The organism is Oceanobacillus sp. FSL W7-1293, assembly GCF_037969815.1.
Taxonomy (GTDB): Bacteria; Bacillota; Bacilli; order Bacillales; family Amphibacillaceae; genus Oceanobacillus; species Oceanobacillus oncorhynchi.
In genome coordinates this window covers 796,374-854,044 of sequence record NZ_CP150212.1, presented here as the reverse complement: position 1 = coordinate 854,044, position 57,671 = coordinate 796,374, and the positions used below count along the sequence as shown (strand labels likewise).

56 protein-coding genes (2 of these 56 cut by a window edge) are annotated in these 57,671 nt (G+C 38.2%); 15 read left to right on the top strand and 41 right to left on the bottom strand.

The annotated features are described in order from the left end of the window. The 4 genes in view from MKY65_RS04210 to MKY65_RS04195 are tightly spaced (at most 39 nt apart) and all read right to left on the bottom strand, a layout consistent with a single transcriptional unit that may run on beyond the window. Positions 1 to 423: the 5' portion of a PTS glucose transporter subunit IIA gene (locus MKY65_RS04210; protein ID WP_339182652.1), read on the bottom strand. 66 nt of this gene lie to the left of the window's left edge; 423 of the gene's 489 nt are visible here — the first part of the coding sequence; it begins with the start codon at positions 421 to 423; its stop codon lies beyond the left edge, outside the window. Positions 424 to 459: 36 nt separating this feature from the next. Then, entirely contained in the window at positions 460 to 1,203 is a 744-nt protein-coding gene (locus MKY65_RS04205) for a Cof-type HAD-IIB family hydrolase (protein WP_339182650.1), read from the bottom strand. A 39-nt stretch (positions 1,204 to 1,242) separates the two neighbouring features. After that, a complete protein-coding gene (locus MKY65_RS04200) occupies positions 1,243 to 2,625 on the bottom strand; it encodes an adenylosuccinate lyase family protein (RefSeq protein ID WP_339182648.1) in 1,383 nt (460 codons plus the stop codon). 20 nt (positions 2,626 to 2,645) lie between these two features. Continuing rightward, entirely contained in the window at positions 2,646 to 4,211 is a 1,566-nt protein-coding gene (locus MKY65_RS04195) for a PTS transporter subunit EIIC (protein ID WP_339182646.1), read from the bottom strand. 194 nt (positions 4,212 to 4,405) lie between these two features. Here MKY65_RS04195 and MKY65_RS04190 point away from each other — a divergent pair, with 194 nt between their 5' ends. From MKY65_RS04190 to MKY65_RS04175, 4 genes are all read left to right on the top strand, one after another. Next, positions 4,406 to 5,953: a helix-turn-helix domain-containing protein gene (locus MKY65_RS04190; protein ID WP_339182644.1), complete on the top strand. Its 1,548-nt coding sequence runs from the start codon at positions 4,406 to 4,408 to the stop codon at positions 5,951 to 5,953. Positions 5,954 to 6,362: 409 nt separating this feature from the next. Continuing rightward, entirely contained in the window at positions 6,363 to 6,704 is a 342-nt protein-coding gene (locus MKY65_RS04185; protein ID WP_339182642.1) for a PadR family transcriptional regulator, read from the top strand. Position 6,705: 1 nt separating this feature from the next. Next, positions 6,706 to 7,602, top strand: coding sequence for a permease prefix domain 1-containing protein (locus MKY65_RS04180; protein ID WP_339182640.1), 897 nt, complete (start codon positions 6,706 to 6,708; stop codon positions 7,600 to 7,602). A gap of 210 nt (positions 7,603 to 7,812) precedes the next feature. Then, positions 7,813 to 8,478 (top strand): PepSY domain-containing protein, encoded by a 666-nt coding sequence (locus tag MKY65_RS04175; protein ID WP_339182638.1) that lies wholly within the window; start codon positions 7,813 to 7,815, stop codon positions 8,476 to 8,478. A 90-nt stretch (positions 8,479 to 8,568) separates the two neighbouring features. Here MKY65_RS04175 and MKY65_RS04170 read toward each other — a convergent pair whose 3' ends face one another. The 14 genes from MKY65_RS04170 to MKY65_RS04105 form a co-directional block, all read right to left on the bottom strand. Next, positions 8,569 to 9,180, bottom strand: a complete 612-nt coding sequence (locus MKY65_RS04170) for an ABC-2 transporter permease (protein WP_339182636.1) — start codon at positions 9,178 to 9,180, stop codon at positions 8,569 to 8,571. A gap of 45 nt (positions 9,181 to 9,225) precedes the next feature. Continuing rightward, on the bottom strand, positions 9,226 to 9,837 hold the full coding sequence (locus MKY65_RS04165) for an ABC-2 transporter permease (protein WP_339182634.1): 612 nt from the start codon (positions 9,835 to 9,837) through the stop codon (positions 9,226 to 9,228). Then, a complete protein-coding gene (locus MKY65_RS04160; RefSeq protein ID WP_339182632.1) occupies positions 9,830 to 10,699 on the bottom strand; it encodes an ABC transporter ATP-binding protein in 870 nt (289 codons plus the stop codon). Before MKY65_RS04160 ends, MKY65_RS04165 begins: the two co-directional genes overlap by 8 nt. A gap of 73 nt (positions 10,700 to 10,772) precedes the next feature. Next, the gene (locus MKY65_RS04155; RefSeq protein WP_339182630.1) at positions 10,773 to 11,066 is read right to left on the bottom strand and encodes a YfzA family protein; all 294 of its coding nucleotides are present in this window, start codon (positions 11,064 to 11,066) and stop codon (positions 10,773 to 10,775) included. A 194-nt stretch (positions 11,067 to 11,260) separates the two neighbouring features. Then, positions 11,261 to 11,872, bottom strand: a complete 612-nt coding sequence (locus tag MKY65_RS04150) for an ABC-2 transporter permease (RefSeq protein WP_339182629.1) — start codon at positions 11,870 to 11,872, stop codon at positions 11,261 to 11,263. After that, positions 11,865 to 12,734 carry an ABC transporter ATP-binding protein gene (locus tag MKY65_RS04145; RefSeq protein WP_339182627.1) on the bottom strand — a complete coding sequence of 290 codons (870 nt, stop codon included), beginning with the start codon at positions 12,732 to 12,734 and terminating at the stop codon, positions 11,865 to 11,867. Before MKY65_RS04145 ends, MKY65_RS04150 begins: the two co-directional genes overlap by 8 nt. 5 nt (positions 12,735 to 12,739) lie before the next feature. Next, positions 12,740 to 13,111 (bottom strand): GntR family transcriptional regulator, encoded by a 372-nt coding sequence (locus tag MKY65_RS04140; protein ID WP_042531893.1) that lies wholly within the window; start codon positions 13,109 to 13,111, stop codon positions 12,740 to 12,742. 168 nt (positions 13,112 to 13,279) lie between these two features. Next, entirely contained in the window at positions 13,280 to 13,564 is a 285-nt protein-coding gene (locus MKY65_RS04135) for a YfzA family protein (RefSeq protein ID WP_339182626.1), read from the bottom strand. Positions 13,565 to 14,046: 482 nt separating this feature from the next. Next, a complete protein-coding gene (gene glpK, locus MKY65_RS04130) occupies positions 14,047 to 15,549 on the bottom strand; it encodes a glycerol kinase GlpK (RefSeq protein WP_339182624.1) in 1,503 nt (500 codons plus the stop codon). A gap of 103 nt (positions 15,550 to 15,652) precedes the next feature. Beyond that, complete coding sequence (locus tag MKY65_RS04125; protein ID WP_339182622.1) at positions 15,653 to 16,462, bottom strand: MIP/aquaporin family protein; 810 nt, start codon at positions 16,460 to 16,462, stop codon at positions 15,653 to 15,655. 542 nt (positions 16,463 to 17,004) lie between these two features. Further along, positions 17,005 to 18,195, bottom strand: a complete 1,191-nt coding sequence (locus MKY65_RS04120) for an AI-2E family transporter (protein ID WP_339182620.1) — start codon at positions 18,193 to 18,195, stop codon at positions 17,005 to 17,007. A 212-nt stretch (positions 18,196 to 18,407) separates the two neighbouring features. Continuing rightward, on the bottom strand, positions 18,408 to 20,312 hold the full coding sequence (gene abc-f, locus MKY65_RS04115; protein WP_339185111.1) for an ABC-F type ribosomal protection protein: 1,905 nt from the start codon (positions 20,310 to 20,312) through the stop codon (positions 18,408 to 18,410). A gap of 107 nt (positions 20,313 to 20,419) precedes the next feature. Continuing rightward, on the bottom strand, positions 20,420 to 20,542 hold the full coding sequence (locus MKY65_RS04110) for an RAxF-45 family protein (RefSeq protein ID WP_339185110.1): 123 nt from the start codon (positions 20,540 to 20,542) through the stop codon (positions 20,420 to 20,422). A gap of 258 nt (positions 20,543 to 20,800) precedes the next feature. Then, positions 20,801 to 22,174, bottom strand: coding sequence for a transposase (locus MKY65_RS04105; RefSeq protein WP_339181899.1), 1,374 nt, complete (start codon positions 22,172 to 22,174; stop codon positions 20,801 to 20,803). A 188-nt stretch (positions 22,175 to 22,362) separates the two neighbouring features. Here MKY65_RS04105 and MKY65_RS04100 point away from each other — a divergent pair, with 188 nt between their 5' ends. From MKY65_RS04100 to MKY65_RS04075, 6 genes are all read left to right on the top strand, one after another. Beyond that, on the top strand, positions 22,363 to 23,148 hold the full coding sequence (locus tag MKY65_RS04100; RefSeq protein WP_339182618.1) for an AraC family transcriptional regulator: 786 nt from the start codon (positions 22,363 to 22,365) through the stop codon (positions 23,146 to 23,148). A gap of 84 nt (positions 23,149 to 23,232) precedes the next feature. Next, positions 23,233 to 23,580, top strand: coding sequence for a nuclear transport factor 2 family protein (locus MKY65_RS04095; RefSeq protein ID WP_339182616.1), 348 nt, complete (start codon positions 23,233 to 23,235; stop codon positions 23,578 to 23,580). 12 nt (positions 23,581 to 23,592) lie between these two features. Continuing rightward, complete coding sequence (locus MKY65_RS04090; RefSeq protein ID WP_339182614.1) at positions 23,593 to 24,024, top strand: VOC family protein; 432 nt, start codon at positions 23,593 to 23,595, stop codon at positions 24,022 to 24,024. 596 nt (positions 24,025 to 24,620) lie between these two features. Beyond that, positions 24,621 to 25,013, top strand: coding sequence for a DUF3592 domain-containing protein (locus tag MKY65_RS04085; RefSeq protein ID WP_339182612.1), 393 nt, complete (start codon positions 24,621 to 24,623; stop codon positions 25,011 to 25,013). Positions 25,014 to 25,129: 116 nt separating this feature from the next. Beyond that, positions 25,130 to 25,972 carry an aldo/keto reductase gene (locus tag MKY65_RS04080; protein WP_339182610.1) on the top strand — a complete coding sequence of 281 codons (843 nt, stop codon included), beginning with the start codon at positions 25,130 to 25,132 and terminating at the stop codon, positions 25,970 to 25,972. 149 nt (positions 25,973 to 26,121) lie between these two features. After that, entirely contained in the window at positions 26,122 to 26,643 is a 522-nt protein-coding gene (locus MKY65_RS04075) for a VOC family protein (RefSeq protein WP_339182608.1), read from the top strand. A 205-nt stretch (positions 26,644 to 26,848) separates the two neighbouring features. On the opposite strand, the gene MKY65_RS04070 is transcribed toward MKY65_RS04075, so the two are convergent. The 8 genes from MKY65_RS04070 to MKY65_RS04035 form a co-directional block, all read right to left on the bottom strand. Further along, entirely contained in the window at positions 26,849 to 27,790 is a 942-nt protein-coding gene (locus MKY65_RS04070; RefSeq protein WP_339182606.1) for an AEC family transporter, read from the bottom strand. 69 nt (positions 27,791 to 27,859) lie between these two features. After that, on the bottom strand, positions 27,860 to 29,371 hold the full coding sequence (gene xylB, locus MKY65_RS04065; RefSeq protein WP_339182604.1) for a xylulokinase: 1,512 nt from the start codon (positions 29,369 to 29,371) through the stop codon (positions 27,860 to 27,862). Between the two features lie 92 nt (positions 29,372 to 29,463). Continuing rightward, positions 29,464 to 30,291 (bottom strand): ammonia-dependent NAD(+) synthetase, encoded by an 828-nt coding sequence (nadE, locus tag MKY65_RS04060; RefSeq protein ID WP_339182602.1) that lies wholly within the window; start codon positions 30,289 to 30,291, stop codon positions 29,464 to 29,466. Positions 30,292 to 30,426: 135 nt separating this feature from the next. After that, positions 30,427 to 31,878, bottom strand: a complete 1,452-nt coding sequence (locus MKY65_RS04055; protein ID WP_339182600.1) for a nicotinate phosphoribosyltransferase — start codon at positions 31,876 to 31,878, stop codon at positions 30,427 to 30,429. 193 nt (positions 31,879 to 32,071) lie between these two features. Further along, positions 32,072 to 32,851: an NUDIX domain-containing protein gene (locus MKY65_RS04050; RefSeq protein ID WP_339182599.1), complete on the bottom strand. Its 780-nt coding sequence runs from the start codon at positions 32,849 to 32,851 to the stop codon at positions 32,072 to 32,074. 179 nt (positions 32,852 to 33,030) lie between these two features. After that, positions 33,031 to 33,678 carry a hypothetical protein gene (locus MKY65_RS04045; RefSeq protein ID WP_339182598.1) on the bottom strand — a complete coding sequence of 216 codons (648 nt, stop codon included), beginning with the start codon at positions 33,676 to 33,678 and terminating at the stop codon, positions 33,031 to 33,033. 259 nt (positions 33,679 to 33,937) lie between these two features. Then, a complete protein-coding gene (locus MKY65_RS04040) occupies positions 33,938 to 34,699 on the bottom strand; it encodes a MerR family transcriptional regulator (protein ID WP_339182596.1) in 762 nt (253 codons plus the stop codon). 120 nt (positions 34,700 to 34,819) lie between these two features. After that, positions 34,820 to 35,158, bottom strand: a complete 339-nt coding sequence (locus MKY65_RS04035; RefSeq protein ID WP_339182595.1) for a hypothetical protein — start codon at positions 35,156 to 35,158, stop codon at positions 34,820 to 34,822. 254 nt (positions 35,159 to 35,412) lie between these two features. Here MKY65_RS04035 and MKY65_RS04030 point away from each other — a divergent pair, with 254 nt between their 5' ends. Continuing rightward, positions 35,413 to 36,729, top strand: a complete 1,317-nt coding sequence (locus tag MKY65_RS04030; protein WP_339182594.1) for a SidA/IucD/PvdA family monooxygenase — start codon at positions 35,413 to 35,415, stop codon at positions 36,727 to 36,729. 45 nt (positions 36,730 to 36,774) lie between these two features. Here the strand turns inward: MKY65_RS04030 and MKY65_RS04025 are convergent, their stop codons facing one another. Next, a complete protein-coding gene (locus tag MKY65_RS04025) occupies positions 36,775 to 37,233 on the bottom strand; it encodes a GNAT family N-acetyltransferase (RefSeq protein WP_339182593.1) in 459 nt (152 codons plus the stop codon). A 113-nt stretch (positions 37,234 to 37,346) separates the two neighbouring features. Between MKY65_RS04025 and MKY65_RS04020 the strand changes: the two genes are divergently transcribed. Next, entirely contained in the window at positions 37,347 to 38,285 is a 939-nt protein-coding gene (locus MKY65_RS04020) for an AEC family transporter (RefSeq protein WP_339182592.1), read from the top strand. Between the two features lie 79 nt (positions 38,286 to 38,364). On the opposite strand, the gene MKY65_RS04015 is transcribed toward MKY65_RS04020, so the two are convergent. From MKY65_RS04015 to MKY65_RS03950, 14 genes are all read right to left on the bottom strand, one after another. Next, positions 38,365 to 38,733, bottom strand: a complete 369-nt coding sequence (locus MKY65_RS04015; RefSeq protein WP_339182591.1) for a hypothetical protein — start codon at positions 38,731 to 38,733, stop codon at positions 38,365 to 38,367. Between the two features lie 202 nt (positions 38,734 to 38,935). Next, entirely contained in the window at positions 38,936 to 39,826 is an 891-nt protein-coding gene (locus tag MKY65_RS04010) for a cupin domain-containing protein (protein WP_339182589.1), read from the bottom strand. Between the two features lie 138 nt (positions 39,827 to 39,964). Next, positions 39,965 to 40,717 (bottom strand): class I SAM-dependent methyltransferase, encoded by a 753-nt coding sequence (locus MKY65_RS04005; RefSeq protein ID WP_339182588.1) that lies wholly within the window; start codon positions 40,715 to 40,717, stop codon positions 39,965 to 39,967. Positions 40,718 to 40,939: 222 nt separating this feature from the next. Next, positions 40,940 to 41,458, bottom strand: a complete 519-nt coding sequence (locus MKY65_RS04000) for a GNAT family N-acetyltransferase (RefSeq protein ID WP_256705681.1) — start codon at positions 41,456 to 41,458, stop codon at positions 40,940 to 40,942. A 123-nt stretch (positions 41,459 to 41,581) separates the two neighbouring features. Further along, entirely contained in the window at positions 41,582 to 42,259 is a 678-nt protein-coding gene (locus MKY65_RS03995; protein WP_339182587.1) for a PilZ domain-containing protein, read from the bottom strand. 503 nt (positions 42,260 to 42,762) lie between these two features. Beyond that, positions 42,763 to 43,464 carry a lactate utilization protein C gene (locus MKY65_RS03990; protein WP_339182586.1) on the bottom strand — a complete coding sequence of 234 codons (702 nt, stop codon included), beginning with the start codon at positions 43,462 to 43,464 and terminating at the stop codon, positions 42,763 to 42,765. Then, a complete protein-coding gene (locus MKY65_RS03985; protein ID WP_339182584.1) occupies positions 43,464 to 44,888 on the bottom strand; it encodes a LutB/LldF family L-lactate oxidation iron-sulfur protein in 1,425 nt (474 codons plus the stop codon). Before MKY65_RS03985 ends, MKY65_RS03990 begins: the two co-directional genes overlap by 1 nt. Then, on the bottom strand, positions 44,885 to 45,628 hold the full coding sequence (locus MKY65_RS03980) for a (Fe-S)-binding protein (protein WP_339182582.1): 744 nt from the start codon (positions 45,626 to 45,628) through the stop codon (positions 44,885 to 44,887). The genes MKY65_RS03985 and MKY65_RS03980 overlap by 4 nt, the downstream gene beginning before the upstream one ends. A 42-nt stretch (positions 45,629 to 45,670) precedes the next feature. Next, positions 45,671 to 46,384 (bottom strand): FadR/GntR family transcriptional regulator, encoded by a 714-nt coding sequence (locus tag MKY65_RS03975; protein WP_042531843.1) that lies wholly within the window; start codon positions 46,382 to 46,384, stop codon positions 45,671 to 45,673. 70 nt (positions 46,385 to 46,454) lie between these two features. Next, positions 46,455 to 48,044, bottom strand: coding sequence for an L-lactate permease (locus MKY65_RS03970; protein WP_339182580.1), 1,590 nt, complete (start codon positions 48,042 to 48,044; stop codon positions 46,455 to 46,457). Positions 48,045 to 48,552: 508 nt separating this feature from the next. Next, on the bottom strand, positions 48,553 to 49,641 hold the full coding sequence (locus tag MKY65_RS03965; protein WP_339182579.1) for a glycosyl hydrolase family 18 protein: 1,089 nt from the start codon (positions 49,639 to 49,641) through the stop codon (positions 48,553 to 48,555). 70 nt (positions 49,642 to 49,711) lie between these two features. After that, the gene (locus tag MKY65_RS03960) at positions 49,712 to 51,457 is read right to left on the bottom strand and encodes a polysaccharide deacetylase (protein ID WP_339182577.1); all 1,746 of its coding nucleotides are present in this window, start codon (positions 51,455 to 51,457) and stop codon (positions 49,712 to 49,714) included. Positions 51,458 to 51,532: 75 nt separating this feature from the next. After that, positions 51,533 to 53,344 carry a glycosyltransferase gene (locus tag MKY65_RS03955; RefSeq protein WP_339182576.1) on the bottom strand — a complete coding sequence of 604 codons (1,812 nt, stop codon included), beginning with the start codon at positions 53,342 to 53,344 and terminating at the stop codon, positions 51,533 to 51,535. 47 nt (positions 53,345 to 53,391) lie between these two features. After that, a complete protein-coding gene (locus MKY65_RS03950) occupies positions 53,392 to 54,789 on the bottom strand; it encodes a polysaccharide deacetylase family protein (RefSeq protein ID WP_339182575.1) in 1,398 nt (465 codons plus the stop codon). 457 nt (positions 54,790 to 55,246) lie between these two features. Between MKY65_RS03950 and MKY65_RS03945 the strand changes: the two genes are divergently transcribed. From MKY65_RS03945 to MKY65_RS03935, 3 genes are all read left to right on the top strand, one after another. Then, entirely contained in the window at positions 55,247 to 56,236 is a 990-nt protein-coding gene (locus tag MKY65_RS03945; protein ID WP_339182573.1) for a LacI family DNA-binding transcriptional regulator, read from the top strand. Between the two features lie 11 nt (positions 56,237 to 56,247). Then, entirely contained in the window at positions 56,248 to 57,255 is a 1,008-nt protein-coding gene (locus MKY65_RS03940; protein ID WP_339182571.1) for a Gfo/Idh/MocA family oxidoreductase, read from the top strand. A 202-nt stretch (positions 57,256 to 57,457) separates the two neighbouring features. Further along, positions 57,458 to 57,671: the start of an ABC transporter substrate-binding protein gene (locus MKY65_RS03935; protein ID WP_339182569.1), read on the top strand. Its footprint extends 785 nt past the window's final position; the window shows 214 of its 999 coding nt (coding positions 1–214); it begins with the start codon at positions 57,458 to 57,460; its stop codon lies beyond the right edge, outside the window.

Below are 57,671 nucleotides of genomic sequence, written 5' to 3'. Positions count from 1 at the left end.
TTCGATATCACTCATGTTTGTAATAAGCATTGGTGTAATAGTACTTGAAGCCTTCTCACTTACCACTGACAAATCTACATCAACAAGGACATCTCCTTTTTTCACTTTATCTCCTTCTTTAACATAAATGGTAAAACCTTCTCCATCCAATGCCACTGTTTCTAAACCAATATGGATTAAAATTTCTGCTCCATTGCCAGCTTTAACTCCTACTGCATGCTTCGTTGGGAATACTTGTACAATATCTCCATCAACTGGTGATACCACTTTGCCATTAGATGGTTTAATAGCAATTCCATCGCCCATCATTTTTTCAGAAAATACCGGATCAGGTACTTCTTCTAAAGGAATTATTTCTCCATCAACAGGAGCAAATAATTCTACTTCGTTATTTACTTTCTTTTTAAAAAGCTTTCCAAACATAATCTCCCCACCTAAGTTTATATTGATTTTATTTCTTTAAAACAATTTATTATCATGTAAAATATATTTATTCAACGCAAATGCTACACCGTCGTTGTTATGATCTTTTGTTACAAAGTCTGCTATTTCTTTAACACATTGTTGAGCATTTCCCATCGCAATACCCAGCTTAGCTTTTTTAATAAGTTTGACATCATTGAGTGCATCTCCTATTGCCATTACTTCATTCATCTCAATTCCAATTTGTTTACAAACAAATTCAATACCAGCTGCTTTATTTATACCTAAAGGATTTAACTCAAGATTAGTTGGCAGTGTATTTGAGACCTCGTATAGATTCGTTTCTATTAAATATTTGCGGAGACTATCGGCTTCTTTCTCTGTGTCCAGCCGAATTCCAAACTTTAACCAGTTTTTATCCATATAATTGACTGGAAACTGATTTTTAAAGAGTTCTTTCGTAGTTAACGCCCAATATCTTAATTTTTTTGTTTCACAAAATTGAGTAAGCCTTAATAAATGATTGGCAGAAAGAAAGTACTGGGAAATCACTTCCTTTTCCGCGTTTAATATTTGTCCCCCATTTGCTGTAACAAAAAAATTATTCAGTTTTAATTCATCCGCGTATGGTTCTACATGGCTAAAAGGCCTGCCTGTACTTAAAACAATTCTAATTCCCTGGTCTATACAAGCTTTAATAGCGTCTTTATTTGCACTGGATATTTGTTTATTTGTATCTAAAAGTGTTCCATCCATATCAACAGCAACAAGTTTAATCATACTAAATACACTCCTAAAAAAGGACCATCCGATTCTTCATCAAGCATCCTGTTCTGGTAAATCTTTTTTTATTTTTTCAGAGATACGGAATGCTCTTTTAGCTTGTTCTTCAGCAATAATATGTCCTGCACCTACATACCTTTCCGGAAGCAGCATACCGTTGATTTCATCCTTAGAAAACATTTGATTTACATCCTTATCTTCTAATAAAGTATCTACAAATGAACTTCCCTCGGTCTGCACTTGTATCGCTTTGTTGTAAACAATCGCATGTGCTTTATCTTTTCCCAGCTTCTTTGCCAGTTCCATCATAATAAATTCACTATTATCTAATCCTTTATTCAGAGAAGCATTTTCCTTCATTTTATTTACATGAACAGAAATTCCTTTCGTCAATTCCTCTGTCCGCAAAACCACTTCTGTAATTAATTCTATTGCTTCTTCCAGCGCAGCATCAAATACCATATACTGACTGCTATCTGCTTCATATGGTCTTGCAGCGGCATTTAAACAAAGCTGCGGAAGCGTATAGAGTTTTTGAGCGTTAGCGATAATCCCTTTTGACAGCTTGGGATTAATTTTATGCGGCATCGTACTGGAACCAATTGTTCCACTTTGAAAACTTTCGGAAACTTCACCAATTTCTTCAATGGATGTAGAATATACTTCTTCAGCAATTTTATGAAAACCATTTGCTAATAAAGCAAGTGCATGAATATATTCCGTTTTATGACTCGTTATATTTCTTGACGGTACCGGCATGGCATTCATATTTAACAGTTTAGCCACTTCTGATTGCAGTGTTATCCCTTTTTCTCCAAAGGTATTAAATGAACCGACAGCTCCACCCATCATTACTTGAAACGTCCGTTTGGCCGCTTCGGATAATCTCTCTATCGAATCAATCGTCTCACTAATCCACACAGAAACTTTGTATCCGTACGTAATAGGAATGGCATGTCTTCCATGTGTACGTCCAGACATTACTGTATTTTGATGTTTTTCTGCCAATTCTCCTAAGTGGGATAAAATATCAGCAAGTACAGTCATTACACGATCATGTATTTTTGATGTAACTAAAAGCTGTGCTGTTTGTTGAATATTTTGCGTTGTAACCCCATAATGCACGTACTTCCCGCTTTCTTCGTGACATGCTTTAATGAAAACTTTTAAAAAGGGTACAAAGCCATGTCCAACACTTTCTTTTAACCTTTCCATCTCTTCTAAATCTATATTTTCTATTCTAGCTGCTTCATTTATATTTTTTGCTGCTTTTTTAGGTATGATGCCTAATTCTCCCTGAGCAGTTGCTAAAGCAGCTTCAACATCCAGCCATGATTGATACTTTTGATTAGAATCTAATAATTCTCTAATTCCATAATCATACATTGTTTTTGTTTTAGAATCATATAATGCTCTCATACTTCCTGCTCCCTTATGCTTTATTTTGAATATAACTTTTCATCAACTGCATTTCTGACAAATTCCACATGTGGTCCAAATACGACATGAATATGATTTTTTTGAGCCATAAAGGAGCCGGAGGAACCAGAATCTTTTAATCTTTCCATGTCAACTTTTTCATCGTCATATAAGTCTACTCTTAATCGAGTAACACAGTTGTCTACATTTTTAATATTTTCTTTTCCGCCAAGTCCTTCAATAACAATTCCCGCAATTTCAGGGTATCGTTTTTCTTTTAATAGACTCACATTTTTAATTTCTGCTTCACGTCCAGGTGTTTTTAAATTCCATTTTGTAATCGCAAACCGGAAAACAAAATAGAATACGATAAAGTTCACGATACCTAGAAGAACAAGCTGATACCAATTCGTATCTTCGTATAATAATCCAAAGATACCAAAGTCAAATATAGTTCCCCGAATATAGCCAATCGATATATCCAAAAAATTTAATGGTAACGCCATAATACCACTTAATATGATATAAACGACAAACAACAAAGGAGCAATGAATAAGAACGAGAACTCAAGCGGTTCCGTTACATTCCCTAAGAATGCTGTTAATACAACTGTCAGAATAGTTCCTTTAGCTATTGTTTTATTAGATGCAAAAGAAGTGTGATACATTGCTAAACCAATGGCCGGAATTCTAAACAATGTAATCAGCATCTGACCAGAAGCCAGATACTTTACTAAATCAGGCATTAAGCGATCCCATGCTTCATGCGATGGACCTAAATCAAATAAAATCTTATTTGTAGCATTTAAAATACCAATATAATTTTGACCGTCAATCAGGTAAACGCCTCCTGCTTCTGAAAAACGAACAACAGAAGCAAGTACATGATGGAGACCAAAAGGAATCAAAGCACGATGAGCAAACCAATAAGCACCGACTCCAAAATGTTGGTTCATAAATATAAATGAAATACTTAATAAAAATTGAGTAAATAATCCCCAGATAACAGGGATAATCAATCCGACTGGAATCATCACCAAAAATGTAATGATTGGAACAGATTTTTTTCCGCCAAAGAAAGCAAATGCCAGCGGTAACTCTAATTTATAGAAGCGGTCCGCAATTTTGGCAGCTATTAAACCAGCTATTATCCCTCCAAAAGCATCAATTCGCAATGTTTGAATTCCTAATACAACACCTTGTCCTACTTGCGACATCGTTTCAGGGTCTTCAGCTAGTGTGCCTGTCACTGTCAGATATACATTCATTACAACAAGCATAGTTAAATAACCTAATACAGAAGCAAATACAGCAATTCCTTTTTCATTCTTGGACATCCCGTATGCGACACCCATAGCAAAGAGAAGTGGAATATTTTCAAAAATGATTGCTGTAATATCCTGCAAGCTATTAATAGCTGTTTGAATCACCGTATTATCTAAGAAAGGCAATCTCTCAATCATATAATCCTGTCCTAAAGCTCCACAAATTCCCATAAGCATCCCAACAGGAGCCATTACACCAATTGGTAATAACAAAGATCTTCCAAACTTTTGAATTGTGTCTTTAACGTTATTTAATTTCATTCCTTCTCTTCCTTCCTTATTTCTTAAACTAAGTGTAGAATTATCTTAGGGTCATAACAAGGAAGTTTTTTAATAGAAATCCATTCAAAAAATTACCCCTCATTTTTAATTGGAAGACCTTTAACCTATGCTTTCAAAAGCAGAAAAAAACAAAAATGCTATTTGACCGATACTTCAGGAGGAGGAAATGAGATATGGACTCACTTGATTTAAAATTACTTAATCACCTTCAAGAGCATGGTGAGATTGATTTATCAAATACAAAAGCTTTCAATCGAAGCGAGGGAAGTATTTACAGGAGAATTGATTTAATCAATGCATATTTATCCAAGCATCAGCAGCTTATCCCTAAAAACCACAAGATTCAAAGTAAGATGACGTATAAAGAATATATCCAAATCGTTCAAAGCATTCCTTTTTATGAATATGTTCCATCACAAAAAGAGCGATTATCTTTTATTATTGTGCAGTCCCTTTTAAAAGAAGTTGTCAATACCTCCAGATTATATCAGCATTTGGGATTAAGTATGAGCACCAAGAAAAAAGATAACCGTCATTTGACAAATCAACTAAAACAAGCAGGACTTTCCAAAGAGATTATTCGTAAAAAAGGGATTCGTATTACCGGTCAAGAAACCCTTATTCGTATAGAAGGTACAAAAATTTTAATCAAACTCTTTGAGCTGGATGAGAATAATACATTATATCTTCGACAAGCTAATAATCCAATGGAAGTATTAATTTCGGAATACTTTATAACTGAAACACATTTTATTCACAACCAAGTTAAAAATATGATTGAAAGTATAATCCATCAACTGAATATAGAATTATCTTACCCTTCTAAAAAGTTTATTTTTTTATATGTAATGATTGCACTTTATAGAAATCATCTAGGTTACTATGAAAATAAAAAAGTTCATACAACCTTTACCTTCTCATCACCATTTAAATTTGTTGAACATTCAACAGAGAATCAGATTATTAATCATATATTATTCTCTCTGGATACGATGAACAGGGAAAATAACGTATCTATTCAAATCCAATGGCTGGAAGATAAAATGATACAATTTATTTCTGGCATTCAATCAAATATTATTACAGATATATATTCGCACCATGAATTATTCCAAGAAATATACCAGTTCATTTTCAAATGTATACTGCGTTCCGATTATCACTTTGATTTTTATGATAATAAGCTGGACCAAACTGCAGAGAAATTCCCAAATCTATATCGTTTAATTGAACAAAATTCGTTTATTTCCAATGAACTTCAATTATCTTCAGATCAGATTGCAACACTAACGCTTATTTTCCGAAAACATATTAATGAAAATAAGATCTTGGGAAGGAACACAAAAAGAATCATCGTTGTTACGAATTCTTCCATAGAAAAAGCTGATTTCTTTGGAGCTTCGTTAAATCATTTTCTGGATATTAAAATTGTTAAAGCATTGCATATTAACGAGTTACATGAGTTAGCCAAACTTGATTATGACTATATTCTTACTTTTTCCAACCGTATTGCTACACTTATTGAGGAGCAAGGCTATACATGTCTAAAAGTAAAATTCTATATGAATGATGACGATATCAATAAGCTGTTGGACATCGGTTTTTCCAGCAGTTCGCGCAGAAAAATACTAGCTGATGATATTGTATCTGTTTTGGAAAAGAAAACAGCTGAGGAAATGAAAGAATACTTGATTAAAAACTATCCTTCTCACTTTCTGTAAGTGCGTGTTCAAAAAGGACGATAAAAAGTTTCAAGAAGTTTAAGGCGACAGAGATTTTTACGAACGGACTTCTCGCGTGTTGTGGTGACTTCTGCTAAGACCGTCCATAGGACGAGGGCAGTCTTAGCAGAAGTTCCTTTTCTCACCGTGGCATTTTTGTTGGTCTTTTTGAACATCCTCTATAAGAGAAACCTTCATCGCTTATAGAAAAAGATTTGTTGATTTAATCGTAAACAGAAACCAAGACTGGGTGAAATTCCAGTCTTTTTTTCGATTACTTTCTTTATTGACATACTATGGCTGTCATAGTAATATACTTGTATAAGGAATTACTTCGACTGTCATAGTAATATATCTAATATATATTGGAATATGAAGATAATTCGTTGCAAGGCAAGGAGGGATTTTGTTGGAAGGAAGAATTTCAGCAGATTTATTACGCGGACATACAGATACGATTGTATTGGGCATTATAATGGAAAACGATGCCTACGGGTACCAAATTTATAAAACCATCATGGATCGGACAGATGGTTTATATCAATTAAAAGAAGCCACCCTTTATTCCAGTTATAAACGATTGGAAAAGGATGGATGCATTGTCGCCTATTGGGGAGATGAAAGTCAAGGCGGCCGTCGAAAGTATTATCGGATTACCGACAAAGGACGTACTCAATATAAACAAAATATTGCCGATTGGGAATTTACCCAGCGTATCTTAAATCGATTATTAAAGAAGGAGGATAATTAACATGATGATAAAAAAATATGTGGATGATTTATTTCAAGGCTATGGACCCACACCAGAGCTTGAAGATTTTAAAGAAGAAATTGTAATGAATTTAAAAGACCGCGTGCAGGATTTAGAAAAGGAAGGAAAGTCATCTGACGAAGCATTTGCAGAGGCCGTTGCAGAATTAGGTGATATTACTGCCATTGCTGATGATTTGAGCAGAGAAAAACGAAAAGAGATTATTGGAAAAATGTATATTGATACGAAACCAAAGCTGTCTGCAGGCTATGCGATTGGATATATACTTTCTGTTGGAGTGCTATTGTTTGGCATCATTACAGCCATGATTACTTATTTTTCAACAGAAAATCATTTATTCATTGCTATTTCCTCCTTTCTGCCATTTGTTGTACCTGCTGGTGCTGCCCTAACTTATTTAGGATTAACAACAGAAACAGCAGCAAAATATCCGATGAATTGGAAACGGGCACTTATTTACGCCCTTGCTGTTGGTGTCATCTTATTTGGAATCTCCATCTCCAGTTCACAATACTTTATGGAAAACAGCGACCCTGCAGCTATCCTTGGTGTATTAATTCCTTTTGTATTACCTGGCATATTGATTATCGCCTTTTTAGTTCTTACCGAGAAGAAGCGGTTCAAGCCATGGTTAATGCAAGAGCATGAACGCTATCACGAAGCTTACGCAGGATATTACAGGGATACAGAAGAAATAACGAAGCGCGGAATGCTGTCAGGAGTGTTATGGATTGGGATGCTGGGAGTCTTTCTGATTATCTGGATTCTGACCAATATCTTTTACGCCCTTCCTGTTTTCTTATTCGCCATTGTTGGAGAGCTTTTAATTGAGTACCGTATGATATCCAAGCATAAACGCAATTCAGCAGCAAAATAATATGTATGCTTCCATCTGCTTTTCACACCCATCTCTTAAAAGAAATGGGTGTTTTGCTATGCATAAAACCTTTGTTTTCGTACAAATTAATATAAAGACATACTCAAAAGAGAAATACCTATTTTTTTATTTTTGGTTTGATTCTTTTTTAAATGGGTATTATTAGTTTAAATAACGCTCTCAAAGAGAGCTTGGAAAGGATGAACAATCATGAAAAAAATCTTACTTCTTTGCCTGACACTGCTTCTTTCCATTACTTTAGCAGCTTGCGGGACAAGCGATGACAGCAATACAGATAATAACGCAGCAAACGATTCAGATACAAACGAAAATGCAAACGATAATAATGAGGATGCAAATACAGAAGATGAAAACACGGATGATGCCAACACCAATGGCAATAATAATGACGCAGCAGAAAATGATGCTGTCGATCTTACTAACGCATCCTTAAGTGTAGAAGATGCCATCAGCGCTTTTCATGAAAAATTCCCGGATACAAGTGTTTCTTCTATTCAATTAGATGAAGAAAGAGGAGAACTAGTCTATGATATTGACGGTTTCGATGATTCCACCGAATACTCTGCTGAAATCGACCAATCCGGTGAAATCATAGCTGAGGAACAAGAACAGCAGGATGCAGATGATCGCTACGAGGAATTAATGCTGGATGATTATATCACCGCTGAAGAAGCACTGTCTACAGCCTCAGAAGCTTCTGAAACAGAGGGCATTACTGCAAGAGCCTGGTCATTAGAATTTGAAAATGGCAGCCCGGTATATGAAATAAATTTTGAAGATATGGGGTCTCAGGAAGTAGATGTTTATATTGATGCGGAGTCTGGAGAACAGCTGCATGTGGAAGTAGATGATTAATGGTTTTAGAAAGCAGGCTAAGCCTTGAGCTTGAGCCTGCTTTTTTTATATTTCTCCTTACCCCTTCAATCTGTATTTTAAATACATTCGTTAAAATACTTTTCGCTCGTAAATAAATTGGCTGACTAACCAAGATATAATATACAAACTAAGAGCGATCATTGCACCACTAAGATAAAGTGTTAATGTCGATAAGCTTGCAAAAAAATGAATGATTACTGTTAGATTTTCAGTTACAAAGGGCACAATAGAGGATAAGGCAAATGAAAATACGAGAAATCCAATCATAATTGCTGTCCCTATGTAACCAGGCTTTAGTATATAAAATAACGGAAAAGTGAAAGCAGCAAAAATTAAGAACAATCCAGCACCAATCGCCATATCCCCTATTGTATAACTATAATTAAAGAAATATAGAATGACGCCAGCGACTCCAATTGATAAAATCATAAATAGCACTGCTCCAGCATATTTCGCAGCCACAATCTCTTTTCTTGTGTACGGAAGCGAGTTCCATAATATATTTATCTTTGTCTTTTCTTCATTTATATACGCATTGAGCGGCAAAAAAATACTCGCCACCAAAAAAATAAAAAATGGACTGAGCTGTCTGGCAAAGATGGCATAAAAAACAACTATAGCAACAGATACAAGCAGCTCCCGTTTTTGTATAATTAAATCCTTTTTGATCAAGTTAAGCATATTCATGTCTTCCTTCTTTCAAATAAATTGATATTACACGATATATCAGAATACTTTACGCTGATAAATAAACTGACTGACTACCCAGGATATGAGATATAAACCAATCGCTATAGCTGCGCCGCTAAGATAAAGTGTTGAAGTTGATAAGCTCGTAATAAAATCTGTAATGGTAGTAAGGTGTTCTGCTAAAAATCGAAAAACTGGCGGCAAAATAATGGTTGAAGCAATAAATCCAATAAAAGCCGCTATAAAAATATACTCTGCCTTTAAGAAATAAAATAATGGAAAAGCAAAGGCCGCAATGAGACAGAATAACCCAGCAGCAATTGCCATGTCCCTCATGGTATAGTCAAACTGAAATACATATAGGATAACTCCTGCCAGAATAACGGATAGAATCATATATACAATTGCCCCAATATATCTGGCAGTAACAATTTCTTTTCTTGTGTATGGCAAAGAGTTAAGAAAAATATTTGTTTTCGATTGCTGATCAAATATATATGCATTCAAAGGAATAAAAACAGCCGCCATCAGAAAAATAAATGATGGGTGTATATCCTTGATGAAAATAGCAAAGATCATAATAAGGGGAACAAGAAAGCCTATTTGCGTTTTCTGTATAAAAACATCTTTTTTTATCAGGTTAAACATTTTGCTTCTCCGCTCCTTTTGCATAGAACATAATATCTTCTAAAGTAGCAGGTTCCATAGCAACACGATCTCCAAGTACCGCTTTCACTCCAGCTACATCATTTGTTAAAGCTGTGAATCCATAGGAGGAACGCTCTATCTTGATAAACATTTTTTCTACATCCCGATTGATGACATCCATGCTTCCTTTAACTAAAGCATAACGATCCTGCACATCTTCCATGGAATCGGTAAAAAGAATTTTCCCCTTTTGAATAAACGTAATATAATCGGCAATCCGCTCTAAATCACTAGTGATATGCGTAGAAAAGAATAATGTTCTTCTTCCATCCTCCATGATCTCCTGCAGAATATCCAAGAGCTCTCTCCGGAAAACGGGATCTAACCCTGCTGTCGGCTCATCCATCATAATGAATTCGGCATCATGCGATAATGCCATTGCCAACGAAGCTTTCATCTGCATCCCTTTGGAGAAGGTTTTCATTCCTTTATTTAAAGGCAATTCAAACTTCTTGATATAATCGTAAAACTGCTTATCATTCCAATTTTTATAAGCTGGTGCAACAATCCGCCGAATATCCTTTAAATTTAAACTTTCATAAAACACATTGCTATCGTAGACAAAGCCCATTCGCTCCTTAATCTCTTTCTCATTACTGGCATAATCCAGTCCAAATACATTGATGTCTCCTGCATTTGCCTTTAACAAATTCATCATCAGTTTCATCGTTGTTGACTTCCCAGCTCCATTTGCCCCGATAAAACCAGTTACATACCCTTGTTTGATTTGTAAATTAATATCTTCTATTGAGAAATCTTTAAAATGCTTGCTTACCCCTTTAAATTCTACTACATTTTCCATATTTTTCACTCCCTAATTAAAATTCTATTCATTTCGCTCCTATTCATGAAATTCTGCTTTCAAGATCATTTCTTTACTTATTTTTCTTAAAAATAAAGCTCAGAATCTCTGCTAATACACATATTATTACTGCAACTAATTGTAAAAACGTAACAAAATTAAAAAATGGATAACTATAAAAATGAAAATGCTCTGTAAATAACTTTGCGTTTAAAATGTTATTAATAAAATTTGTATCACGAACATTGGGCTCCCAGCCAGTTCCATCCAAAAGCATAAAAATAATTTGAACCAGGATAAGAATTCCTGCAGTTACTACTATTTCTTTTAGTTTCTTATTACTTAAAAATCTTGTTTTTTCCGTCATCCGTATTCCCCTTTATATAACGCTTATACTTCTAATCTAATATTGTGTATATACTATATTAACACTATATACATTATTAAACCATCTTTTTATTATCTTTTCAACTGTTAAAATGATTTTTCCACAAAAAAAGAGACCTCAGCTTTATGCTCAAGATCTCTAATCCGTATCTATTTAAGATTTACTATAATTTTTTAAAAAGCTTTCCGCTGATAAATCATTTGGCTAATCAGCCAGGAAGCTGCATATAACACGATAATGATACCCGCAACACTTATATAAAGTGAAGGAGTGGACGCACTGGAGAGAAATTGAACTATGGAAGTCAGATGCTTTTCTAAAAATGTCATTGTTACCTGGCTTAAAATAAACACCAAAACAAATCCTATCACAATTGCCGTCCCAATATGTCCCGGCTTCAATAGATAGAACAACGGAAACGCAATTGCAAACAAAGTAAGTGTAATCCCTGCTCCAATTCCAATATCCGCCCATGTAAAAGCACGATTAAACAATGAAAAAAGGATAATTGTTATACCAATAGATACTGCCATATAAAAAACAGCGCCAATATACCGAGAAGCAATAATTTGCGTGCGAGTATAAGGCAAAGAATTCAACAAAATATTGGTTTCTGCCTTTTCATCATACGAGTAGGCGTTTATCGGAATGAAAAACCCCGCAAATACAAAAATGAAAAAGGCAGGTAAATGGGTTCCTGCAAAAATAAAGAAAAGAATACATGGAATGAATAAGTACAGCTGAAATTTCTGTATTATCAAATCTCTTCTGATTAAATTAGTCATATGGATAATCTGCCCCTTTCATATAAAACATGATTTCCTCTAAGGATGCTTCTTCAATGACAACAAGCTCGCCGAACACTTCTTTTACTTTTGCAGCATCCTTGGTCAACGCCTGAAATCCGTTTGGCAAACGTTCTATTTTTATAAAAAATGCTTCCGTATCTGCATCAAGCAATTCCGTGCTTCCCTTCACGATTGCATACTGTTCCTGCAGTTCATAGACTGGTTTATCAAAAAGAATTTCTCCTTCATCAATTAGAACAATATAATCAGCAATCCGGTCCAGATCGCTGGTGATATGTGTCGAGAAGAGAATCGTTCTTTTCCCGTCTATCATTACTTCCTGAAAAATATCTAATAGCTCCCTACGAGATGTCGGATCCAGTCCTGCTGTTGGCTCGTCCATAACAATCAACTCCGCATCATGCGAAAGAGCCATTGCAATGGAAGCTTTCATCTGCATTCCCTTTGAGAATTTCTTCATTGGCTTATTTAAAGGCAGTTCAAACTGCTCCACGTATGCTTTAAATTGCTTTTGATCCCAGTGCGTATATGCCGGTGCCACAATCTTGCTAATATCCTTCAAGTTCAAGGATTCATAAAAGATATTGCTGTCGTAAACAAAGCCGATGCGATCTTTTATTTCTTTTTCATGACTGGCATAATCCAGTCCAAATACGCTCACTTCCCCATTATCCGGCTGCAGCAGATTCATAATGAGCTTCATTGTCGTTGATTTGCCGGCGCCATTTGCCCCAATAAATCCAGTTACATATCCTTGCTTTATTTGTAAATCCATATGATCTATCGTAAATGCTTTCAACGACTTAGAAACATCATGGAGTTCCACCACATTTTCCATCCCCATCACTCCTCATACAGCAGCTTTAATAATTCCTGCAGTTCTTCATAAGGCAATCCAATTTCCTTGCTGTTCGAAATAACCGCACTCAGCTGCTCCTCAATCACTCTTAATTTCTTCTCCCGGATAACATCTAAGTTTTGCTCCGCTACAAACGAACCTTTTCCGACAATGGAGTAGATAAACCCTGATTTCTCCAACTCCTCATAGGCCCGTTTGGTTGTAATAACACTTATTTTTAAATCCTTTGCCAGCTGCCTGATAGAAGGCAATGCATCTCCTTCCGCCAGCTCGCCTGAAAGAATTGCTGTTTGAATTTGCTTTAATATCTGCTCATAAATCGGCTCTTTAGAGCTGTTGGATATAATAATTTGCATGTCTATACCTCATTTTTCTGATTGTATATCTACATTATACACAATACAAAAAGTAATGAATAATCTCGTAATGCTAAGCTCCAAAAAACACCGCTTTATTTAGAAAAATTCGAGAGAAATTTTGTATGATGCAGAATAATTTTAAAAGTATGATGGGTCAGTCTCTTTTCAACACACTTGAAAAAGAAGGAAAATCGTCTGCAGCACGATGATAACTATACTTAGAAGAGTAATGAAATTAAAAATATCAGATGTATGAAAGTTGAAAATATCGGTAAACCATGCTGACTCCATGATACTATCCCGAATTTGCATCAAGAGTGAATTATCATCACGTAAATTCGGACTCCAGCCTGCTCTGTCAAAAATAACAAGCAAGATTTGTATTCCTATCAAAACACCTACAGTACTTAACCACTCGCCCCAGGCTCCATATTTTGAAGATTTCCCCATAAGCCTACTCCTCTATTAATGTATATACACTATATAAACAATATATACATATTAAACCACCTTTCTATATTTTTTTCAACCATAGAAAAAAGACCAGGAATTATCCTAGCCTTTGCATTTCATTTTTCCAAGCTGTAAAAAAAGTTGAGATACCATTGCATACAAAACACTCCTTGAAATCTCATCCCCACCTGCGAATCATATTAATGATGCTCCAGTTTATGTACTTTTTAAGAATTTACGTAGAACAAGTAGTCATTCCATTATTTATTACCTTTTATGCAGTGGGAGAACACTATTTGATTTGAGTAATTGTACAGAGGTTTCGTGGTCTTCAGTGACTTATTCTATTACATCTTACCAAAAACGTATTATATCTGTATAATCTTGTAAGGCTCCAGCTCAGCAGTTTCTCTATAGACCGCTGAGCCGCTTTAGCACTTACATGTCATTTAAATTTTCTATTTGTCCATAGCTGCAACTTATTCTTCCAGCTTAAACACCCTTGTCGCCTCGACAGCTTTTTGCCATCCTTTATATAACTTTTCACTTTCATCATTATCCATTTTATCCTCGAATGTTTTCTCTACTTTCCATTGCTTCGCGATTTCCTCCTGGCTTTCCCAGAAGCCGACAGCTAATCCAGCCAGATAAGCAGAGCCAAGCGCTGTTGTCTCCTGGATTTCAGGACGTTCTACAGTGACGTCCAAAATATCGCTTTGGAACTGCATTAAGAAATCATTTTTCACGGCTCCTCCGTCTACACGCAGGGTTTTTAATTCAATATCTGAATCTGTCGCCATCGCTTCCATCACATCTCTGGTCTGATAAGCCAGTGATTCTAATGTCGCGCGGATAAAGTGCTCTTTTTTGGTTCCTCTTGTTAAGCCGAATACGGATCCGCGTGCTTCACTATCCCAATATGGCGTTCCTAAACCAACAAAAGCAGGTACGACATAAACACCATCTGTTGTCTTGACCCGTGTTGCAAAATCTTCACTTTCCGGGCTGGATTCAATCATTCTTAAACCGTCCCGCAGCCATTGAATAGCAGAGCCAGCTACAAAAATACTTCCTTCTAACGCATAGGTAACTTTTCCATCAACGCCCCAGGCAATGGTTGTTAATAATCCATTCTCTGATTCAACCGGTTTTTCTCCTGTATTCATTAACAGGAAGCCGCCTGTACCGTATGTGTTTTTGGCCATTCCTTCTTCAAAACAAGCCTGTCCAAATAAAGCAGCCTGCTGGTCACCTGCAATGCCGGCAATCGGAACTTCCTCGCCAAAGAAATGATAAGAGATCGTTTTTGTATATTCTTCAGAAGACGGACGTACTTCTGGAAGCATCGATTTCGGTACACCTAAAATGTCTAACAGCTCTTCGTCCCATTCTAAATCATGAATATTAAACATCAGTGTTCTGGCAGCATTGGAATAATCGGTCACATGGGTTTGTCCGCCTGAAAACTTATAAATCAGCCACGAATCAACCGTACCAAATAACAAGTCTCCTGCTTCCGCTTTTTCTCTTGCACCTTCTACATTATCCAGGATCCATTTTACCTTCGTTCCTGAAAAATACGGATCAATCAGGAGACCTGTCTTATCCCGGAATGTATCCTCATAGCCTTGTTCTCTTAATTCCTTACAAATAGGCTCTGTCTGACGGGATTGCCAGACAATAGCTCTATAAATTGGCCGTTTCGTATTTTTGTCCCATACAATTGCTGTTTCACGCTGGTTGGTAATTCCAATTCCTTCTATTTGATTTGCTTCAATACCTGTTTTATTTAATACTTCCGCAATACAGCCTAATACAGATGTCCAAATCTCATTGGCATCATGCTCTACCCAGCCTGGTTTTTCAAAGTACTGTTCAAATTCTTTTTGCGCAGTATCGATAATTGCCCCTTTATTATCAAATAAAATCGCACGTGAACTCGTTGTTCCTTGATCAATTGAAAGAATATATTTCTCTGCCATCCCTGTTTCCTCCGTTTATTCATTTAAAATTCACCTGTTCTAAAAGTTCAGGTGTATAGATTCCATTTATTGCTTACCCTAAATTGCTATCTTCTATTCTTATTTACGAGATAGCATGCTTATCTCGACGCTGTTCATTTACAAAAGCTGTTGCCAGAATGATGGCTACTACAGCAGACATGATCCAAAAACCTGCCCCCATCTCCCCGTCAAAAAATGCATGGTAGAAAATGGAACCGTATACACCGCCGATAATCGGACCAATAACAGGAATCGGCGAATATCGCCAATCTGATCCGCCTTTACCTATAATCGGTAAAATAGCATGTGCAATTCTTGGACCCAGATCTCTGGCCGGGTTGATTGCATAGCCGGTCGGTCCTCCAAGAGACATCCCGATTGCAACAATTAATAATCCAACCACCGCCGGGTTTAATCCTTCTGTGAATTCGTTTGCACCGATAAATAGTAAGCCCATAACCAAGACAAACGTTCCGATGATCTCACTCACTAAATTGGCCGGATAGCTTCTCACAGCAGGACCTGTCGCAAATACTCCCAGCTTTGCCCCTTTATCTTCCGTTTCTCTCCAATGCGGAAGGTACTGAAAGTAAACAATCATTGCGCCAATTATAGCTCCGATTATCTGACCGGATAGATACGCTGGCACCTTTGCCCACGGAAATTCGCCAATTGCAGCAAATCCTAATGTTACCGCAGGATTTAAATGAGCATCAGATATATTCCCTGCCGCATAGACTCCCATCGTCACACCTAAACCCCAGCCTATTGTAACCAGTACCCAGCCGGCGCCTGCAGCTTTCGATTTTTTTAATTCTGTGCCAGCGACAACTCCTGCCCCTAAAATGATTAGAATCATCGTCCCGAGCAACTCAGCTGCAAATTCAGACATGTTTATATCCCCCTTGTTAAATAGAATATTCTATTGATTTTCAACAAGTACGAAGTAAAAATGACAAATAAAAAAGTCCACACAGATATAACCGTCTCCTCTCTCGTGAAAAAACGATTTACTGTGTGAACTTTATCTCCGACACAACCCTTAACTTGTCATCAATACCTTATAACAAAATTAAAACGCTGTCAATAATTTCAATTTTAATATTTGGCAGGTATCAGCATCACGTTAATCAAACATTATCGTTATTTTTCCCGAGTAAATCCCTTTTCAATGGTCTTTCTCATTTTTCTATCACAAATTTGTATAAAATAACTTATTTCATAAGGATTCCCTATTATTTAATAACCATTCACATTTCATGAAACCTGTAAGCTGCAGACATATATTCCTTTTCATTTCACCCTAATTCAATAAAATTAAAAAACGTTCCTGCTTTCTGTAAAGAAAGATCAGAACGTTTTTTAATTTTATTTCTATTTTCATCAATACCTGTACGTCAGATTTCTCTATTGACGCGGCTAATTGCTTTCAAGCTACTTTTTTTCATCCCGATTTTCTGACTCCAAATCAGCTTCATATAAATGACTGCGGATTTTAAAGAATTCAAAGGCATGCGTCACAAATACTTTAAGAAGCGCGTAGCCGGGAACAGCTAATAGAATACCAACGACACCAAATAAATTCCCAGCCGTCAGAATAATAAAGATAATCGTAATCGGATGCACACGGAGATTTCTTCCCATAATCTGCGGTGAGATAAACTTCCCTTCAATGAGCTGTACAATGGTCCATACAATAATCAGCTTAATCACCATAAATGGAGAAGTCACCACCGCAACGATTAACGCGGGGGTAATTGCAATCGCTGGTCCAAGGTAAGGAACAACATTCGTAAAAGCGGCAATCAGCGCCAGTACCGGTGCGTATTCCAGTCCAATAACGGTAAAGCCGATATACATCAGCACACCGATACAGAAAGCAACAATAATTTGTCCGCGAATAAAACTGCTGATTTGATGATTCATTTCTTTCAAAATCACGTAGGTTGGTTTTCTCATGGACACTGGTAAAAATTTAAGAAAATAGTGTGGCAGCTTTTCCCCATCCTTCAATAAATAAAATAAGATGAATGGCAGCGTGACAATTGCTAAGACAATTTCTGTGACGGCGCCGATTACACTTCCAATATTGGAAAAGGCGCTATTCACTAAATCAAGTGAACGGTCAGATAACTGTGTAGCAAATCCTTGCAAATCGATATATTCCACTAATTGAAATTGGTTAATGAAATTCCCGCCGATAAAATCATTTACCATTTTTTCAATATCTGAAATAAACGGCGGCAGGCTTGTTATGAAACTTGTAATCTGGTCTCTCAAGAAAGGAAAGACAGAAATGATTAAAATCGTTAAAATGCCAATAATAACCAGATACAGCACAAAGATAGAATAGATCCGCTTCACATTTTTCTTTTCTAAATAATTAACAATTGGATTCAATAAATAATATAAAATTGCTGATAAAATAATTGGCAGCAAAACTGTCTTTAAAAGCACGACAAGTGGTGTAAACACAAAGGAAATATGTGTGAAAATAAGTATGTTTAAGCCAATCAACAATAAAATGACTAAGAACACAACAAAGCGGTTATTTAAGAAAAAACGTTTAAATAAATCTATTTTATCGTTAACGGATTTCAATGCAGCACCTTCTCTTTTCCCCATATTTCTAAGTTACTCCTATTATATCGCAAAAACTGACAGGAATCTCTACCCAGCTCACCATTTTTTTCATATTAGACACGTTAAAATTTTAGTAAATGCTTTTTAATGGAGACGAATAAACGCAAAAGTTCTTCGGCAGGAAGTGTAATCGCAGTCCCATCCTCATCTTATCAAAGGCATTCACCGAATTGGTTGATGAATGCCTTCATGCTTTAATCCCTATTCTCTAAAACTAGCAGCTTTTCATAGGCGTGTTGTCTTTCACTATCTTTATTTTCCTTCTGCTCTTGTAACCTTTGCAGTTCTTCTGCATCAGCTATTCCTGCCATACGTAGCTCTATCGCATAAATTTCCGCCTCTAACGCTTCAATTTGCTGTTCCAGCTTCTCTATCATTATTGACGGGTCTTCTATGGTTTTATACGATTTTTTCATTTTTTTATCTGTTTTTTTGTTAGAGGAGGAGAGCGCTTCTTCCTTTTCCGATAACTGTTCTTTCCTTTTTTCCTTTGCCCAAGAGTAATTCCCCAGATACGTTGATAGTTGTTTGTTTTCTATCCAATACAGATAATCAAATTGTTTATCTAAAAAGTAGCGATCATGGCTGACAGCAATCAGGCTTCCTCCAAATCCTTCCAGCGTCTCCTCTAATACTTCTCTGGAATCAATATCTAAATGGTTCGTCGGTTCATCCAGTATAAGCGTATTGATATCCTGATGCATCAGCTGTGCTAAGCGCAGACGCATTTTTTCGCCGCCGCTCAGCTGTGTTACTTTTCGAAAAACATGCTCCCCGTAAAAAAGAAACTTTGCCAGAATATGTCTTGCCTTTCCTTCTGTTACGGAAATTGCTTCACGAAATGTTTCAAGTACTGTCTGATTCGGGTCAATATCATGAAACACATGCTGTGAAAGATAACCGAACTTTACATTGCTGCCAATCATGACTTCTCCTTCATCCGGCTGTACATTCCCAAGCATCAGCTGGATCAGTGTGGATTTTCCTGTTCCATTTTCCCCGATAATGGCAACCCGGTCCTGATAACGGATGTGCAAATCTACATGGTCAAAAAGCAGTTTTTCATCATATTGCTTCCGCACATCGGTCATCACAACTACATCTTTCCCGCTCCGATCCGAGCTGTCTAATTCCATTTGCATCTTTTTTCGGTTTAGCCCCGGCTTATCTATTTTTTCCATTCGCTCCAGCGCACGTTCCATATTTTTTGCCCGCTTATGCAGTCCTTCATTGGGCGGATTGGCCCGGTTCGCCCACTCCTTCAAACGTTTAATGGCTTCTTTCATTTTCTTCATTTTTTTCTGTTGTTCTTCATAAGCCTGAAACTCCCGGAGCAGCCGCTCTTCCTTTTCTTCCACATAACCTGTGAAATTCGTATGATACACAGCCAGCTCTCCATCCTCTAAATCTACAATCCGCTCCACAACTTCATCGAGAAAATAGCGGTCATGGGAGATGACAACCACCGTTCCCCTATAGTTATTTAAAAATTCACCAAGCCATTCCACCGCCTGCAGGTCTAAATGGTTTGTCGGCTCATCCAGTAACAGGAAATCTGGATCCTGGAGAAGAATCTTCGCTAAGCCAACCTTTGTTTTTTCTCCGCCGCTGATTTGGTCAAAAGGCATTTGTAATAAATCATGAATTTGCAAGCCTGTCGTAATCCGGTCAATATTTGCTTCTAATTCATATCCGCCAAGCACAGTGTAACGTTCCTGCGCTTCACCGTATGCCTTAATAGCTGCAGCCATATCCTGTTCTGATTCCGGGCTCTGCATCGCCTGCTCCAGATGGTTCATTTGCTTTTCCAGAGCTACTATTTCCTCATTAGACTGTTTTAGCACATCAAATACACCGATGCCTTCTCCCGGATGAGGTATCTGTTCTAAATAGCCGATGGTCGTCGCTTTTTTCCAATGGATATTTCCTTCGTCCTGCTTTGTAATTCCTGCCATTAACCGTAACAGCGTCGTCTTGCCGCCTCCATTCCTGCCGACAATCCCGATTCGCTCCTTTTCTTTTACTTCCAGTGTTAAATCTTCAAATATGATATTCCCGCCGTACATTTTCTTAACCTGATTCATTTGACAAATCATTATTTATTCCCCTTTACCTTCTCTGCCGAAGATAAAGACAGCAAAAAGCACACAAAGAGCGTACCTCTCTGTGTGCTTTCAGACGTCACTTTATTTCATATAACCGTACTTTATCCGATGCAGAGATGCTTTTTTGTTTTCGTATTTGCTATTAAATTGCTAAAAAAGGACAGACGTATCCCGCAGGCAGCAAATAGCGCAAATTTCGCACGGCAGTAATATAAGAATTCCATCCAGTCTCCGCACGATTTCTCAAGTCCTAAAAACATCTCTACACCTCCGTTTCTTTCGTAAATTATATTCATTATATAGAATTTTTGTGCTCCATGCAACTTTTCCCAGTGTATTGTTTCACAGTTCCGGATCTATTGTGAAATTTATTAAATTTAGATTAACCATTTAAAATAATTTAAAATTCTAATATTAGAATGAATTTCATAATTGCTCTTTTTAAAAATACAAAGACGAACCGAATTTTCGAAAGTGTATTTTTAAAAACAAAAATTATGCGCTTGTTGTTGCTGAATAAGCTCTGCTTGGATGCGATCAGCAGCTAATTTGGAAGCATTATAAATCAAAGCGACCATGTCAAAATGAACTTTTGCACGCTTTCCAGTGCGATAACGAACATTGTTTAGCTGATAGAACTCTTTCAGATAAGCATTAACACGTTCTACTGCTGTCCGTTGTTTGAAAATATTTTTCCAAGCTTTTGATCCTCGTGCTGGTGCGGTATACCTTCTTAAATCGGTAGTTATCTTGATTTTATACACTTTTTGACAGATACCTTCATTCGCAAGGGGACAGTCGCTGCATTCCTTTGGTCTGGTATATTTCAATGTTTCGTATTTCGGATCAAAGCTGTCATATTTATAGGAATGTTCTCGCAAACAGGTTGGGGCAAAATCCTTATCAAACCCGATCATTTCGCCTTCATTGCGCTTATTATAGGCAATGACAGACTGTTGACACATGCGATGAATCTGTTCATAAATCGGTTCAAAATCATAACCCGCATCCAATGTCTGGTAAGAAGCAGACGTAAGCGGAAGTCGTTGATCCATTCCCTTCAATAGGGCAATAGCGGCTTTCCCATCATTTAAGCTGCCAGATGAAAACAAAGATTGCAGAATATATTGGCTGGATGCACCAACTGCGAGGTGGGCTTTATAGCCAAACCAGTATTCATTTTTACCATCTGCATTCTTTTTCACACCCCATTTGGGGGCTATTGGCACTTCTGCACGCAAGATGTCTAACGGAACGTCTAACTGTGCTTCGATTTTCTTTTCATACAATGGCAGGTTTGCTTCCTTTTCCGCTTGGTCTTTAAGGTACTGTTCGCGTTCTTCTTTGGATTTGCGTCCGCGCTTTTTTGGCGTAGTTTCTGATTTTTCTTCTTTTTTGGCAGGTGCCTTATCTCGTGCTTCAAAATGGGTTGCATCAATGGCAATGACTTCATCGACAATAAACCCTTCGGTGACGGCTGCCAGCGTTACGCTTTCGAAGGATTTTTCTAAAATATCTGATTCACTCAATTTCGTTACCAAGCGGGAATAAGCAGCTTCTGATGGTGTAGAATCGGAAACAAGAAATCCGCAGTTCATTTTAAAGATAAAGTCATCATTTAGACGCTTGATTAAGTCTTTGATGGTTGGGATACGCTCGATGTAGCGAATAAAAAAGGAAATAATCATCCCTGCATAATTTAGCTCAACAGGCGCTCCAAGCCGGGATTTCTTATTAATCGCATGATAAATACGATCCAGATCAATCGCTGAAATAATCGCTTCATATTTTTGGGTAGGTTCCATGTCATATAATTCTTGGATGCCAAATAGACTCGGTTGTCGTATAATGGTCATAAGAAGTACTCCTCCAGTCTTTTTATGGTTTTCTGGGTAACTACCATTATACAAGATTTGGGGAGGTACTTCTTTTTTTATGTTTCAAAAAGCTTGGGACACAAGGGCTTTGAATTATGAAATTCACTCATTAGTATAGATATTCTCTTATTTTCAGCTATACTCAGAATAGAAGGAGGCTTTTAAAAATGCTGACACCAAATAAGACCATTCAGGATTCCATTGTATTTATTCAGCAGAATTTAGATCAGGACCTCTCACTCAACGTTCTTGCTGATGAAGCAGCTTACAGTCCATTTCATTTTTCCCGTATGTTTAAACGGCAGATCGGCGTATCACCGATGTACTTTATTTCCAGTTTACGCTTGCAGCTTGCCAAAACATTATTATTAGACACCGCTTTTCCTATCCGGGATATCGGTCTTGAAATCGGCCAGCAAAGCCTCGGTACCTTTACAACACGCTTTACCAACAGTATTGGAATGACACCTGCCTCCTTTCGTGCTTCTCTTCAGCACCCGGAAGCATATATGACTGATTTAAAGCAAAATAAATGGCAGCCTCCATCCATGCATACCGCTTCTTCCCGTCAATTATCTGGATCGATTCAGACAGATGAACCATTCAACGGTATTATTCTGGCGGGGCTATTTCCAAAGCCGATTCCAGAAGGACTGCCAGTCCGCGGCACCTTATTAATACATTCTCATTCTTTTCATTTAACGAATATTCCTGTTGGCACCTATTTTCTGATGGCAACCGCTATTTCATGGGAAATGGATTCCAAAAAGATTCTTATCCCGCAGGAAACATTACGTGCACGCCATCCCTATCCCATCTGTATTGATGGAAAACGTTCACTGCCCGAAACCCGCCTGATTATGAGAAAGCCGGAAATTACAGACCCGCCCATCCTTATTTCGTTACCATTACTCATGAAACATTTTCTGCAGCAGTCACCGATTTCACATTAAATTATTCTAAATGGAGCAATCGAGAAGAAATCAGTGTAAACAACTGCTGCTATACTAAAAAAAAGAGAAAAGGAGTGAAGAAAATTGACCGTTACTAGGCAATTAATGGAAAAGTTTAACACTGCTTTCGCCAACGGAGAAGTTGATTTTATTTTTGAAGCAGCCGCAGATGATATTATCATGAATGAAGTTGGTCACGGTATTAGTGAAGGAAAAGCAGCTTTTATTGAAAAAATGGAGCCGATGCGCGGTTATAAGGCAGATGTTTATAAGGTTTACCGAACACTCATTGAAGGAAATACAGCTGTTGTGGAGGGCGAAATGCAGTTTACAGATGAAGATGGGTCTGTCACTTATTATTTTAATGACTGGTATACGTTTGAGAATGAAAAATTAAAAAACCTTACTGCCTATATGATTAAACAAACCTAGGAGGAGAATACGATGCCTACAGGAGTATACGCTTATATAACAATGGATGGTACTGGAAAAGAAGCAATCGATTTTTATAAAGAAGCACTGGATGCTGAAGTATTAGGGGTACAAACATTTGGCGACCTGCCTGAGAATCCGGAATTTGCTCTTCCGGTTGAAGCAAAGAACCGTATCCTGCATGCCCAGATACAAATAGGAAATACGTATTTTATGCTGTCTGATACTTTTCCAGGGCAGCCCATTGAGACAGGTTCACAGGTCCACGTCTGTGTTACTTTAGAAGACTCCGGCAAATCCAAAGATATATTTGAGAAATTGCAGCAAGGCGGCAAGGTGCTTATGCCGCTTCAAGAGACACATTGGAGCCCTGCTTATGGACAGGTGCAAGATAAATTCGGGATTACCTGGCAAATTTCAACGAATCTGCAGGAATGCATGTAAGTTAGATTCTAAAGCAGATGAAATGTATCTCCACCTTCTCTTACCTTTATCAGGTAGGAGTTTTTTCTTTAAGGAGAAATTTTAAAAACAACGTCTAAAAATTGGTTAACGGATAAAATTTTATATTGTTCAAAATAGATAAAAAGTGCAATAATACCAGATAAATACTATTTATAATGGGTCAATACCAAAATCTATGGTTGGGAAATATAATTAAATGTGATAATAGCAATTATCTAGCGAAGGAAATACACGTAGACTCCTATGGGAATGCGCAATGGTCTTCGGTGGGGCGAGTAACTGCAAAAGCTCTTCGATGGGACGAGTAATCGCGGTCCCAGTCCCAGTGTGAAGACTCCGCAGAAAAAGTGATCTTCTTTTTTTCTACCCTCGGGGCATAAGTGCGACTTTAGCTCTGTCTGCGCCTGCCGGCTTGCCAATCGCTAAGTCTTCTTTTAGAGGAGGCTGAAGACAAGTCCATGGAAAGCGTAGTGTATTTCCGTAGCGGCCGCTTACAGCAAAATTATATCTATTATGTTAACCATAGATCTTGGTGAAGAGCCTTTATAATAAACGAAAAGAAGGATGGGAAATCGTTGGCTTTTATTGGTTTATTACTTTGCATTGTAGCCTTGTTTGTTATTTTCTTAAAATTAAAGAGTGTTTTAACTGGTGAATTAGTAGCAGGAAAAATTATAGGATATAACCGCGGTGCGAAAGGCCGCTATAGCATCGTCGCCTACAATTATAGAGTTTTACTGGAATATAATGACGAACTGTATTATGTTACCTCTATTGATACTTTTACTGCAACAGACGGTGTAATACCCAGAAAGTATTTGGGAATGTATTGCTGGGCTTATTTTAACCCGAAGGCACCAGATAAAAGAGTTGCTTTAAAAGGATTTCATCGTTTAGAATGGATGGCCTTCTTTCTATTTTTGCTGGGAGCTTTGATTATTATCATCGATTTGGCCAGGATGCTTTAAACCAAACGCCGCCGAATACATAGATGGAAACGATTGACCGGCAAAGACAAATTGTTTGAATTTTCCGGAGCAGAAAGGTAGGATTTTAAGTATAAGCGAAGGGAGAGTATATACAGATGACAAATCAAATTCCAGAAATCACATTACATGACGGTATTCAAATTCCTGCTGTCGGCTTTGGGACGTACAAGCTGAAAGGACAGCAAGGCGCACAAGCAATCAATACGGCAATTACAAACGGCTATCGCTTAATTGATACAGCGTACAATTATGAAAATGAAGCTACCGTTGGAGAAGCTGTACGCCGGAGCTCCGTACCACGTGAAGAATTATTTATCACATCGAAGCTTCCTGGACGTTATCATCATTATGATGATGCCATTGTAACGATTCAAGAATCTTTATTCCGCGCTAATCTGGATTATTATGATCTATACTTGATTCACTGGCCAAATCCCATTCAGGATAACTATGTGGAGGCCTGGCAAGCATTAATTGATGCGCAGAAATTTGGTTATATCCGTTCCATCGGTGTATGCAACTTCTTATCAGAACATTTAGAGCGACTTGAAAAAGAAACAGGAATTTTGCCGACTGTGAACCAAATTGAATTACATCCGCGATTCAATCAGGCAGAGCAGTTGAAATGGGATACGGACCATCGGATTGTAACAGAATCATGGAGCCCTTTATCCAGAGCAAGTGACCTCCTGCAGGATGAAATATTACAAAAAATTGCTGAAAAGCATCACAAAACAATCTCACAAATTATTCTCCGCTGGCACTATCAACTGGGAGCAGTGGCAATCCCTAAATCAGCGTCACCAGTCCGCCAGAAGGAAAATATCTCTATCTTTGACTTTGAATTAAGCAATGAAGAGATGACAATGATCAACAGTCTTACCAAGGCAGAGGGGCGTTTGAAAGATCAAGACCCGGCTGCTTATGAAGAGTTTTAAAAGATTAAAAAAAGAGAAGGCATGTTTCACCTGTAAATGAAGAAATCATATTAACGAAAGGAGGCTGTTGTGCAATGAGGTAACCGATTGTACGACAGCTCTTTTTTTCTTACTTCCATTTATTCATTTCATAAAGGAGTGGTTATCCCATGACAAATTTGACACGCGGTATTGACCATATAGGAATTACAGTACCAGATATTGAAGAAGCAACAGCGTTCTTCAAAAAAGCTTTTCATGCAAAAATTGCTTACGATAATAAGAAATTAGGCGACGAACCGCAGCAGGGGGAAGCCGTTGAAAAAACGTTAGGTCTGAAAAAAGGGGCGAAGGTGATTCATATACGGATTCTTTCTTTTGACAATGGTTCCAACTTAGAGCTCTTTCATTTTAAAGATACCGAACAAAGAGAACCTGTTATTGCCTCTGATCTTGGAGTCCAGCACTTTGCATTCTATGTTGATGATATCCAGCAAACAGCTAACGCTTTTGTGGAAGCAGGCGGCGAATTATTAACAGAGCCAGGCGAGCTATTAGGGGATGTAGAAAACGGATCTGGAGAATTTGTTTATGGACGCGCACCATGGGGCATGCTGATTGAATTAATAAGCTACAATCCGAATCAATTAGATTATCCTGAAGGTAGTGAAGCAAAAAGATTTACACCGTAAAAGTCTTTTTACATGTCCAGTCTTTTATAGCAGCTTAACTGGACCATGCCCGGCATAAAACAACATAAAAAGTTCCAGTCATCAAAAAAAATGATTGGAACTTTTTTATGTCAGGTGATGAAACCTCTAATCAATATTATTCATCAAATTCATAGCCACGCGCACAAACTTTAATCGTAAACCATAACTTTTCTATTCACCACCGCTAAATTAACAACAAAAACACCAAATAAACAATCGGAATACTGACAACCGAAAGAAGTGTAGAGAAAAAGACAACTACTGCCGAAAATTCCATATCTCCCCCATATACTTGTGCATACATACTTATTGTTGCCGGACTCGGCGTCGCAGAAAGCAAACATGCTATCATAAATAATTCAAATGGAAGATTAAATAACAGCAATGGCAGAAAGAAGACAATAGGATAAATAAACAATCGAATCATTACAGCGATATAAACAAAAATGTCCTTCATATAGGCAAGGACTTTAGCATACGTTACGGTTGAAATCATCATGCCAATCATAATCATGGATAAAGGTACCGTCATCTGTCCGATGGTTGCTATAGGACTCATGATAAAAGCAGGAAACTGAACAGGGAAAATAAATAAGACAAAACCTGCTATCGTTGCTAAAAAGCCTGGATTTTTTAAGATAAACATCGTTTTGGAAACTGGAAGTCCTTCAGGATTCATAATATAAATCGCATATGTCCACATCAGGACATAATAAATCAGATTAAATACAGAAGCGAACAGGACTCCCTCCTGCCCAAATAGCTGCAGGATAATCACCATGCCGATAAACCCTTGATTCCCAAACAGAATCACATTTTCGAATACAGCGCTTCGGTTCACCCGGAGCGTTAGTTTTTTCGTGATAAACCTGCTTACAAAAAGGGTCCCTCCCATGATATAGATGGAAAGGATGAACATAATAAGGGCGCCATAAGCTTGTTCATATTGGAAGGGCATATGCATGGAACTAATAATCAGACAAGGTAAAGCAACATATAATAATAAGGTTGTGAACGAACGCTGACCTTGTTCAGAAATCAGTCCCTTACGTCTGATTATCCACCCGATGGTAACAATAATATAAAGGGAGCCAATCTCACACGCTAGTGTAAATAAGGTATCCATGCCCCTCCGCCTTCCTCTTTAACGTATCGTTACAGATTATTCATCTAGAGAGGAAGGTGTGATAAACGGCTATGCTTTATCGTTATTCCGGTATTTCATTAAATCCTTATTTATTTGTCTCGTAGAACCGTAAACAGACTTATACAGTTTAAATAATTCCTTATACTTCTCTACATTTTCCGGAATAGGCTCCACCCTTTTTGCATCCTCCAGAAAAACGGAAGCACATTCCTGCAGCGTTTCAAACCACCCCGCGCCATAAGCTGCCAGCATCGCCGCTCCCATTCCCGGCCCTTGTTCACTGCTTGGCTTTATTACTGCAGCATCGAATACATCTGCCTGAATTTGCAGCCATAGCTCACTTTTGGCTCCGCCGCCAATGGCGATAACCTTATCAATCACTTTTCCATGCTCCCTGAAAATTTCTACCGATTCATTTAAAGAAAATGTAATCCCTTCAATTACCGCTCTGGTAAAATGTTTGCGTTCGTGAGAGCTGTCCATGCCAATAAAGCTGCCGCGAATGTAGGCATCCACATGGGGTGTACGTTCTCCAGCAAGATAAGGTGTGAATAATAGTCCGTTTGCTCCTGCTGGTACATCCTTAGCTTCATTTATAAGGTCATCAAATCTCCTTTCTTTTGCAAAGGTGTTCTTAAACCAGGATAAACTATGGCCTGCAGAAAGTGTCACACCCATCGTATAATAAGCATCCGGAGCAGCATGGTTCATGTAATGCACTTTTCCTTCAAATGATTTATCTCCATTCGTTTCATAGGAGACAACAACACCAGAGGTTCCAATACTAACCATTGTCTCCCCCTCTTCCAAAATACCGGCACCAATCGCTCCACAAGCATTATCGGCACCCCCTGCAAACACTTTCATTTCTTCTGATAAGCCGGTTTTTTCTGCTATTTCTACCTTGATATTCCCAACCATTTCATGAGAAGGAACCAGCGGCGGACACAAATCAGGATGAATATCTAAGGCTTCACAGATTACCTTGCTCCATGAGCGTTTCTTTATATCTAATAAAAGGGTGCCTGCAGCATCTGAATAATCCATATGTAACTGACCAGTCAGGCGAAAACGCAAATAATCCTTCGGCAATAAAAACAGCTTTGCTTTTGCGTAATTTTCAGGTTCATGCTTTCTGACCCATAAAATTTTAGTTAATGTAAAGCCTTCTAAAGCCTTATTTTTGGGTATTTCTAAAAGCGTATCTTCTCCAACACACGCTGTAATTTCCCGGCATTCTGCAGTAGTGCGCGTATCGTTCCATAAAATAGCCGCGCGGATTACCTCGTGATTATCATCCACTAAAACAAGACCATGCATTTGCCCGGAAAAACTGATTCCTTCAATATCAGATAAATCCCCAGAAAATCGATCAGTCAGCTCCGTCAGCCCGGCTATTGTCTGCTCTACCCAGTCCTCCGGATTTTGTTCACTATACCCTGCTTTTTCCTGCATTAATGGATATTCCTTTGATACCTCTTGAACTACTTTTCCCTTCTGATTGACTAAAAGCAACTTTACCGCGCTAGTCCCTAAATCCACACCAATAATATATTTCACTGTTTGAACACCCTTCCTCTCCCTTATAACAAAAGCTTCTTCTTTATTAAAAAAGAAAAAAGGACGAATCATTCATCCGCCCTCTGCAATTCTTATTTCCACCAATCATTATAAATAGAAGCAATTGGCTCCCGCTTATGCATGGTTTTGATATAGTGCCCTTCAATAACTTCTCTTGCTTCTTGAGATATTTCTTTTCCTTCTAAATAATCATCTACTTCTTCATACGTGACGCCTAACGCTTCTTCATCAGCTAAGGCTGGACGGTCATCTTCTAAATCAGCAGTCGGTTTTTTCAAATAGAGATGCTCTGGACAGCCTAACTCTTTCAGCAGTTGTTTTCCCTGACGCTTATTTAATCCTTCCAGGGGCGCCAGATCACAAGCTCCATCTCCATGCTTGGTGAAGAACCCGGTAATTGCTTCTGCGGCGTGATCGGTACCTAATACAAAACAGTTATGCACACCTGCGATGCTATATTGCGCCTTCATACGTTCTCTTGCTTTTTCATTTCCTTTTAGAAAATCGCTGATAACGACTCCTCCAGCACGCAATGCTTTTTCACTTGCATCTACAGCTTCCTTAATATTAACTGTCAGCACCTTCGAAGGCTGAATAAATTCAATCGCATCTGCTACATCATCTGCATCACCTTGCTTTCCATATGGAAGTTCCACACCAATAAACTGATACGTATCTCCTTCCTCTTGCTGGTTCAATTCATCAATTGCCAATTGAGCCAGTTTCGAAAGCAAGGTAGAATCCTGCCCCCCTGATATTCCAAGGACAAAGCCATTGGCAAAACTAAATTTCTGCAAATATTCCTTCATAAAATCAATACGGAGACGAATTTCTTCCTTCGGGTCGATTTCCGGCTTTACATGTAATGCTTTGATAACGGATTGCTGTAATTCACTCATTCCTAAACACTCCTTTATTCGAAAACGTCGAATTCACCTATTCTTAGCAAACCAGCAGCTTTCACTTGGCATACAAACATTTCCCTGGGGTGAAATAACAGAAAGTTTGTCTGTAGCTCGATAAAACCAATAATTTTAATCTTGTCTTAGCTGTTTCTTTACATTTTCAATATGCTCCATCTTACTATTCCATAGTTTGATACTTAAATCGACTGGGTATTCAGCCGGGTAGTTTGTCCGCTTATATTCATCCCAGAAAAGCTGGAGCTGGCTCTTTGCGTAATTCTGTACATGGAGAAGACTTGGGCATTCGTAGACAATATCACCGTCGACAGCAATGTCAAGATGCAGGTTTACTGCGTCAAAATTAGAAACCATTTTCTTATAATACGTATGAATCGGGTGGAAAAGCATAATTTCCTCTTCCTGGTTCGGATCTTCATCCTCTAATGTCAGGTAGTCTCCTTCTGTATGATGGTTTCCCTTATTTATAATCCGATACACTTTTTTCTTTCCTGGTGTGGTCATCTTTTCCGGATTACCGGACAATTTAATGGTATCTACCATTTCTCCATGCTCGTCCTCAATCGATACAAGTTTATAAACCGCTCCCAGCGCAGGCTGGTCATATGCCGTAATCAATTTTGTGCCGATTCCCCATACATCGATTTTCGCATGCTGGGCTTGCAGACTGGCGATGGTATATTCATCTAAATCATTGGAGACATAAATTTTCGCATCCTTAAATCCAGCCTCGTCCATCATTCTCCTGGCTTCCTTCGACAAATAAGCTAAGTCGCCGCTGTCAATCCGGATCCCTTTAAAATCAATGGTATCCCCTAATTCTTGAGCTACTTTGATTGCATTTGGCACACCCGAATTGAGTGTATCGTATGTATCTACTAAAAAGACACATTCACGATGACGCTCTGCATATTTTTTAAAAGCGGTATATTCATCTCGATAAGCCTGAACCATCGAATGAGCATGTGTTCCCGATACAGGGATTCCAAATAACTTGCCTGCCCGGACATTACTGGTTGCATTGAATCCGCCAATATACGCCGCTCGCGTTCCCCACACGGCTGCATCCATCTCCTGTGCTCTGCGTGTTCCAAATTCCATCACCGGGTTATCCCTGACCAGCTGCCTGATGCGCGAAGCTTTCGTCGCAATCAGTGTTTGGTAGTTCACAATGTTTAATAAAGCAGTCTCTAATAATTGTGCTTCTGCTAACGGCGCCTCCACACGGATAATCGGCTCATTCGCAAAAACAACCTCTCCTTCATGCATGGATTTCAACGATCCGGTAAAACGGAGCTGACGCAAATAATCAAGAAAGTCTTCTTTATAACCGAGTTCCTGTAAATAGGTTAAATCCGATTCACTGAAGCGGAAGTTATGTAAATACTCGATAATTCTTTCTAAGCCGGCATATACGCCATAGCCATTTCCAAAAGGGAGCTTGCGAAAGTATAAATCAAACACAGCATTACGCTGATGTACATCATCATACCAATACGTTTCAGCCATGTTTATTTGATAAAGATCTGTATGCAGCATTAAGCTGTCATCTATATAATTCATTTCCGATTTCCTCCTGTGGTTTATCACGGATGACTGTCCGTAAATCTCCCTCCTCCAAGTAGAAGGGGAAAAATCAAATCTGCTTAGGCGAGAAGTCAGATGATCTCATTCTCTGAACAACTCCGCCTAATCCAGCGAGAGAAAAGCAAGGCTCTCACGGAATGAAGTTTCGTTTTATACGTCTTCTATTTTATTACCAAATAGTTGAGAAAACAACATAATCGTTAAATTGATATAACTGGGACGGCCTGAATGAATTCCGTTCCGTTTTCTTTAAGTTTCCATGCTGATCGACAACTTTTTCTAAAAAAGGCAGCTTAGGTGCTTTTCCAAAAAATACAGATGTGTTTGTGATTCTGGAATGATTGGATACCGTCATCAAGACACGCTGCAATTCAGATAAAGTAAATTCATTAGGCAGAAAGTTTTTGGCAATGGTGGAATGAAGCATGTCCCATTCAATTAAGGATACAGCATCTGCAATTATTTGTTCGTGATCGAACGCTAATGCAAGCTCTTCTATCTCATCCAATGAGAACAACCCAACTTCCGCTGCATCATCCGCCGCTTTTCGTTTTTCAAGCTGAAATTCCGGTACAATGGCATAATGCGCATTGGATATAATCCAGCCGCGATGGTCTCTTCCCCATGCATCGTACGTGCCGAAATGCTTTAAGAATACATTTTCTACGCCTGTTTCTTCCTTTAATTCTCTCGTTGCTGCCTGTAAAGCAGTTTCCCTTTTTTTCGCATCCACAAACCCTCCAGGCAACGCCCACTTGCCGGCTTCGATATTAGGTTTTCCTTCTGCATTCATTTTAGCCCGTTTGATTAATAATAGCTTTAACCTTTTTTGAGGAGGCTCTTTTTTGCGTTGTTCTTTGGATTCAGCATTCTCTGAAACAATGGTAAATACGGCAATATCACTCGTATAACCGTCTGGTGTAATATACTTTGATTTCTCCTCCTTCATGAATTTTTCACCTCCAATGAGTATCGTTATTAGTAATTTGTAATTTTATAATTACTAAATATTATAGCTAAAAGAAGACCGATGTCAACTGTTGAAGCTCCAGATTTATTTTCTATAACAAAAGCTGAAAAGAATGAACCCTTCATCAGGCTGTGCTTCATTCTTTCCAGCTTTTTAAATTACGCTTTCGTTTTTTTCGGGAAAAAGGTGTATGACCAGGAATAAATAAAATCAACGATAAAGATAAGCCCCCAAAGCTTGGACATGCTAAACGCTGTTTCACTGGCATACGGGGACTGCCGATAATCATCTATTTCCACCCAGGTCAAATCCGTTAAATAATCCACAATTCCTGCTGTTCCACCCAGCCCATAAATCCACAACCCTGCTTGTACACTGATAAAAATAACCAGATGAATCATTGCACTAATACGATTTTTACGGGCAATATATTTTGGGTCCTGTTGGCGCTCCATTACCTGCATATCTTTTTCCGTTAATAAGGAAACACCGCGCCATTTGCCAATCGTTTGCCGCATCCAGCGATCAAGACGCTTAAAATCAGCGATACCAAAAGTACATGCATAGAGCACAAAAATCATAACGATAATCTGGAACGTGCTGATTTCTCCGGTGATTTGATAAATGTAGAGAGCCAGCCCTGCTTCAAATATAAATAAAGCTAAAAATAAACTGATAAAGATAACACTTAGCTTCTTCTTATTCAGCAAATATCTAGTTACCCCAAATAATAAGAGCATAACAACAGAAAGAATCTCCGCCGCGATAAATAATTCCCACTGGTAGGTTAAAAATGCTTCTTGCATAGCTTATCTCCTTTTTGTAAATACCTTTTATCACAAAGAATCGTCCGTAAAATTTCCCGCCTCAAAATACAGAGTAGAAATCGACGGGAGATGAACAGCCGCGGACTACCCTGAATCACTCAACTAACTTTCTGTGAGAAAAAACCAAAAAATTTCACAGAATAACATTTCGTTTTATAGTATTTACGCAAGAGAAGCAGAAAAGATTCATGAACATGAAAAAAACCGGGAAAACGCTTCCCCGATTTTTTCAGCAGAATCAATCCGCTGCATATTTAACTACTGCATCATGCAAGAGAGAAACAACCTCTTTTTTCGCACGATTATTATAATATTTCGCAAATCGTTCATCTGCCATATACATTTGTACCAAGCCTTTATGAGCCTCAGCGGAATAATTCGGCCAAGAATACAGCAGCCATTTTTTATGAAGTTCATACACTTCCTTTGCTTCTGGTGTATCTAAATCCTTCGTCTCTGTCAGCTGCTCCAGCTTCATAAATAATTCATCTTCTATCCGCTGCATTTCCTGAAAGTCTGCCTCACTGAGGTTCATAAATTTTTTATTCGATTTTTCTATTGTTTCCTCTCCATATTTTTCTCTGATTTCTTCTCCATATAACCGTTCATTCTCTTCCAGACGTTCTTTCTTAAATCCTTCAAATTTTTCTTCCGCTGTCATCGTAATCTCTCCCTTTGTATATTGAATTGTTTTTTTCACTGTAGCTAACAATCGGTTTATCTTTTCTTGTTCCGCTTCCAGTTTTCGCTGGTGATCTTCTAATGCCGTCAGCGTATGAAACGCAGGATCATCCAATACGGATTGAATCTGCTCCAGCTTCATCCCTAAGGAACGATAGAGAAGAATCTGCTGCAACCGATTTAATTCCTTGTCTTCATAGAGACGGTATCCTGAATCCGAATGCTCCGCCGGCTTTAATAAATCAATTTGATCATAATACCGGAGTGTGCGTGTGCTGATACCAGACATGTCAGCTACTTGTTTGATGGTGTATTTCATCTCGTTGCCCTCCTTTCATTTTTTAGTATAGAGATTTACGCACCGTCAAGGTCAATACTTTTTTTACTTAATTTAAAAACCCATCTCGATCAGTTTGAGATGGGTTTATCTTACCTTATTTTATATAACTTCATTAAATATTTGTCCGCCATTTAAGTCAATAATCTTTAAACGGCTCGTATCTTTGATAAAAATCGTTTTGTATTTTTTTTGATTAGCGTCATCACCAATAAATAGAATACGCTTATGCGGATTATCCTCCACAACTTGAACAGATTCATTTCCAGATGGAATTTGATCTTGGATAACATCCATTTCTTCCTGTGCATTTGCGCCTGTTTCTTCTTCCATAGTTACTGCTTCCTTATCTGCTGTGATTTCTTCCGCTTCTCCTGTATTAGCGTAGATTCCACTAAACAGTAATGCTCCTGCTGCCGTTGATAGTAAAATTGTCTTCATTGGTAAAAACCTCCTTAATTTCTTAACAATTACCAGTTTACTGAATGACTGCTTATAATGTCCTTAGAGAAAAATGAGAATTTGATGAGAAGCCTCAGCGTTTATTTTCATGGGGATAGGGAAAAAAAGATAGTACGCTGCTTTTCTTTAGCAAGCCTTTTATGTAAGAGTCATCTCAACAAAGCATAATTATTTCTTACGTACCAAAGCGATTTAAATAATTCAAATTAAAAAATACAATCGGAGGAACGACAATGAACAAAGTATACGATGCAGTCGGTGTTGGAATTGGTCCATTTAATTTAAGTCTTGCGGCTTTAACAAATGATTTGCAAGAAGCAGACATCTTATTTTTGGAACAGGAAGCTTCTTTTGATTGGCATCCTGGAATGCTGATTGAGGGGATGGACCTGCAGACACCTTTTATTGCAGACCTGGTAACTTTAGCAGATCCCACCAATCGTTTTTCATATTTAAATTATCTCCACGAGCATAATCGGATGTATCAATTTTTCTTTTTTAAACGTTTCACTATCCCAAGAGAAGAATACAATACATATTGTAAATGGGTCTCTTCCAGACTAGATAACTGTCAGTTCGGACAACGTGTAACGGATGTAACAGCTATGCCGGATGAATCTTGTTATAAGGTTACAGCCCGGTCTACAGAAGATGAAAGTGAACGAAGCTATTATGCAAAACATCTTATTTTAGGAACAGGCAGTATCCCGAATATTCCAGAAGCGCTGCAAGGCTTTCCGGAAGAGGATATCACACATACCAGCCGTTATATGTATCTTAAAGATACCTTAAAGCAGGGAAATTCCATTACAATCGTCGGGTCTGGTCAAAGTGCTTCAGAGGTGTTCTACGATTTGTTACAAGACCAAAAAGAGGGGGCTTATGATTTAACCTGGTTTACCCGTTCCAGCGGAATTTTTCAAAAGGAGGATACAGGACTCGGAAAGGAGGTATTCTCACCAGAGTATGTTGATTACTTTCATAACCTGCCGTTGAAAGACAGGATGGAGTCGCTTGAAAATTTAAGCACTATTCGAAACGGCGTTGATCCTAAACTCTTGGAAAAAATTTATGAGCTGCTTTATAACCGTTCAATCGAATCGCCTTTGCAGCAAATTACGATTCAAACAAACACGGCAGTAAATGCGATTGAAACGTGCGGCAATTTTCAAAAGGGAGCCTATAGCCTGCAATGTGAACAATGGCAAAAGGGAGAAAAATTTACTTACCCGGCGGATAAAGTAATTCTGGCAACTGGATATAAGCCGCATCTTCCTGATTGGCTGAAGAATTTCTATGAATACATAGAATGGGAGGATAAAAAAAGATTTCGTGTAACTGCAGATTATCGGCTTGTTTTTAAAGACTCCCGTAAAAATCAAATATATACGTTGACCAATATTGAACATTCTCATGGTTCCAGTGCAACAAACTTAGGGTTATCCGTCTTGCGAAACCAAAAAATCATTAATTCAATTGCTGGCAAAGAAATTTATCCAATACCGCAGCAAGCAGTCTTTCAGCAATTTGAAATGAAAAAATCATACTGACATCCAAAGATGCCAAACGCGTTTGAACAGCGTTTGGCATCTTTTTCACTGCTCCAAATTCATTTCCAGACGTACCATATCGATGACCTGTATCCCATTTTCAAAAATCGGCTTTTCATAATGCCGTAAAAAGAAATCCCGGTCAATGGAAACCATCCGGAACCCGCATTTTTGATATAGTGCGAGCTGCGCAACTCCTGAGTTCCCTGTTCCAATTTCTATCGTACGGTATCCTTGCTGCTTTGCTGTCTGAATCGCATGCAATACCAGTTGCTTTCCCAAGCCTTGTCCATGATAAGCTTCATCCACAGCAACATTGACAAGCTCCACGGTATCTGGTCTGGTCGGCAGAAGAACATATACACCAACCACCTCTTCCTCTTTCTCCAGCACATAGCAGACTCCTCTGAAGGTATAATCACGGATCAGCCTTTCTGATGGATCTGCAAGCATTAATAGATTCATAGGCAATGCTTCTCCGCTATCTAATGTACGAATCATCATTTTCACTTCCTTTTTTATAAAATAGGCTTGTTTCTTTCTTGTGAATCTTCTAGTATTAAGAATTATACATCGAATTTAAGTATACCAATTTTTCAGATTCAAAGGAGATTAAAATGGATGTCACCACTGTCGCATTAACCGTCATAATGATGGGGCTTATTTTAGCTATCGGAGCCTTGGTAGCTCTTAAAAACACGATTACATATGAAGCAAAACAACTGTTCATGAGCGTAATTATCAATGTCGCCGTTCCATTTATTATTTTAAATGGCGTCTTCAATACCGATTTAACGGATGATGTATTGCATCAGGTTATTCTGATGTTTATTTGCAGTGTCAGTTTTAACGTTTTGGCTATTGGTATTTGCTTTTTATTTGGAAAAATTATCGGCTTTTCCATGACAAAATCAAAGCAGCTTGCCTTACTTGCGGCTATTGGAAATTCCGGTTTTATCGGCATTCCGTTATGTGCTGCTATCTTCGGTCCAACCGGCGGGCTGCTTGCTGCTATTTTTGATGCAGGACTGGATGTTGTGGTCTTCTCACTGGGAATCTATCTATTGCAAAGCAATAATCATTTTGAATGGAGACACTTAAAAGCGCTCGTGAATATGCCGTTAATAGCTATCAGCTTCGGACTTATTTTTGCCTTCAACGGCTGGGGAGCCCCTGTTTTATTTAAGGATTTGGCCGGCATGCTCTCCGCACTGGCGGCTCCCATGGCGATGCTCTATGTCGGTTTTAGCCTGCCAGACCTTTTCCGCAGCAAACAGCCGTTATTTTTCCGTGAATTATGGATGCCTTTGGTATGGAAATTGCTTATTCTTCCAATCATGGTGATGATTATTCTGTCCTTTTTGCCGCTGGAGACATTACTCCAAAATATCTTAGTCATCCTTGCTTGCATGCCAACCTTTATGCTTTCTGCGGTTCTCTTTTCCCGCTATACGGATAAAGAGCAGGAAGCAGTCGTTACATCGGTATTTTCTACCATACTTGCTTTGGGAACGATTCCGTTTATCGCCTGGCTGTCCGCCTTTTGGATTGGTTGATGCGCAGGCTAATATATACTGCAGCACCTAAAATAAATGAAAGCAGACGAACATTTCACACATGTACGTCCACTTTCATTTATTTTTTCTTAATGATAAACCAATTTTTCGAGCCTATGGTAAGTACAATGAATAAACAAATTAATCCAACAACATGAAACAATACAGCTTTTGTTAGTCCTCCAAGTATAATCCCAAGCAAACCAACGACAGAAAGTGGAGAATATTTTTTATTTAGGGTTACTTCAACGTGATCTCCATCATGCACAGTCAAAGAGTTACTGGAGAAAAAGCTTTGATTAACTGTCATTTCTGCTGTATCTTCTGGAAATACTGCAATAAATTCATTATTATTTCCCAGTTTTCCCTGTGCTGACCCATTAACATTGACCTTTAAACTGGATAATCCGCCGAGTGCACCTGTATTTCTGCTGACCTGAACCCTCATCTATGTACTCCTTCCAACTTTTTAGTTTCATTAGAATATATTGGAAATTTTAACATAGAATAAACTTAAGAAACAGGTATATTTGAACTAATTTATTTGCTGCACAAAAAATAGAAAGCCGATCTATTAAAAGAAAGGCTTTCTATTTTTAAAAAGAAAAACGCAGTAGCTTTCATTACTCATCTGTTAAAAGAAACATCCTCTAACCTTCCGCCTGCATCGCCTCTTCTTTTGTAGCTTCCACCGTGCCAAACGGATGATGAGGCGGGGCATAAATCGTATAAAGCTTTAAAGCTTCATCCCCTGTATTCGTAATATTATGCCATGTACCAGCAGGAACCATTATCGCGCTGTCTTCTTCCACCTGCTGTCTGATTGTCAGGTTATCCTGCCGGTTTCCCATCTGTACCGTTCCGCTTCCTTCTTCAATCCGTATAAATTGATCGGTATCCGGATGGACCTCTAAGCCGATATCTCCTCCAACTGGAATACTCATTAATGTAACCTGCAGATGTTCTCCCGTCCATAAAGCAGTACGGTAATTCGTATTGTTTTCCGCTGCATTTTCAATATCAATCACGAAAGGATTTCCTCCATGATCGGTAACCCTGGAAGCTATTGTATTCCCTTGATTATTTTCTAAATATCCCGCTAAATGGCTTGCAATTTGATAATCTGTCATCGCGAGCTGATAAAGCATCTGCCGGGAATACGGTTCATTTACTTGCGCACTTTTATGATAGTTTTCTTCATAGCCCTGCCTGGCATGCTCATACACAGCTTCGATACGAACATTTCTCTCCTGATTATACTCTGACTGGCTTATATCTAGCTGTTTCCCGGTAAAATAGTGATAAACCTGCTCCAGACCTGCAGCGATTTGATTTCTGGATTGGACAGCATACACAAGTCCCTGTGCCGATGCGTCATTTCTAAACTGATCTGCTATTTGAAAATACATTGGAAGTGTTGATGCCTCACGCTGTAAGGTTTCCTCTATGATACTAGCTGTCTGTTCATCATACGGATGTCCTTGGTTTCCATTCGAATCCATTCGATTCATTTGCTGCTGATAAATAGGATGATAATACATATGGGTCTGTTCCCTGCCTTTCCTTAATCTCCTATCAGCATATGACCATAAATGAAAAATGGAACCCAAAAAAAAGAAGACATTGACAAATATCTTCTTCATCCATCTTTCATTACGTACGCTATACCCAACTATTCTTTATACGCTCTGCTTTGCTTTCTTCTCCGCCGCAATCATCAAAAACATCGGTCTGCGCCATTCATGCTTCATCGCCGGCACTTTCTCAAGCATTTCCTCTGAAGGTACTGACTCTTCCACACGTAAAATCTCAAATCCTGCTTGGATTAAATCATTCATAAAAGCAGACATCGGGCGATGATATTTTATCACTGTTTCATTTAAAAAGGATGCTTCTCTTTTTCCTTCTATTTGATAATTATCCACTGGCCAATATAATGGATTCTTTCCTGTTTGATCATATATCCAGTCCTGTTCTTTTCTCGCCGTAAAAATGGGGTGCTCCACAGAAAACACAAAGCTTCCGCCTGGCTTCAATATCGTATGCACTTTTTCACATACACTGGAAAAGGACTTAATATAATGCAGGGCAAGCGAGCTGAGAACAATATCCATTGAGCTTTCAGAAAAATCGATGTCCTCTATAGCTTGCTGCAGATACACAATCCCTGAATCATTGGTCAGTTCCTTCGCATGCGCAAGCATACGTTCAGATATATCTGTCCCTGTCACAGATGCTGCGCCCTGCTCCCGTGCATAACGGCTATGCCAGCCAAATCCACAGCCTAAATCTAAGACCTTCTTTCCCTGGAAATCGGGCAGCATCTCTTTTAATATATGCCATTCACCGGCTCCTTCCAGACCTTGTTTTGACCGGTCCATTTCTGCATACGCCTGAAAAAATGGCTGATCGTCATATTTATTTTGTTTCAACGTCTCACTTCCTTTCCAATTCGTATATTATAAGCGTCTATATAACGAAAAAAAGCATATCTATATAAAACATGCTTTATACTTGAAAATTATGTACCTGACAGCAACCTTATACAAATCAAAAATCGATAAGGTATACCGTCAGATTAAATATATTGAAGTTATTTGATTCTTATGAAATACAAGAAGAAAATAATGAGGATGGAAAACAATGGTTACAAATTATAAAATCTTTTCATACCTGCAATGATCATGATTTGTGCCTTTATAATCATAGCCAAAGTTTTTATAAATTTGGTTCAGTTTTTTATTGCTTTCTACACAGTCTAAACGAATCCGGCGCATTCCCTGCGTCTTTGTATATGCTTCCATCCATTCGACAATAGGTCTTCCTAAGCCGCGTCCAATATGATCATAGTCTACGGACAGACGGTGCATATAAAATGCATCTTCGCTGGATTGTCCCCAAATGTTTTTATCCCAAGGAGTCTGCATTTCATTTAGCGTAAATGTGGCAATAATCTCATCGCCTTCTTTAACAACAAAGGTAGCTCCATCTTCAACAGACTGTCTTACTTCCGGATCTTCCTCGTCCTGATCAAGGAACTCCCACTGCTTTAAACGGCTTTTCTTCAGCCAGGTTGTTACACCCTTTAGCAGGCGGAGTATAGCCTTCATATCTTCCTTTTGTGCAATATACACATCTAGTTCCTGATTAATAGATCCAACTTTATTCGACATACCTCTACCTCCTTATACCCTTTGCTATACATTCGACATGAAAATTAAAAATTCCTCCTTTTTTATAAAAAAAATTCAAATTAAAGCAATCATTATATCTTTCCAGATATTTCAATCCGTCATTTATTCCTTGATTTTATTTCGAATCTCGATTTGTTTAGCAATACAAAATTTCACAATATGTGACCTGGTTCCTTCTCGCATATCAATAAATTGCAGCGCATTTTTATACATGTTATTTGATTGTTTTATTACATTCACAACATTGCCCTTGAATATAATCTTCTGCTGGTTGTCCTTTGTTTTTAAATATAATGTTCCTTCGACCTTATCTCCTATCTCAACAATTTTAGACTCCGTCAGGAAAGCTGCTCCCCCGCCGCTTATATCGTGGGTAATGACGGTTATATTTTCCCCTTCGGCTTCTTCAGCGTTCGGATTTGCATCTTCTGCAGGAGGCAATGTCAAATCCATATCCAGCATGACTTTTACACGGAAAAATTGCCTTCTTTGCACTACTTTAATTGCATCTATAGAGGGTTTCGTAATGGCTATTTTTCCGTTTTGCTGAAGATGTAATTGGGATGCAAAGTTACAAAGCCCTTTTTTATCATCATGAAAACAGACTGTGACTGTCATGCCGTTTTCAATCAGCATAGGTACATTCTGTTTATTGACAGGTCTTTGAATCAGCAGCTCAGACTCTTTCCGAATGAGCTGTGTATAATATGTTTTTTCCTCCGATGTTACCAGTTCAAGTAATTGACCATTCCAAAATTCTGTATATACTTCATCGCTCATAATAAATCCCCTTTTCTTCGTTGTTTTAAATAGATAGAGTTCATCCTTCAATTCATTTCATTCTATGTAGACACCTAAGGAAACATTCAGTCCAGTCAAAACCAATTTTTGTATTATTTTTAGAACCAATAAACGGATCCCGTTTCTTACTATTATTTTTACTGAACTTTTCTATGTATTATATCTATCATGGCGCCAGCATCTGTTTTCTCCTCTGTTAAGGCGGAAACGAAAATACTTATATCCATGCAAAAGGATCCTTCCAAAAATAAAATCTTATACTATATTTAGGTATTTAGACAGGACTACTTTTTCCTAATTATAACGTTTTTTCTGATTTTTGTAATGGTAATTCTTATTATTCTTGATAAATATAACTCTTCCAGCTTAGTAATCACAAAAAACACCTTTCCGTTCCGCGCGATTAAAAAACGCTTAACAGAAGAGGTGTTTTTTATGACCGAAGCTGCTTTTTTAATGACCCAGATGCCATAAAAGCTATATTAATCTACTACAATATACGTTACCTTTACCGGCCCATGCACACCAACAATCAGATTCATTTCAATATCAGCACTATTACTAGGACCTGTTACAAAACAAACACTGGAAGGAGGAACAATGCCTTTTTCATTATCCTGATGAATCTTGCCTGCTGCCTGTGTCATCCTCGGTACAATTGTTTCTTTAGGAATAATGGCGATATAGCATTTTGGCATTAAGCTGATGGATCTGCCATTATCTTTATTCGTCATCAATGCGACTGTTCCTGATTCAGCAAGTGTGATATCACTAAAGGAAATACCGACATCTGTTCTTTCGGCAATCACTTGGTTTTCCTTACCAAGGTTTGCATCCCAGACATGTACATCGACCTCTTTTGAAAATTCCTCATAAGCCTTATCCAGTCCATATTCCTGGTTACGCTTATCATTCGATGCAATAATAGAAGCTGCCTCATATCCATCTAATACTCTCTTCAGTGTCGCCTGCAAATCGCTTTTATCTGTCCGGACAAAATCGGTATGGATAACCTTACAATGCTCCTTTAGCACTCCAATCAGCTCTTCAGCAGAATAATCTTTAAAAACCTCATGCTGCGGCTGAACACTGTACTCCGGCCGGCTCACACCTTCTCTTCTTTGCGGACGGCCCAGGTTTGCAGCAAGGTTGCTTAAAAAGGAGTCACGGTTTTGAATAGCCATTATGCCTCTCCTCCCTTCTGACGTTTATTCCACCAGCTGCGGAAGGATTGTTTCCCCGGTGCCGGAAAATCACGGACATCCGTCCATCCTTTTAATGGTCCCGGGCCATTTTCAACGTATTCCTCTTTTGTCCACGGTTTTAATGCACTTCTTGCGACTTTTGTACTTAATTTATACGCCGCCGGATTCGAGGCCCATTGCGCAAAACCTTTCATCATGATTTTTTCAGAAGCAGGCGATTTTTTCTCTTCTTCTACAATAATTTCACGGTGACGTATCAACTGTTCATGTAATGGAATTTTCACCGGACATGCTTCCGTACAAGCAGCACATAAAGAAGACGCATACGGCAATTCTTTATGATCCTCATAGCCGTCAAGAAGCGGTGTTAATACAGCTCCAATCGGGCCTGGATAAATCGAGTTATACGCATGCCCGCCGACATGGCGATACACCGGACACACATTAATACAAGCTGCACAGCGGATACAATGAAGTGCAGACTGAAATTCTGTTCCCAGGATTTTAGAACGTCCATTATCCACAATCACCAGATGATAATCATCCGGGCCGTCGATTTCCTCTTCCAAGCGCGTCCCTGTAATGGTTGTGATATAACTGGTCAGCTTCTGCCCGACAGCAGCTCTTGTTAATAAGCTGACTAATACTTCCATGTCCTCCCAGGTTGGAACGAGTCTCTCCATCCCCATGACACTGATTTGTGTATCAGGAAGGGAAGTAACCATTTCCGCATTTCCTTCATTGGTTACCAATGTAACAGAACCAGATTCTGCAATCGCAAAGTTGCAGCCGGTAATCCCGACATCCGCAGTTAAGAAATCCTGCCTCAGCTGTTCTCTGGCAAAGGAAGCCAGTTCCTCCGGCGTATCTGATTTATCATAGCCTTTTTTATCTTGAAAGGTATTTTTGATTTGCTGCCTATTTTTATGCAAAGCCGGGGTGACGATATGTGATGGAGGATCTTCATCTAATTGCAGAATCCATTCCCCTAAATCCGATTCGACCACCTCTGCTCCGATTTCCTCTAATGTTTTATTTAAACCAATTTCTTCGGTAACCATGGATTTGGTTTTCACAACTTTTTTCGCTTTTTTCTTTTTGACGACATTTTCAATATAGGCATTCGCTTCCTCTGCCGTCTCCGCAAAAAAGACATTGCCGCCGCGTTTTTCCACTTCCTCACTGAGCTGATACAAATAATAATCAATGTTTTCTAATGTATGGGACCGTATTTCCTCTCCAAGCTGGCGCCAATCTTCCCAATTGCCGAGCTCTTCCGCCTGCGTCAGGCGGCCATTTCGGAACCTTCCTTGTGCAGAAGAAACGGCCTGCCGCATAAAATCATTGTCAATCCCTTTTCCAATCCGTTCTTTATAAGGAGTTTCACTAATTTTTATGCTCATACGGTTACTCCTCCTTGCTCTTTGACATGTGTATTTAAAATTTCTGTGATATGCATGACTTTTACATTTTTACCTTCTCTGCGCATACGTCCGCCGATATTCATCAGACAGCCCATATCTCCGCCGACAAGGTACTCTGCTTCTGTTTCCGAGACGTGCCGGGATTTTTCTTTTACCATTTCTGCGGATATATCTGCATTTTTCACAGCAAATGTACCGCCAAACCCGCAACAGTCCTCTTTTACCGGCAGCTCAACAAAGTCAATTCCTTTGACATTTTTAAGCAGCTTCGTCGGCGCTTCCTTTACTCCTAAAATACGGGTCATATGACAGGATGGATGATAGGTTACCCTTCCCTCAAAGGTAGAACCGACATCTGTGATACCCAATACATCCACGATAAACTGGGTTACCTCATAGGATTTATTAGCCAGCTCAATCGCCGGCTGTTCCCACTCCGGGTCTCCTTTGAATACGTTCGGATATTCTCGCAGCATCCCGACACATGAACCAGACGGGCCGACCACATACTCCGAATCTTTAAAGGCCTTTATCATCTGCTTCATTGCTTTTTTCGCTTCACTCAGGTAACCGCTGTTATATGCGGGCTGCCCGCAGCAGGTTTGAGCTGCCGGGAAATCTACTTCACAGCCCAGCCGCTCTAATAATTCCACCGTATTCTTACCTACATCTGCAAAAACAATATCACTTACACATGTAATGAACAAAGATACTTTCATTTTTTCCACCTCTTCTATTGATACCGGACATGAACGAGGTACTTAATTTTTATCAAGCTCCTGAAACAGCAACTGCTCTACATTCTCCAAATGCTCATACATTTTTTCTCTTGCCTGGTCCGCCTGCCTGTTTTTAATTGCTTGATAAATACGTTCATGCTCTTCATATAAAATATGTGACCGGTCTTCTGTATATAATAATATCCGACGTGCTTCCCGAATCGTCTCTGACATTAATTCGGAAACACTGCCCATTAAATGAATCAATAAATTCATCTGCGTTGCCTGAGCAACAGCCAGATGGAAATCGGTATCTGCCTGCTCAGAAAGCTGATCATTCCCTTTTGCATCCGCCATCAGCTGTAACGCCGCTTCCATTTTCTCAAGGTCCTTGTCCGTATAGCTCTCTGCAGCATATGCGGCAGTGCCAACTTCTAAAATTTTGCGGACCTGATATAATTCTTTGACGTCATTTTGTTTCATTAAAAATGCCGTGCTGACCGGCAGGGTGAAAAGCTCTGCATCAAACGCTTTTACGTAGGTGCCTTCTCCCTGCCGCATTTCCACCAGCCCCATGGAGCGGAGTCCGCTGAGCGCCTCCCTGATGGCGGAGCGGCCGACTCCGAAGCTTTTTGCTAATTGTTCTACAGAATCCAGCTTATCACCTGACTTCAGCCTTCCGTCCTTAATCATGCCAATCAAAGAATCTGCTACTTGCTCATATATTTTTTCGGTTTTTATACGCTTATATTCCATCTTGTCAACTCCTCTAGTACGTGAATCTATTTTAATTCATTCCCAGAGGTTTTTAAAGTCCATCAGCTTATCAGACAAAGAATTGAATAGCAATAAATCCAGCCAATCCAATCATCAATCCATAGAAAATAGCCGGAATCAGCGTTTTCCGAATAATATCCCCTTCCTTACCGCTCAAACCCACAACTGCACTTGCTGCCACAACGTTATGCACACAAATCATATTTCCCGCTCCAGCTCCCATTGCTTGAGCAGCCATTACGGTATTTATGTCTAAACCTAATTGATTTGCCACACTGTATTGAATTGGTGAAAAGGTTAACGTGGAAACAGTTGCGCTCCCTGTAATAAATGCACCGAGTTCTCCTAAAAACGGCGCAACGAACATCCACATAAATCCTAAATGTTCCGCCATACTCTCAGCAATATACTGTGGCATACTAATTAATTCTTCTGTATTTATTCCCGAATTCGTAAACACATGCACCATCGCCAGAGTAGCTACTAAAGCAATTGATGTTGTCCGCATCGTCATAAAAGAATCTTTTGATGCACTGAAAAAAGTACGAATCGATTTTCGGTGAACAAATACGGATATAATTGCCGCCAGGGTTAAAATCGTCCCTGGTGAATATAAAAACTCCCAAGAAGAGTCAACACCTTCTACACCAAAAATAGTTGTCCAAGAGAAATCAATGGCTGTCTGGGTGAACTCTTGCAGCCAAGGTATGATCCTGGTCATTAACAACAAGGCAACGACAATAACGTAAGGTGTCCAGGCTGCCCCGATGCTCATCTTCGACTTCTCCGTTTTCACTTCAAAACCGGGACGCAGCGCTTCTTTCCATGTCGTTTTTGGTAGCAGCCAGCCTTTTTTAGCCGTAATTGTTGCTACCACCAATCCGGTTAAGGATGCTAAAATAGAGATAAATTCCTGACCAAATACCGAAGCATAGAACAAAGCAGCCAACGTATAAGTAAACCCTATAAGAATGGTCCACGGAAGCATCGGCAAGGCATACTTAAACCCTCTGTTTTCACCAAAAAATAAAGTCATAATAACAATGACAATAAACGGTATAAATGATCCGGCGAATATATCCAACATGGTTATCCGCACTCCAATTGCATTAAAAAAATCCGCATCTGCCCCCGGAATATTACTTAATCCTACTGCTAAAGGTGTACCTACAGCTCCAAAAGCCACCTGTGTGCTGTCTGCAATCAACGCCAATGTCGCAGCAACAATCGGACGAAACCCTAAAGCTACCATTAATGGAGCTGTGACCATTGCCGGAGTTCCGAACCCGGCTGCCCCTTCAATTACTCCGCCAAATAGAAAAGCAACAATGACAACCTGTACACGCATATCTTCAGAGATGCTCTGAAAACCTTGATTTATTCTGTCCACTGCTCCTGTTTTTCGAAGTGTATCCAATAAAACTAATGCACCAAATAAAATCCATAGAATCGTTAATGTTTTATGGGCCCCCTGAAAAATCGATGATAGAATAACATTTCCTTCCATCCCCCAAAAAATCACAGCTATTGCAATAACGATTGCTGCGCTTAACGACATCCCCTTCATCGCCGACATACGTAACAGAACTAAAAACACAAACGGCGCAATGATTGCACTTAAAGCTAATAATAAATACAAACAAATTCCCCCTCGCCACCCTTGTAAAACGCTTTCATTAGGTATGTATAAGTAAGGTCATCAGATGACCTCACTTATACATAGTACTTTATAATTCTATTGATGACAAGATAAAATTTAAAATTTTATCAAAATGAAAGGGAGTGCACCATTGTTGAAGGAGCACTCCCTTTCATTTTGATAAATAAACCCAAAATTGTAAAACTAAACCCTACTAATATCCAATGCTGTACTATATTGAATTTGTCAAAAGTTTTAGTTAGATATCATTGTACTACGTATTATTACCAAGTTATTTTATTGTTACAAAAGTTGAATTATTCTCCCGAGTATCTATTCAGCAGCCGAGCTTAAAACTATTCCATCCCTTATCAAAAGTTTCCATCGAGTAACAAAAGAAATTCGATAAAATACACTCTTTCAAGATTTAGCCAAAAACTCACTTCTCCCAGCGAGGATTCTGCTTATTTCCATCCATTCTAAATAATACTTTGTTTAGAGATAGTAATTATGTTTCTTCCTTATTTTTTTGTGTTAAAACTTCTTCAAGCTGATTAATTCTTCTTAGTGTATCTTCACTTAAACCACCGGCTCTCCAAAAAGAAAAAGTATAATATTCCCCTTCCTCAGCTAATAGTTTCGCCCATTCAGTCAGTGTTTCAGCATCTGCATACCATACTTCCACCTCTTGTTTGTCCTCCTCATAAATAAAGGTCAAGGCACCGCTCTCATGGTCTCTTACCGGTGTTACATTATTTACATTAATCAAATCTTCTACCTCATTTTCAGATAGTGAAGTAACGTAATTATCTTTCCAGCTGAATCCCCCTGTGGACAATGCAAATTCTATAGTTGCTGCTTGATTTGAATACATGTCAGCTAAACTTTTCAAAAAATTTTTATCAGTTTTAGGGCCGGGTCCACTGTGCATTCCATATAAGTTATATGTCATTATGGAATAATCTATATGCTCTGGTAAAGTATATTGTTCAACAGGGAACGATGGTTCAAGTACTACTCTTAACGCTAACCCTTTCCCTGAGAGTTGCTCTGATAATTCTTCTAAAAATTGCAGATATGAAGATATATATTCCTCTGGTATTTTTTCATAATCAATTTCGACACCATCTATAGGTATACTTGCCGCATAATTCATAATTTCTTCTATATGCTTTTTTCGAGTTTCTTCACTTTGCATCAAATTTTTTATAAGGTCCGGACTTTTTTGAATGGTAGAGCCATCTTCTAAAAACTGATCATTCACCAGCGAAAGATATACCTGCTTATCCGTTCTTATTGGCTGCTGCAGTAATTCATCAATTAAATACTGTCCTTCTAGTGTAGTAAAGAGCTTTTCATTCTCATCAAAATAATTTCCAAATAATATAATGTTATCTACATTTGAAAGAGAGGAACTTACATCATCCAGACTCTTTTCAGCATCCCAATCTACCATCCAAACAGAGGTTTTAACTGAAATGTCATCCACATCTTCACTCGGTTTTAACATAGGTGTATCTTTTTCCTCCTCAGCTGCTGAACATCCTCCTATAATAAATATGAAAATTATAACAATAATTATGTTTCTTAGCGGCAAATACATACCCCTCCTTTAATGTTAAAGAGACTTTTAAACTATTTAGCAGAACACAAATTGAAATCTATACTTATAGATATTCTATGAAAAAGTTGATTATCTCATCTGTTTTATATTTTATATCTCTTTTTAGCTTATTTTCTGCCGGCGGTATAACCTGATAAATCATATCATCTTCAGAAGTTATTTGAAGCATATTAACAACTGAATCATAGATAGTATCAGTATTTTGTTGATGCTCTGTATTTAAATCTACAATTTTACCGCCAACTGCAAATTGTGTTAAGTTTTCTTCGTTTACCCAATCTATCTGGATCATACTTCTTCCATCAATCTCAACAGTAATTTCTTGCTCATCAACATCTAATACTATTTGGCGATTATTTTGCAAAGTAACTGGATATTCATCGTCGTCTACTCGAGAACCTTGTTGTGTGTCTTCGTACGTATAAACCATAGCTTTATTAAATGCATAGTCATCTTGATTCCATTTAATCTCACTTAAATTTGTTTCAAACAGTACCTCTTCTTTATCTGATTTTTGTTGATAAATATATAGTTTGTTTTGTTCTATACTAAATTTCAATTCTTTATTGTCATTAGACAAATAAAAAGTCTGTTCTCCCATTATATTCCCTTCAAGATTCATAGAAATACGATAAGGTTCAGGCAACTCTTCTTTTAAAGTAGCAACTACCTCTTTTTCCGATTGAGAAGTTAATATAATCTTCTCTCCAACAAATTCTCCAACTCCACCGTTTATTGACCACAGGTTTGCAATAGATTCATCACCGTTTTCAAATTGAATACCCCAGTCATAATCCTCTTGTATTTTCATTAAAAGATGGTTAGTCGACCACCAAGGAGCTACTTGCAGTCGATTTAGATTATATATATCTGTTTTGGGACCATTGAAAGAGGTTAAATCACGGTTAAAATGAAGAGAAAAATTTTCTTTTATCATTTCCTCATTGATTGCTTCTACAGATTGATCCATATTATTATACATTGAATTCGCGTGCATGATTGCATAGGCATTTGGAATTTCATCAAAATATTCTGTATAAGATTCATGCATTTTATTATACTGATTTAAAATTCTCTGTTCCATTTCTCTACGCGTCTCTTTCGGAATCATATATTCATCTCGAAGATAGTCCATTAAGTAATGATTATAATATTCAATATCTGGCTGGTCAGGAATTGGTATATCATCTAATTCCCCCAAAGACTCCCCATGCTCATTAAAAGTATTGATATAGGATAATTGGTAACCATTTGTACCAAGCTCCCAGTAGCCGCTTCTTATCATTGTTTTTAAATCGTTCGGTTTTAAAAACTTTGTATCTCGCTCTTCAAATTTATCGGCGTAGGTATACATCGTTGCTTTATAATTCAGTTCCTCCAATAAAGATTGAGAAAAAATACTTGAATCTGTCCGCCCGTCTTCAAACGATAGATACAATGCCTTTTCTGGCAAAGGCTTTCCCTCATGATAATAATCTAGAATTTGCTGCTGAGAAATCGTTTCAAAGCCCTGTTCTTTTAGAACTGTCAGCTGTGTCTCTAATTGTTCTTTTGACACATGCTGCGCGGAGCCGCTTCGATCTACTCCAAAATATGAGATAGCTAGAAAACCTTCCTCATTTACCATAGTGTCAGAGGACAGAGATTCATACCTTTCCGTAATAAAAAGCGTACGTATCAACAGAACCGCAAGTAAACTAATTACCACAAATTGAACTAGAGACTTAATTAGTTTAAACGTATTTTTTTTTCGCACATTCAATTTATTCTTATTTGATTGGGACGGCATATGCCAACCTCCCTAAAGTTATTTACGTTTGGCGGTATATAACTGCCATCTATCATTAGCCTTTGACACATTATATTATTGGGCTTTTTTCTGTTTTTTTTCTAATTTCTTTTCCCTTGCTGTTACATCTTGTGGCGTATCTCTTGTCCCCCATGTCGATTTCCAGAAGGTAACCCATGCAACTGGCATTTGCCAAAGTAAAATAAACTCATAGTACATGACAAACACAAAACCAAAAAACCACAGTTTACTTCGTCGAAAAAGAAGGTGTGCAAAGCTAAGCATAAGTGCCATCACTAATAATCCAATTATGAAGGTTAATGGGAATACTCCATAAACAATCGGAACATAGACAAGATTGTAGAGCACAATAATAGGTGCTAATACTGGAACAATAAAGCCTACTATGAAAAACAGCACCATAAATGGCTCTTTTTTAAAGATAAAGGTCATCGCCCTCAAGGTTTCTCTTAGCCATGATCTTTTCCAGCGCATCTGTTGTTTTAAAAACATGCTAAATCCTGAAGGAACAATGGTAGAACAAATTGCTCTATCCTGATAGCTTGTTCGATGCGTTTTCAAAATCAAATTAGTCATGCTCCGGTCGTCTCCAAATGTTGCAGGATGCCCTAAAAAGCGCTGGTCTAACCAAGCATTTGCATGCTTTAAAACTAATTCTTTACGATAGCAAGATAAGGGGCCTGATAAGCAAGTAACACAATCAAAGGTTGCTTCTGCCGCCTTCATGATACGAAATGCAATATAATATCTGACTGTTTGTAATTTAGTCAGCGTATTAGTAAATTTGTTCTCTACTTCGGTTCTTCCTGCCACGCCGCCCATTTTAGGATCTTGAAATGGCTGTACAATGTTTCGAATTGCATTTGGCTCCAAAAAGCTGTCCGAATCAACAAAAGCTACTAGTTCATGCTTTGCTATCTTTACTCCTTCTACAAGAGCCTCTCTCTTCCCACCGTTTTCCGGAAGTTGAACAAATTTTAAACGATTCTTTGTTTTAAATCTTTTTCCTTCTTGATGCATCTTAGAAACTATTTTACGTATTTCTTCCATAGAACGGTCAGATGATTGATCATCAACAATAATTACTTCTAATTTATCAATAGGATATGTCTGATCAAAACAAGTTGTAATTGTTCGCTGAATCCATTCTTCTTCATTGAATACAGGAATGATTATTGAGACTCCGGGTTCAAAATCTGGGTTTACTTTAACATTTCGATATAACATTCCGAAAACATATCTAGATAGCAAAAATGTTGCAGCTACTAAGCTATATGCATAGAGAATTTTATTAAACTGAAAATATATGATACTTTCAGCACGCATAAGCATAACAACTAGTGCCATGAAGAATAAAAGAATGCTAGCTACAGCGATAGATAATCCCCATCTCCTACTCCGGTGATAGCTTTCCATCGTTTGTAAAAATTCAAAAGCATAATAATGTTCCTGTTTGTTTTCTTCTTGTTGAAATTGCCGGACAAGCTTTGCCTTAATATTTACTCTCATTTCAAATCCTTCAGGCATTGCACCTGAGGGTATTTGAAATTTTAACTTTATTTGTTCACCTTTTTGTAGACCAAGGTCTTCTGTGCTGCTTGGCAGTTGAACTAAAATTCCGGTGTTAGATATATCTACACAGTTTAAAGTCTTCTTTTTTCCACCTTTTCTCATCACTACTGGAAATTCTGCTATATAACGTTGTCCATCCATTCTTGCTTTATATAATTTATTCGTATCTTGCTCTGCAATTTCTGTATCTGAACCACGGCGATCTAGATTTAACCTGATTCCATCTGGATCAGGAACGTTTGATAATATTCTGCGGTCTTTTTTTGGATTTGTTAATATTTCTTTTTTCTTCATTGATGAACGTAGCTGTTCACACAGCTCCCTCCTCTACCTTCCAATTTTTACTCTCCAATCATTTCCGAAACAGTCTTAAATGTATACCCACGCATTTGTATATTTTCAATAATTCTAGGCAGCACCCGGATTGTATGTGATTCATCTGAAATGTGCATTCCAATAATACTTCCGGGTTCTATATTATCTACAACACGTTTATAAATCTCATCTTCTGATCTGTTCAAATCCCAATCGAGAGAAGCAATATCATAAAGGACGATATAATCTATACCGATTGCAGCAATTGCATTTGCTGATGAATCATCTAAAAGTCCTTGGGCAGGACGGAAATAATTCTTGGGTTTTTCTTGTAACGCATTAGATATAACTTGATCCGCCTTCACTAAATCCTCCTGTAAATCAAGGGGGTTCATTTCTGTTACAACAAGATGATTGTAGGAATGGCTTGCCACTTCATGTCCTCTATCTATAATTAAACGTGCAAGTTGAGGATTTGCCTCTACTCCCTTTCCAATAACAAAGAATGTTGCCTTTATCTGATAATCATCTAGAATATCTAATATTTTTGATAATGTTTCGTCACTTGCCCAGTCATCAAAAGTTAGAACAACTTCTTGTTCATTGGTTTGAAACTTTTCAATAACCTGAGGGGAGGCCCGATCGTAATCTTGATTAACAGCTAACTTATTTGTTTCAATTTCCTTATTTGGATTAGTATAATCTGATTCCACAACAGCTTCCAAAGTTGTTAATTCATATCCAGATTCTTCTGCATCCTCTTTAATAAGAGAAACAGCATCAATAATCTCAGGATTCAGATAGGTATTCAACTGAATAATTGCCCCTCTATTCATAAATCCCTTCACATATTCAGCAATTTCTTCTGCACTCTGCATATCTCCGTCCCTTGGATTAATTGTATTAGTAACTACCTGCATATCCAGCTGTGCTGCAGCACTTTCAAAAAAAGATGTCGTGTCTCCAGAACGGCTTCTTGCAAATTGTGGAGTAATATCCAAATTTTCTTGTAATACTTTATTAGTCAAATATAACTCCGTATAAGCTTCTTCATAATCTAACTGTTCAACTAATATATGATTTAAAGTGTTATTTTGAATCGTATGTCCATTTTCTAAAATCATTTCTGCTATTTCTGGTTCCTCAGCTATCTTAACTCCCTGAATAAAAAAAGTGGCATGAATTTGAAGCTGATTCAACCTTTCCAAAAGACTAATCATAGTTTCTTCATCTGCCATCCCATTAAATGTTAATGCTATTTTTTTATCTGTGGTCATTATTTTACTTATCGATTCCTCAGACTCTATTTCATTTGGAGGAATTTCAATTTCCGGTTTTACAGCTTCTGCTTCTTCTGCTTTATTACTGCATCCCGTTATAATAACCAATACTAAACAGAGACTCCAGAAAATATACCTTTTCACTACATATCCTCCTTCTTTACTAAACAAACATTCGGAAGCACTTATGTATATTATAACAAATTTCTTATTTAAAAATTAAAATATGGAAAATATTATAATTATATTTTTAATAATCCACTTTTATAATGGAGTCAATTAACAAACTTCAAGGGACAAAGTCTATTTAAAAGTAAAAAAATTTATTCACTCATCTACTAATATTTCTATATATACCAGTTATTTTATATTTTATGTAATTTTCCCCAACCCTTTTTTTATAGCCCATTATCATGAAATCCATTACATCTTTCAAGCAATTTCCACATTCATATTTAGAATTATCCTGCACTTTTAGAATGTATTTATAAACCTTCGCATATTAATTCTATAGCTTACAGAAAACGTTTACACCAGGACTTCTTCATTCTATTCAATTCTACATCGACTGAACATTATTTGTTCTGAAAGAGGTTGTGCCATGGCAAATATACATGAAGTAGCGAAGCAGGCAGGGGTTTCCATTGCTACGGTTTCGCGTGTTCTAAATAACACATCCAAGGTCTCTGAGAAAACGCGACACAAGGTTGAAAAAGCCATTCGGAAGTTAAATTATGCTCCCAGTATGCTTGGCAGGAATTTACGAAACTCGGAAAGCAGGTTACTTCTTGTCCTTATTCACACGTTCTCAAACCCTTATTACACAGAAATCATTAATGGGATTGAGGATTATGCCATAGAAAACAACTATAATATTCTGCTTTGTGAAACAGATGATAACCTGCAACGGGAAGATATCTTCCTTCATATGGTGCGTAATAAATTGGCTGACGGTATTATTTCCATGAATCCTACCGTTCATGTCGATAAGCTGAAGGAGCTTTCTGAGTCCCATTCTATCGTGCTTTGCAGTGATTATTATGAAGATGCCAATATTCCTTATATTGCAATTGACAATACAGATGCTGCCTATCGAGCAGTAAAGTATTTGATTACCATGGGAAATAAAAAAATCGGCTTAATCAATTTTAATGAAAATCTGCTCTATGCAAAGCAGCGGCGTATCGGATTTGAGAAGGCCTTAAACGAATTTCAATTGCCTATTTGTGACGAATGGTTCCATTACACTGACGGGCTCAGCTTTCAGGACGGCGTAGAAGCCATGCGGCGAATGCTGCGTTCAAAAAACCGGCCAACTGCTGTATTTATTATTTCAGACACTTTAGCGATTGGCGCTATCAAAGAATTACATGCTCAGGGCGTCAAGGTCCCTCAAGAAATGGCGATTATCGGATTTGACAATATTGCTTTTTCCAGCATGACTACGCCCACTCTGACAACGGTTTCTCAGCCAAAATATCAAATGGGATATCGCTCCGCCAAAATGGTCATTGATCGGATTCAAGGACTGCCCGTTGAAAGTGTCATCATGGATTACGAGTTGATTATTCGAGAATCGACATTGGGATAGGAGGGATCTAAATGATTGTAGGAATTATTGGCTGCGGCTCGATTACACGCTTCAGGCATGCTCCCGAGTATAGAGCCAATCCATCCGTAAAAGAGATTGTTTTCTATGACAGAAATCCTGAACGCGCAGAGGAAATGAAGCAATTATTCGGCGGCAGAACCGCTTCGTCACTGGAGGCTTTGCTTCAAGATTCGACCATTGATGCTATTAGTGATTGCTCTTCCAATGAAGCGCATTATATTCATACTACAAAAGCTTTACAAGCCGGCAAGCATGTTCTTTGTGAAAAACCAATTGCCGCCACTGTGGAGCAGGCAGAAAAAATGGTACGTACTGCGAAGGAAGCCGGAAAGCTGTTAATGGTGGATCACAATCAACGCTTTACAAAAGCACATCAAAAAGCACGTGAAATCCTTCAAGCGAAAGAGCTTGGCGAGATTCTTTCCTTTCAGACAACCTTTGGACATAGCGGTCCCGAAGATTGGGGAGCAACCAAATCAAAAGAAACCTGGTTTTTCAAAAAAGACCGTTCCCATTCAGGAGCTGCAGGAGATCTAGGCATTCATAAGCTGGATTTGCTCTTCTATTTATTGGATGACGATATTACAAATCTCCATTCCTATACGGCCACCTTAGATAAAACAGATGAAAACGGTCAGCCTATCGAAGTAAATGACAATGTCGTCTGTATTTTAAAAACTGCTGGAGGAAGCATTGGTACTGCCACTTTCTCTTGGACCTATTACGGGGAAGAAAATAACTCTACAACGATTTACTGCCAGGAAGGAATTATGAAAATATACCAGAATAAACACTATCCGCTCCTTATCGAAAAGAAAAACGGCGAAAAAATTTACTATGCATTAGAAGGAATTCAAACCAATACGAATCAAACAAACTCCGGCGTAATCGATGCCTTTATCCGTTGTATTCAAGAAGAAGAAAAGCCCATTGTCAGTGGAGAAGATGCATTAAAATCATTACGGCTGCTTGAAGAAATTCTCCAGCAAAATGATTAGGAAATCTAATGGATTTCATGAAGACAGCCGGTCTATCTCTCATAGGAAGGAAAGGAGGCGTTTTCTGCATCTATTTTAGATATTTTGATAATTACCTCGTATGCCGATTACAAACAGTAACTCTGTTCAGGGCCAGTCTATTTTATAAGATTTACTAAGAAATCAACAAGATTCACTAAAAATCGAGGAGGTTTACAATACAATGAAGAAAAAAAGTTTTGGCTTTTTAATGATTGCTTTCCTCATGCTTTTGTTGGCTGCTTGCGGCGGCGGAGATGATTCTGGTGAGGATTCAGAGAAGAATAATGCGGATAACGGAAATGGCAGCGAGGGCACCGAAGAACAATATAAAATTGGCATACTTGCGCCAGAAGTGACGCATGGCTGGGTTGCGGCAGTTGCTTACCATGCTGAAG

What these genes read in the sequence shown, in the direction of transcription:
- MKY65_RS04205 (WP_339182650.1), bottom strand. Translation starts at nt 1,203, where the DNA reads ATGATTAAACTTGTTGCTGTTGATATGGATGGAACACTTTTAGATACA.
- MKY65_RS04200 (WP_339182648.1), bottom strand. Translation starts at nt 2,625, where the DNA reads ATGAGAGCATTATATGATTCTAAAACAAAAACAATGTATGATTATGGA.
- MKY65_RS04195 (WP_339182646.1), bottom strand. Translation starts at nt 4,211, where the DNA reads ATGAAATTAAATAACGTTAAAGACACAATTCAAAAGTTTGGAAGATCT.
- MKY65_RS04190 (WP_339182644.1), top strand. Translation starts at nt 4,406, where the DNA reads ATGGACTCACTTGATTTAAAATTACTTAATCACCTTCAAGAGCATGGT.
- MKY65_RS04180 (WP_339182640.1), top strand. Translation starts at nt 6,706, where the DNA reads ATGATGATAAAAAAATATGTGGATGATTTATTTCAAGGCTATGGACCC.
- MKY65_RS04175 (WP_339182638.1), top strand. Translation starts at nt 7,813, where the DNA reads ATGAAAAAAATCTTACTTCTTTGCCTGACACTGCTTCTTTCCATTACT.
- MKY65_RS04170 (WP_339182636.1), bottom strand. Translation starts at nt 9,180, where the DNA reads ATGCTTAACTTGATCAAAAAGGATTTAATTATACAAAAACGGGAGCTG.
- MKY65_RS04165 (WP_339182634.1), bottom strand. Translation starts at nt 9,837, where the DNA reads ATGTTTAACCTGATAAAAAAAGATGTTTTTATACAGAAAACGCAAATA.
- MKY65_RS04160 (WP_339182632.1), bottom strand. Translation starts at nt 10,699, where the DNA reads ATGGAAAATGTAGTAGAATTTAAAGGGGTAAGCAAGCATTTTAAAGAT.
- MKY65_RS04155 (WP_339182630.1), bottom strand. Translation starts at nt 11,066, where the DNA reads ATGACGGAAAAAACAAGATTTTTAAGTAATAAGAAACTAAAAGAAATA.
- MKY65_RS04150 (WP_339182629.1), bottom strand. Translation starts at nt 11,872, where the DNA reads ATGACTAATTTAATCAGAAGAGATTTGATAATACAGAAATTTCAGCTG.
- MKY65_RS04145 (WP_339182627.1), bottom strand. Translation starts at nt 12,734, where the DNA reads ATGGAAAATGTGGTGGAACTCCATGATGTTTCTAAGTCGTTGAAAGCA.
- MKY65_RS04140 (WP_042531893.1), bottom strand. Translation starts at nt 13,111, where the DNA reads ATGCAAATTATTATATCCAACAGCTCTAAAGAGCCGATTTATGAGCAG.
- MKY65_RS04135 (WP_339182626.1), bottom strand. Translation starts at nt 13,564, where the DNA reads ATGGGGAAATCTTCAAAATATGGAGCCTGGGGCGAGTGGTTAAGTACT.
- glpK (WP_339182624.1), bottom strand. Translation starts at nt 15,549, where the DNA reads ATGGCAGAGAAATATATTCTTTCAATTGATCAAGGAACAACGAGTTCA.
- MKY65_RS04125 (WP_339182622.1), bottom strand. Translation starts at nt 16,462, where the DNA reads ATGTCTGAATTTGCAGCTGAGTTGCTCGGGACGATGATTCTAATCATT.
- MKY65_RS04120 (WP_339182620.1), bottom strand. Translation starts at nt 18,195, where the DNA reads ATGGGGAAAAGAGAAGGTGCTGCATTGAAATCCGTTAACGATAAAATA.
- MKY65_RS04110 (WP_339185110.1), bottom strand. Translation starts at nt 20,542, where the DNA reads ATGGAATTCTTATATTACTGCCGTGCGAAATTTGCGCTATTTGCTGCC.
- MKY65_RS04105 (WP_339181899.1), bottom strand. Translation starts at nt 22,174, where the DNA reads ATGACCATTATACGACAACCGAGTCTATTTGGCATCCAAGAATTATAT.
- MKY65_RS04100 (WP_339182618.1), top strand. Translation starts at nt 22,363, where the DNA reads ATGCTGACACCAAATAAGACCATTCAGGATTCCATTGTATTTATTCAG.
- MKY65_RS04090 (WP_339182614.1), top strand. Translation starts at nt 23,593, where the DNA reads ATGCCTACAGGAGTATACGCTTATATAACAATGGATGGTACTGGAAAA.
- MKY65_RS04080 (WP_339182610.1), top strand. Translation starts at nt 25,130, where the DNA reads ATGACAAATCAAATTCCAGAAATCACATTACATGACGGTATTCAAATT.
- MKY65_RS04075 (WP_339182608.1), top strand. Translation starts at nt 26,122, where the DNA reads ATGACAAATTTGACACGCGGTATTGACCATATAGGAATTACAGTACCA.
- MKY65_RS04070 (WP_339182606.1), bottom strand. Translation starts at nt 27,790, where the DNA reads ATGGATACCTTATTTACACTAGCGTGTGAGATTGGCTCCCTTTATATT.
- nadE (WP_339182602.1), bottom strand. Translation starts at nt 30,291, where the DNA reads ATGAGTGAATTACAGCAATCCGTTATCAAAGCATTACATGTAAAGCCG.
- MKY65_RS04055 (WP_339182600.1), bottom strand. Translation starts at nt 31,878, where the DNA reads ATGAATTATATAGATGACAGCTTAATGCTGCATACAGATCTTTATCAA.
- MKY65_RS04050 (WP_339182599.1), bottom strand. Translation starts at nt 32,851, where the DNA reads ATGAAGGAGGAGAAATCAAAGTATATTACACCAGACGGTTATACGAGT.
- MKY65_RS04045 (WP_339182598.1), bottom strand. Translation starts at nt 33,678, where the DNA reads ATGCAAGAAGCATTTTTAACCTACCAGTGGGAATTATTTATCGCGGCG.
- MKY65_RS04040 (WP_339182596.1), bottom strand. Translation starts at nt 34,699, where the DNA reads ATGAAATACACCATCAAACAAGTAGCTGACATGTCTGGTATCAGCACA.
- MKY65_RS04035 (WP_339182595.1), bottom strand. Translation starts at nt 35,158, where the DNA reads ATGAAGACAATTTTACTATCAACGGCAGCAGGAGCATTACTGTTTAGT.
- MKY65_RS04030 (WP_339182594.1), top strand. Translation starts at nt 35,413, where the DNA reads ATGAACAAAGTATACGATGCAGTCGGTGTTGGAATTGGTCCATTTAAT.
- MKY65_RS04025 (WP_339182593.1), bottom strand. Translation starts at nt 37,233, where the DNA reads ATGATGATTCGTACATTAGATAGCGGAGAAGCATTGCCTATGAATCTA.
- MKY65_RS04020 (WP_339182592.1), top strand. Translation starts at nt 37,347, where the DNA reads ATGGATGTCACCACTGTCGCATTAACCGTCATAATGATGGGGCTTATT.
- MKY65_RS04015 (WP_339182591.1), bottom strand. Translation starts at nt 38,733, where the DNA reads ATGAGGGTTCAGGTCAGCAGAAATACAGGTGCACTCGGCGGATTATCC.
- MKY65_RS04010 (WP_339182589.1), bottom strand. Translation starts at nt 39,826, where the DNA reads ATGTATTATCATCCTATTTATCAGCAGCAAATGAATCGAATGGATTCG.
- MKY65_RS04000 (WP_256705681.1), bottom strand. Translation starts at nt 41,458, where the DNA reads ATGTCGAATAAAGTTGGATCTATTAATCAGGAACTAGATGTGTATATT.
- MKY65_RS03995 (WP_339182587.1), bottom strand. Translation starts at nt 42,259, where the DNA reads ATGAGCGATGAAGTATATACAGAATTTTGGAATGGTCAATTACTTGAA.
- MKY65_RS03990 (WP_339182586.1), bottom strand. Translation starts at nt 43,464, where the DNA reads ATGGCTATTCAAAACCGTGACTCCTTTTTAAGCAACCTTGCTGCAAAC.
- MKY65_RS03985 (WP_339182584.1), bottom strand. Translation starts at nt 44,888, where the DNA reads ATGAGCATAAAAATTAGTGAAACTCCTTATAAAGAACGGATTGGAAAA.
- MKY65_RS03980 (WP_339182582.1), bottom strand. Translation starts at nt 45,628, where the DNA reads ATGAAAGTATCTTTGTTCATTACATGTGTAAGTGATATTGTTTTTGCA.
- MKY65_RS03975 (WP_042531843.1), bottom strand. Translation starts at nt 46,384, where the DNA reads ATGGAATATAAGCGTATAAAAACCGAAAAAATATATGAGCAAGTAGCA.
- MKY65_RS03960 (WP_339182577.1), bottom strand. Translation starts at nt 51,457, where the DNA reads ATGCCGTCCCAATCAAATAAGAATAAATTGAATGTGCGAAAAAAAAAT.
- MKY65_RS03955 (WP_339182576.1), bottom strand. Translation starts at nt 53,344, where the DNA reads ATGAAGAAAAAAGAAATATTAACAAATCCAAAAAAAGACCGCAGAATA.
- MKY65_RS03945 (WP_339182573.1), top strand. Translation starts at nt 55,247, where the DNA reads ATGGCAAATATACATGAAGTAGCGAAGCAGGCAGGGGTTTCCATTGCT.
- MKY65_RS03940 (WP_339182571.1), top strand. Translation starts at nt 56,248, where the DNA reads ATGATTGTAGGAATTATTGGCTGCGGCTCGATTACACGCTTCAGGCAT.